This window comes from Actinoplanes sp. TFC3 (genome assembly GCF_001553785.1).
GTDB lineage: Bacteria > Actinomycetota > Actinomycetes > Mycobacteriales > Micromonosporaceae > Actinoplanes.
The window spans coordinates 2,582,046-2,624,342 of the sequence record NZ_LOJP01000001.1 but is presented as its reverse complement, the minus strand read 5'-3'; the positions used below and the strand labels follow the sequence as shown (position 1 = coordinate 2,624,342).

Below are 42,297 nucleotides of genomic sequence, written 5' to 3'. Positions count from 1 at the left end.
GTCGTCGCGGGCGGGGGGCTGTGGACGTACCGGGGCGGGCTGAGGTGCGGTAACCACGGGTGCGGCGGGCTGGGCGGGACCGAGCAGCGCGGCAAGTTCGGTGGCCTTGGTGGCGCGCAGGTGCTCGGCCAGCGCCGCGACCGTGCGGTATTCGAAGAACAGGGTGCTGGCGAACTCGCCGAGATCCTTGCGCAGCGCGTTGGTGAGCTGCATGACCAGGATCGAGTCCAGTCCGTAGGTGGCCAGCGGCTCACGGGCCACGATGGATGCGGCCGGGATCATCAGGGTGCGGGCGATGATGGTTCTCAGGTACGCCTCGACGTCGGCCTCGCTGCTGACCGGTGCGACCGTTTCCGTCGTCGCCGCCGGAGTCTCGCCGGATTGCCGGCCGACCACGACGAGCTGGCCGAGGTCGTGGGCGCCGGCGGCGGGAAATTCGACGCCGCTGTAGCCCTCCCATTCCAGCACCGACTGCCACATGCCGGCGCTGAGCCCGGGACCGCCGGGTTCGCGGATCTCGGCGTCGTCGTAGAGCCACCAGCCGTCCAGCAGCCCGAAGGTGAGCAGGCCGAAGACGGTGTGCCCGGCGATCTCGTTGATCAGCACGGCGCCGCCGGGGCGCAGCAGGCTGCGGGCGTTGCGCAGCGCCTCGCGGACGTCGCGGGTGGCGTGCAGCACGTTGGTGGCGATGACCAGGTCGTAGCCGCCCTCGTCGAAGCCCTGCGCGGCGACCGGCCGGGTGGCGTCCAGCAGTTCGCAGCGCAGGTACGGGTGGTCGGCGCCGAACTGCTGGCGGCCGTGCACGAGGAACGCCCGGGACAGGTCGGTGTAGCAGTATTCGCTGATGTGTCCGGCGCGCGGGCGCAGGGCGGGCAGCACCGTGGCGGTGGTGCCCCCGGTCCCTGCCCCGATCTCCAGGATGCGTACGCGGGCGCCCGGGTCGGTGGTGAGCCGGCGGCGGATCAGTTCGGTGGCGCTGTCGGCGGTCACCTGGTTGAAGTGGTCGACGATCGGGTTGCCCTGGTACACGTTCTCGACGTACTGCAGTGAGGAGCCGGGGAAGATGACGTCCACGGCGGACACCCGGCCGGTGAGGATGCCGGTGAGCACCGGCACGGTCCGGGTGACCAGCTCGACCGACGATTGCAGGGCGGGGTCGCTGGCCCATCCGCGCAGCTGCTCCCGCCATTGCCGCTGCACCTCGTCCGGGGCCGGGGCTGCGGGTGCGACGGCGTAGCCGCCGGTGTGCTGCTGGATCAGCCCGGCGGCGGTCAGCACTCGCAGGGCTTCGTCGAGCCAGCGGGTGTAGGTGCCGGTGATGCCATGGCGCTGGCGCAAGGTGTCGGCGCTGACCGGGTCGGTGCCGAGCCAGCCGAGGGTGCGCAGCTCGGCGTAGAGCAGCCGGGCGAGGGCGGTGTCGAGGGCGTCGCGCTGGGTTTTGAGGCCGGTGCGGGCGCGAGCCACGTCCTCGGTGCGTGCGGGCAACGCGGTGGCGAGGGGTTCGCTTGGCACGGCGGGTGGTGCGGTGACGCCGGCGGTCAGGGCTTCGAAGCCGCGCGGGTCCCGCACGTTGAGGTACGCGATCTGGTCCCCCGGCGCGCCCAGCAACCCGGTCACGGCATCCAGCCCCCGCGCGGGGGTGATGTCGCCGAACCCCTGCTGGTAGAAGCGTTCCCGAACGTGCGCCGGGACGTCGAGGCCGCTGCCGACGGCACCCCAGTAACCCCAGTTGATCACCTTCACCGGGTAGCTGCGGGTGGCGGCGAGCCGGCGGGCGAAGGCGTCCTCGAAGGCGTTGCTGGTGACGTAGCTGCAGTAGCCCATGGTGGTGCTGAACGCCGCGATCGAGGAAAAGAACAGCAGGAAGTCCAGCGGTTCGGCGCCGAACACCTCGGCCAGGTGCACGGTGGCGTCGATTTTGGCGGTCAGCCCGTGCCGGAACTGCTCGGTGGTGGTGTTGCTCAGGCTCTGGTCGACCACCCCGAACGCGGAGTGCACGACGCCGTCGATGCGCCCGAAGCGTTGCTTGATGGTGGTGTACGCGGCGTGCAGGGCATTGCGGTCGGCGGCGTCGGCGCGCAGGTACACCGGGGCCGGGCCGAGCGCAGCGAGCTGCTCGATCGCGGCGTGCACCGGGTCGCCGGCTTCCCGGCGCCCGATCCACACGAGCTGCGCGCGGTGCCGGCGGATGACATTCTCGCTCCATAGCCGGCCGAGGCCCCCGGCCCCGCCGAGCACCACGTACACCCCGCCGTCGCGGTACGGCGAGGACGCGGCGGCGGTCAGCTCGGTGCGGGCCAGGCGCCGCTGGAACCAGTGGCCGTCGCGCACCGCCACCAGCTCCGGTCCGCTCGTACGCCACAGCATCGCGGCCGTCACCGTGTCCCCGGATCCGGCGTCGAGCAGGCGCACCTGCCAGTCAGGGAACTCCTTGCCCAGCACCCCGGCCAGGCCCAGCACCGCAGCGCCGGCCGGGTCGATCGCCTCACCCGGGTGCACCGGATGCGCCTGACGGGTCACCACGCTCCAGCGCAGCGCCCGGTCGCCGTAGCCGAGGTCCAGCAGCGCCCGGATCAGCCGGAACAACGCCATCGGGGCGTCCTCGACGCGGTGCAGCACTGGCTCCCCGGCGTCGCCGGTTGCGGCCCATACGATGTGCTCGATGTCCCCGACGCGCCGCACCTCGTCGAGGTCGGTGAGAACAACCGCGGCGGGGCAGGATGCCCGCAGGCTCTCATCGCCGCCGACCAGCACAACAGGCCCCGTGGGGGCGCTGTCCTCGGCGGTGGTGGGCAGCCGGGTCCAGACCGGGGTCAGCGTGACATGGTCGTCGTCTGCCGGCGGTTCGGTGACCGCGTCGACGGCCGGCTCGACGGCCGGTGCGGGGGTGGTGGTGTGCCAGTAGCGCTGCCGGGCGAACGGGTAGGTGGGCAACGGGGTCCGCCGGTGCGTGCCGTCGAACAGCCGCGCCCAGTCGAGGTCGCCGCCTGCCCGGAAGTGGTCGGCGAGCACGCCCAGGTGCCGCAGGTATGCGGTGTCGTCGCCGGCGCCGTGGGCGCAGTGGTCCAGGCTTTGCTGCGCGTCGGTGCTGTTCACCGCGGCCGGGTCGGCGGTTTGGTCGCCGGTCAGCCACCGCTGCAACCGGTCGGTGATGGCGGTCAGGTCGGCGGCCACGAACGCGAGGCGGTGCTCGCAGGGCCGGCGGCCCAGCAGCAGGGTCAGGCTGACATCGCCGGGGTCGGTGCCGGGGTGCTCGCGCAGGTGGATGAGCAGCCGGTCAGCGCAGGTGCGCAGTTGCTCCGCCGACAGCGCGGACAACGCGATCAGGTAGCCGGGGCGGTGGGTGCGGGCCGGGGTGGTGGCGGGGGCGTCCTCGATGACCAGGTGCGCGTTGGTGCCGCTGAAACCGAAGGAGCTGAGCGCGGCCCGGCGGCGTCCGTCCGGTCCGGCGGGCCACGGCTGGTGCTCGGTGGCGATGCGGAACGGGCTGTTGTCCCCGGCGATGTGCTCGTTGAGCCGGTCGAAGTGCAGCGTGCGCGGGATCTCCCGGTGCCGCATCCCGAGCAAGATCTTGAACAGCCCGGCGACGCCCGCGGCCGGGGCGGCGTGCCCGATGTTGGTCTTGATCGAGCCGAGCGCGCAGAACGCGGTGCGTTCCGTGTAGTGGCGGAACGCGCGGGTGAGCGCCTGGAACTCGATCGGGTCACCGAGCTTGGTGCCGGTGCCGTGGGCCTCGACGAGCTGGATCTGCTCCGGGTTCACCCCGGCGGTGTCGTACACGTCGCGGATCAGCCGTTCCTGCGATCTGGCGCTGGGGGCGGTGATGCCGTTGGAGGTGCCGTCCTGGTTGAGCCCGGAGGCGCGGATGACGCCGTGCACGTGGTCGCCGTCGGCGATCGCGTCGCGCAGCAGCTTGAGCACGACGACGCCGACGCCCTCGCCGGGCACGAAGCCGTCGGCGCGGTTGTCGAAGGTGTGGCAGTGCCCGGTCGGCGAGAGCATGCCCGCCTTCTCGGCGGCCAGGTAGTAGTCGGGGGCGCACTGCACGGACACGCCGCCGGCCAGCGCCATGGTGATCTCGCCGGAGCGCAACGCCTGGGCGGCGAGGTGGATGGCGACCAGCGAGCCCGAGCAGGCGGTGTCAACGGCGACGGCCGGGCCGCGCAGGTTGAGGTAGTAGGAGACCCGGGCCGGGATCACCGCTTCGGCGTTGCCCCACATGGCCTGGGCGGGCAGGTCGGGGTGCGAGGCGGTGAGGTAGTCACTGACCTGCGTACCGATGTAGATGCCCACGGCTTGGTCCCGGATGCCGGCGCCCGCACGCCCGGCGTCCTCCAGGGCTTTCCAGGATTCTTCCAGCACCAGGCGCTGCTGGGGGTCCATGAAGGTGGCCTCGACGCCGGAGATGGCGAAGAACAGGGGGTCGAACAGGTCGACGTCGTCGAGCATGGCGGCAGCGTTGCAGAACGGCTCGCCGGCCGCGTGGTGCCGGGACAGATCCCAGCGGGTGATCGGGCCGACGATCTCCTCACCGGCGGCGAGGTGCTGCCACAGCTGCGCGGTGTCCTGGGCGCGCCCGTAGCGCCCGCTCATGCCGATGATGGCGATGGGTTCGTGCCCAGACACCGGCTCGGGTTCGGGTGTTGCCTCGATGGCGGCCGGCGCGGTGGTGGCGGTGGTGACGGCGGGGTAGGTGGCGGCCACGTAGTCGGCGAGCGCGTCAACCGAGGTGTGGTCGAACAGGTCGGTGGTGGCCAGGTCGATGCCCAGTTCCCGGTTGAGGTCCTGCACCAGCTCCACCGCCAGGATGGAGTCTACGCCGTAGTCGCGGAACGAGTCCCCGGCGGCGAACTCGGAGCGGTCGAGTCCCAGTGCCTGCCGGATCCGCCCGATGATCAGCTCAGCGATGTCATTACTGGACCCGGCAGCGAGAGCCGGAGCGAGGGCCGGAGCGGGGGCAGGAGCAGGAGCTGAGGCCGGCGCGGGCCAGGTCGCGGAAACGTACGCAGCCAGCTGCCGGATGGACCCGTGGTCGAACAGATCCGTGGTGCTCAGCGGCACTCCGAGCGCCGCCCCGATCGACTGCACGAGGTCCACCGCGGTGATCGAATCAACGCCGTAGTCGGCGAACGAGTCGTCGACGTGCAACTCCTCGGCCGCCACGCCCAGCGCCTCCTGCAACCGAGCGATGATGAGGTCCTCGACGTTGCGCCCCGCGGCCGGTGGCTGAGCGGACGCGGCCCGCGCGACGACGATCTGGTGGCCGTGGCGGTGCACCGCCTCGGCCGGGAAGCTCACCGCGTCGAAGCCGGCCCCGGTGAGCACGCTGCGCCACGTTTCGGGGGCCAGGCCGGGGCAGCCGTCGAGGCGCAGGTCGCTGTCCTGCCCGGCCCACCAGCCGTCGAGCAGCCCGAACGTGAGGTGCAGGAACAGCGAGCCGGCGGCGAGTTCGTTGAGCACCAGCACGCCGCCGTCGGCGAGCAGGGAGCGGGTGTGGCGCACGGCTGCGCGGGTGTCGCGGGTGGCGTGCAGGACGTTGGTGGCCAGCACGATGTCGTACGGGCCGGTGAGGCCTTGAGCGGCCGGGTCACGTTCCACATCGAACAGCGAGGTCCGCAGGTACGGATGGGCGTCGCTGAATTCCTCGCGGGCCCGGCGCAGGAACAGCTGCGACACGTCGGTGAAGCGGTATTCCGCGACCGCTGCGGAGCGCCCGTTCAGCCGGGAGAGCACCGTGGCGGTGGTGCCGCCCGTACCGGCGCCGATTTCCAGGATGCGCACCCCGTCGCGGCGCCCGATCACGGCTTCGACTTCGGCGGCCACGATCTCGTTGAGCGCGCTGGCGCTGGCGCAGCGGCGGTAGATGCCTTCCACGAGGTCGAAGGAGGAACCCGGGAACAGCACGTCGGTGGCGGGGATCCGGCCGGTGAGCAGATCGGGCAGCGCCCGCAGGGTCCGGTCCAGCAGGGCCACGTACGGGCTGTCCGAGCGTTCCCGGCTGATCGCCTCCCAGCGCCGCCATGCCTCGGCCTCCCCGGCCGTCTCCGCGTTGTACGCGTTCAGGTAGCGCATGCTCTGCTCCAGCCAGCGGCGCCCGGGTCCCGCCACCGGCCGGTCCGAGGTCATCAGCCCGGCGGCGCGTAGCTGGGCGGCCAGCAGCTCGCACAGCAGCTCATCGGTGTAGCCTCGAGCCTCGCCGGAGTCATCCGCGACCCGCTGCAGTTGCTGCTCGCGGGGATCGGGGGGCTGCCCGGTGGTGCTGTCCTTGGTGAGGGCGAGCTGGTGGTGTGAGCTGCGCAGCAGCACGTCGAGGGCGGCCATGCCCTCGGCCGGGGTGATCGAGCCGAACCCGTTGAGGGCCAGCCGCCGCTGATAGCTCGCGTCGGCGACCACGCCCACGCTGCCCCAGTAGCCCCAGTTCATGGTCCTGACCGGGTAGGCCAGCCGCTGCGTGAGCTGGTGGGCGACGGCGTCCTCGATCATGCTGCCGGCGACGTAGTTGCTCTGCCCGGCCGAACGCAGGAACGAGTTGAGCGAGGAGAAGAACAGCAGGAAGTCCAGCGGTTCGCCGGCGAACGCGTCGGCCAGGTGCACGCTGACGTCGGCCTTGGCGCGCACGGCGGCCCGGAATCGCTCTTCGCTCATCCGCGCGATGCTCTGGTCGTCGAGTGTGATCGCGGAGTGCACGACCCCGTTGATGCGCGGGAAGCGGGCCTTGATGGCGGTCACCGCGCTCTGCAGCTCACTGGGGTCCGCGGCGTCGGCCTGCACGTACCAGGGTGCCGGGCCGAGGGCGGCGAGCTCGCGGATGTGCCCGCGGATGGTGTCGTCCTCCGCACGGCGGCCGATCCAGATGACCTGGGCGCGGTGATGGCGCAGCAGGTGCTCGGTCCAGGCGCTGCCCAGCCCACCGGCGCCGCCGACGATCACATAGACACCGCCGTCGCGGTAGGGCAAGTCGGCGTAGGTCGCGCCGGAGGGCACGGGCGCCAGCGTCTGCCGCCACCAACTACCCTTCCGGTACGCCCACAGCCCCCCACCCGGCTGAGCGTCCACGGTGAACGCCTGTCGCAGCTCGGCATCGGAAACCTCGCTGAGGTCGGCCAGCCGCACTGACCAGCCGGGGATCTCCTTGGCCGCCGAGGCCATCATCCCGAGCACACCGGCCGGGGCGGGATCCACCGCCTCGGAGTCGCCGACCGCCTGGCTGCCGACGGCGATCACGGTCCAGTGCAGCGTCCGCTTGTGCGCACCGAGTTCGAGGAGTGCTTTGAGCATGCGGAAGCCCGGGTAGAGCCCGTTCTCCTGTCGGGTGAGCAGCGGTGCGGTGCCGGTGCCCCCGGCGATCCACACGATGTGCTCAACGGTGGCGGCGTCGCGGGTCAGCCGGGCGCGCAGGGTGTCGATGGTGTCCTCGGCGCGCAGCAGCAGTGTTCGTACCTTCGGGTCGCCGGTCAGCGCGCCGCCCAGCACCGCCGGATCGTCGCCCACCAGCAGGATGGGCCCGGCCGGGGCGCTTCCTTGCGGGGTGGCCGGCACCCACCGCGGGTGCATCAGCACCGCGGCGCCGGCAGGCTCAGACTCAGACTCAGCAGGTTCGGCGGGTTCGGCAAGCGGCATCGGGCGCACGCTGAACCCGCGGATCCGGACGCTTACCCGGCCCTCGGCGTCGCACACGTCGATGTCGAGCTTGCCGGTCATGGCCGCCGGGTTGCTGGCGGCGCTGGGCCGCACCCACGCCCACGCGGTCGCGGTGAGCGGGCGCAGCAGGTCGAGGCGTTCCACCGCGAACGGTAGCGCGGTGGCGTCGGTGCCCCCGGGCAGGCCGGTGGAGGCTTGCAGCGCGGCGTCGAGCAGGCTGGGGTGCAGGCCGTAGCTGTCCAGCGTGCCGGCCAGCTCGGCGGGCAGCCGGAGTTCGGCGAGCACCTGGGCGTCACCGACGAGGATCTGCGCCACCCCGCGGTAGGCCGGTCCGTAGTCGATGCCGCGGCGGCGGTAGATGGCGTAGCACTCGTCAGCGGTGATGCGGTAGGCGCCGCACGCCTCGTGCAGGGCGGGCAGGTCCAGGCTTGCCTCTTCGGTGGTGCCGACGGGTACGACCCGGCCCTGGCTGCTTACCACGGGGGTGCCGCCGGTGGTGGTCAGCACCCGGTAGCGGGTGCCGTCTGCGCCGGCCGGGTCCAGCTCTACGCGGGCGTCGAGCGGTTCGGTGCCGGTGATCGGGCGCAGCCACACGACGTCGCGCAGGCTGGCCTGGGTGGCCTGTCCGGCGGCGGCGGCACGGGCCAGTTCGAGGTGCGCGACACCGGGCAGCACCGGGGTGCCCGCAACGACATGGTCGGTGACGAAGAACCCGGCCGGGCGGGTGCGGGTCCACAACTGCTTGCGAGCGAACGGGTAGCCAGGCAGCGACACCGGCGGGACGCGGGTGCCGCCCAGCAGGCGCCGGGCGTCGATGGTGTGACCCTGGCAATAGAGGTGGGCCAGCTCGTGCAGGGCCTCGATGCGGCCGACGGGGTCACCGGTTGCGGCCCGCTCGGCCAGGTGGGCGCAGCGCTGGGCGGCTTCGGGGTCCGGGGTGCAGCCCTTGGGCACGACGCCGCCGGGGGCGCCGGTTGCCGAGCGCAGCAGCCGGGTCGCTTCGTCGAGGGTGGCGGCGACCAGGGCGTACCGGTGGGTGAGGTGGTGCCGGCCCTCCAGCAAGGTGGCGCTGACCCGGGCGAGGTCCGGGACGGTCGGGCCGGTGAGGTGGGTGAGCAGGTCGCTGATCCGCTGCCGCAGGGCCTGCTCGGTGCGCGCCGAGAGCACCAGCAGGTACGCGGGTGCGTTCACCGGGGCCGGGGCGGGCTGGGGGTGGTCCTCGATAACGAGGTGGGCGTTGGTGCCGCTCATGCCGAACGAGCTGAGCGCGGCGCGCCGGGGCCGCTCGGGATTTTGTGGCCAGCTGCGGTTGGCCTGGTTGACGAAGAACGGGCTGGCCGCCCAGTCGACGTAGTCGCTCTGCTGCTCGCAGTGCAGGCTGGCCGGGATGGTGTCGTGGTGCAGGGCTTGGATCGCGGCGATCAGGTTGACGATGCCGGAGGCGGCCAGGGTGTGCCCGAGGCTGGATTTGACGGCGGTCAGCGCGCAGAACTGGCGGCGGTCGGTGTGCCGGCGGAACGCCTCGGTGAGCGCGGCGATCTCGATGGGGTCTCCCAGCCGGGTGCCGGTGCCGTGGGCCAGCACCAGGTCGATGCCGGCGGGGTTGATGCCGTAGCGCTGGTAGGTGCCGGTGAGCAGGTCCGTCTGGGCGGGGGCGTCGGGGGCGGTGATGCCGTTGGAGCGGCCGTCGTAGTTGACGCCGCTGCCGCGGATGACGGCGTGGATGCGGTCGCCGTCGGCCACGGCGGCGGACAGGCGCTTGAGCACGACCACGGCTACGGCTTCGCTGAGCACCATGCCGTTGGCACGCTTGTCGAAGGCGTAGCAGGTGCCATCGGGTGACAGCATGCCCGCCTGCTGGGTGCGGTGGAACACGCCGGGGGCGGCGATCAGGCTGACGCCGGCGGCCAGCGCGGTGTCGCACTCGCCCTGCCGGATGCTCTGGCAGGCCTGGTGCACGGCGACCAGCCCCGACGAGCAGGCGGTGTTGAGGGCCATGACCGGGCCCTTGAAGTCCAGGAAGTACGCCAGCCGGGCGGCCAGAATGCCATCGTGGTTGGCCGTCAGCACGCCGTCGCCGCCGGACAGGTCGGCGTAGTCGCCTTGTTCGGCGCCGACGAACATGCCGGTGCGCTGGGAGCCGCGCGCCATCCCGGCGTCCTCCAGGGCGCGCCAGGATTCCTGCAGCAGCAGCCGCTGCCGCGGGTCCATGGTGACGGCTTCCTTGGGCGAGATCTCGAAGAACAGCGGGTCGAACTCGGCGGGTCCGGGGATCTGACCGAAGCGGTACGTCCGCAGCGCGCTATCGGCCGGCTCCCCCCATAAGGCAAGTCGCTCGGCGTCCACGGATCGCACCTGGTCGCGGCCTTCGGCCAGGGCGGCCCACAGCTCGGTGACGTCGCGGGCACCCGGGAACCGCCCGCTCATCCCGATAACGGCGACAGCCTCGTCGTCCCCGGCGCTTTCCGGGCGCTCCTCGGCGTGCTCGTGGTGCTCGTGGTGGGGGGCGGCGTTCCGGTACAGCGCCTCGAGCTGGGCGGGGTGCTCGCGGGCCAGGTAGTCGCGCAGTTTGCCCAGGGTGGACTGGCCGTAGAACACCACGGCGGTGAGTTGCAGGCCGAAGTGCTCGCTGAGCCGGGCGGCCAGGGTGGCCAGGCTGACTGAGTCGAAGCCGTAGTCGGCGAGGTTGTCGTCCTCGTAGATGCGCTCGGGTGCCACCGCAAGGACGTCGCTGATGATGCGCCGGAGGTCCGCGGTGAGATCGTCGTGCCTCCCCTCGGAGGAAACGGCGGTGTCGCTGATCCCGAGAACCTGGTGCAGGCGCTCGGGTTCACCGGCGAACACGAGGTGCTGGCCGGTCGGCTGGGCCAGCAGCGTGGTGAACAGGCCCAGCCCGGCGTCGGTGTCGAGCAGCCGCTGCCCGGTCGAGCGCAGCATCATCGTGGTGGCACCGTCGTCGAAGCCCATGCCGCCCTCGCGCCACAGCGGCCAGTTGATGACCACCGTGCGTCCGGTCAGCGTCCCGGCGTCGACCTGCTCGTCGCGGTGCGCGGCGTAGGCCATCTGGAAGCGGTTGCCGATCGCGTAGTCACACGAGCCGAAGTCGCCGAGCACGGCGGCGGTGGAGGAGAAGTAGCAGACGAAGTCGAGCTGCTCACCGCTCAGAACCTGGTCGAGCACCTGCGTACCGTCAATTTTTGGGGCGAGGATCTCACGGGCGGCCGGATCCTTGTCCAGGATGCTCTGCTGGCCCTGCACCCCGGCGGCGTGCACCACCCCGTGCAACGCGCCGAAGCGGCGCCGGGCCTGGGCGACAACCCCGGCCATGGCCTGCGGGTCGGCCACATCGGCGGGCAGATACTCGACCCGGCCGCCCAGGGAGCGCAGGGCATCGAGTTTGCGCTGGCGGTCCGCGTCCAGCGCCGACCGGCCGGTGAGCACAATGGAGGCTTGATAGTGGGTCACGAGGTGGGTGGCGACGAGCATGCCGAGGCCGCCGCAGCCGCCGGTGATCAGGTAGGTGCCGCCGCGCTTGAGGCCGTCCCCGGCTTGCAGCGGCGCGGCAGGGCGGACCCGCTTGACGAAGCGTTGCCCGGCGCGGAACAGCACGCTGACGGGTTTCGCGGTGCGGGCCTCGGCGAGCGGGCGCCGGATCCAGCCGCCGTACCCCGCGGGGCGGGCCGGATCGGTGTGCTCGCCGATCACCACGGCGGTGCTCAGCTGCGGCAGCACGAGGCCGAGTGAGCGTTCGAAGCCGATGCGCGCTTCCAGGTGGGCGCGGTCGAGGCCGTCGCGGTATTCCCCCGCGATCAGCAGCCGGCGCACCGGGGTCGTGGCCCGGGCGATGGCCTGGACGGTGTGCACCAGCGGGCCGAGGTCGCTGAGGGTGGCGCCGGGTTGCAGGGCGGACAGGTCGAACACCGTGTCCGCGGCTGGGGCGGCGGTGAGGTCGAAGCTGACGGTCGCGGCGGGGTGCTGCGCTCGTACGGCGTCAAGGATTTCCGTCTGATGTTCGCCCGCAACGCCGAGGCACACGATGCTCACGATCCGGTCGGCGCCGGCCGTATCGGCGGTTTGCGGCTGCCAGTCCTCAACAAAGGTGAGCAGCGGCACCTCAACGGGCGCAGGTGTGGGCGCAGGTGTTTCCAAGTGCTGCGGCTCGGGTGCGGTCAGCCAATGCCGTTCACGGGCGAACGGGTAGGTGGGCAACGAGACGCGCCGCGGGCGGGCGGTGCGCGGCAGCGCGGTCCAGTCGACCGGGACGCCCTGGGTCCACACCTCCGCCAGCCGGTCGAGCTGGCCGGTTTCCATCCACGTGTGCAGCGCCGCGCGCTGGTCCTGCTCGTCGCGGAATGCCGCCACGGTGTCCTTGTGATCGCGGATGCTGGCCGCCGTCAGCGTGTCGTCACCGGCGAGGTAGCCGGCGAGCCGGTCGCTCAGCTCCCCGGCGGTGGCAACCACGAGCGCCAGGCGTTCCTCCATCGCCTCGCGGCCGGCCTGCAACGTCCAGGCGATGTCGGCAAGCCCGGTATCGCGCGGCTGCTGGGCGAGCACGCGGTGCAGGTCGCGGACCTTCTCGGCGAGCCGGTCGCGGTCCTTGGCAGACAGCACGATCAGCTCGGGTTCGCCGGTGCCCACCGCCGGCCGGGGCTCAGGCACGTACTCCTCGATGATCAGGTGCGCGATGGCGCCGTGCGCGCCGAAGGAGGAAACCCCGGCGATGCGCGGCGAAGTCCAGGGGGCGAGGTCCTGCTGCACGCGAAACGGCGTGGTGGAGAAGTCGATGTACGGGTTCAGCTTGCCGGAATGCAACGACGGCGCGATCATGCCGTGCTTCATCTGCAGCAGCACCTTGGTGAGCGCAACGATTCCCGCCGCGCCTTCCAGGTGACCCACGTTGGATTTGACCGACCCGATGGCGCAGTACTGGCGCCGGTCGGTGTGCGGGCGGAACGCCCGGGTGAGCCCGTTGATCTCGATGGGGTCGCCGAGCGGGGTTCCGGTGCCGTGGCCCTCGATGTAGCTGACGTCCTCAGCGGAGATCCCGGCGTCGGCGAGCGCTGCCGCGACCATCTCGCCCTGCGCCAGCGGGTTGGGCACGGTCATGCCGTTGGTCTTGCCGCCGTGGTCGGTGGCCACGCCGCGGATCACGCCGTAGATGTGGTCCCCGTCGGCGACCGCGGCGTCCATCGGTTTGAGCAACACGCAGCCGACACCCTCGCCGGGCACGTAGCCGCTGCCACCCGCGCCGAACGAGCGGCACCGCCCATCGGTGGAGAAGAAGTTCATCTGGCTCAGCGACACATACTTGTTCGGGTGCAGCGACAGGTTCGCGCCGCCCGCGAAGGCCATGGTGGCGCTGCCGCTGCGGATCGCCTCGACGGCCATCGCGATGGCGTACAGCGATGAGGAGCAGGCGGTGTCAACGGTCAGGCTGGGGCCGTGCAGGTTGAGGAAGTACGACACGGCGTTGGAGGCCGCGGCCCGGTCGGAGAGCACCACGTCCTGCGTGCTGTGCAGCTGGTACTCGTTCCACATCATGCCGAGGTAGACGCCGACCTTGCGGGCCTTGTCACCGGTCAGCGAGTCCCGGGTGTAGCCGGCGTCCTCCATGGCCTCCCAAGCCGACTGCAGGAACAGCCGGCCCTGCGGATCGGTGAGGGCTGCCTGCTTGGGCGACATGGCGAAGAACAGGGCGTCGAACTCGTCGGCACCGTCGATGAAGCCGCCCCATTTGCTGTACGTCTTGCCGGGCTTCTTCTCCGGGTCATAATGCTTGTCCTTGTCCCAGCGGTGCGCCGGGATCTCCTCGATGCAGTCGGCGCCGCTGGCGAGCACGTCCCAGAACTCGTCGAGATCACGAGCCCCGGGGTAGCGCCCGCTGATGCCGATGATCGCAATGTCGCGGCTGCGCCCGCCCGCCCGCTGCTGCTGGGCCGCGGGCTCCGGGGCACTGACCCGCGTTACCGCCCGCGGCGCCGGGGTTGCCGCCGCCGGGACCGCTGCCGGGGCCGGGGTCTGTGTGGTGCCCAGCAACGACCGCAGCCGCTCGGCTTGCTCGGCGACGAAGTACCCGGCCAGCTCCTGAATTGTGCGGTACTCGAAGAACAGCGTGCCGGGAATGGCGTCGAAGTCCTTACCCAGCCGCCGCATCAGCTCCATGATCTGGATTGACTCGATGCCGTATTCGCCCAGTTCGGCGACCGGGTCGATGCGGTTCTGCGGGATCTTGAAGACCTCGGACAACTTGGCCTTGAGGTAGCCGGCCGCCTGCGCGTGCAGGTCCTCGCCCCCGCCCTCCGCCACTACCTCCATGACCGTCGCCTTCACGGCCACCACCGGGGCCGCAGGCGAGGTCGCGGCGGACTGGCCCACGCGCAGCACCTTTTCGATCTTGCTGCGGTCGCCCTTGGCCAGTACCACCTGGGTCTGCTCGCCGGCCAGGATCGCCGCGAACGCGTCCAGCCCCTCCGGCGTCGACAGGGCGCGCAGCCCGGAGACGTCGTGGTACAGGGTGCGTGCTTCGCCGTCCTGCTCCAGGTCGCCGAGCATGCCACCGTCGGCCCAGTACGGCCATCCAATCGCGATGCTGCGACCGTGGCGGAGTCCGGCCTGGCGTTGCTGGTCGCGGTATTCGGCGTACGCGTCGAGGTAGCGGTTCGCCGCCGCGTAGCTGCCCTGCCCGAAGTCGCCGACCTGGGCGGCGATGGAGGAGAACATGATGAAGAAGTCCAGCGGTACGTCCGCAGTCAGCTCGTCGAGGTGGCGCACCCCGTGGACCTTCGGGGCGAGCACAGCGCTGACCTGCTGCGGGCTGCTCGCCAACGCGGGGGTGTCCCCGGCCACGCCGGCGCCGTGCAGGATCCCGTCGATGGTGCCGAAACGGGCGCGGATGGCGTTCAGCGCGCGACGCACATCGTCGCGCTCGGCCACGTCGCACACCTGGTAGAACACCTCGGCGCCGGCGGCTTCCAGCTCGGCGAGCCGGGCGCGGCGGCTGTCGTCGAGCGGGGAGCGTCCGAGCAGGGCGAGCCGGGCGCGGCAGTGTTCGGCGAGGTAACGGCCGAAGTGGGTGCCGAGTGCGCCGGTGCCGCCGGTGATCAGGTAGACGCCGTTTTCCTTCAGCGGCGCGGTGTCCGGGACGGTGAGGCCGGTGCCGCGGTAGTGCAGGCCGCGTTCCCAGCGCATGCCGTCGGTGTAGCGGGCCTCGTACCCGCCGCGGGCGGTGGGTCCCTGGGTGGCTCGCACCTCGGTGAGGATGTCCGCGGCGATCGCCGCCGGGTCTCCGGCGGTGTTGACCTGCACGGTATTCAGCCGAATGGTGGGGTTGACAGTGGTCATGGCCCTGCCGAAGCCGTTGAGGGCCTCACCGGCCAGCCGGGCGGGGCCGGGCTCGACCGGCAGGCCCGACAGCAGGTGCACGGGGTCGTCGCCGTCGAGCCGGTGCACCGCCTTGAACAGCGGCAGCAGGGTGAGCAGTTGAGCGCCGGGATCCTCGCCGTCACCGGTCAGCGACCACAGGTTGACCAGCACCGGCGGCAGGCCGTCGCGCTGGTGCAGCGTCCGGATCAGCCGGTCGAGGTCGGCGGCGCTGTGCCGGTCGACGCGGTAGGTGTCCGCGGCCGGTTCGGCGTATCCGGGGCCATGCTGCACGTGCACGAGGCGGCCCCGGTGCGCCGATCGCAGCGCCGCGGCGGCGGTTTCGTCGCCGCCGAGCACCACCAGCGCCGAGGTCGGAGGCTGCGGTGACGATCCGGCGAGCGGCTGCTCGTGCCAGCGCGGCACATAGTGCAGGACCTTGCCGTCCTTGGCCGCGCTGAACTCCTTGAACACCAACCCGATCGCGCGCACGCACTCCACCCCGTCCTCGCCGGTGATGGACAGGTCGACGCTGATCGCGCCGTCGCGGGCGACGCGGTTGATGGTGGCGTGACAGTAGGCGACGGCCGGCATGGGCGCGAAGACCACGAGGGTTTGCAGGCTGAACGGGATACGCAGCACATCGTCCTGGGTACCGATGCCGCGCAACGTGTTGAGGGCGGCGTCGAAGACCGACGGGTGCATGGTGAACCGGGGCGCGCCGGCCACCAGCCCGGCGGTCAGCACGATCTTCGCCAGGGCCTCGGTGTCGCCTTGGTGCAGCGTTTCGATGGCCTGGAACGTGGGCCCGTAGCCGAAGCCGAGGTCGCGGAGGTACGGGTAGATGCCGGCGTTGGGCATCTGCGAGACGCAGCGGGCCTGGATGGCGGGGAGGTCGAGGGTGGCCGGGGCGAACCCGTCGTGCTGCTCGGCGTACTCGGCGCGGCCCTGCGAGAAGGTGGTGCGGGTGTCGCCGGTGCCGCGGTGGATCTGGTAGTCCACGGCGGCGCCGCGGCCGGGGGTCAGGCTGATCTGCACCGTCGTGGACGCCTCGTCCAGCACGATCGGGTGGCCCCAGATGATGTCGCGCAGCACGATGGCCGGGGCGCCGGTGGCCAGCCGGGTGGCCGCGTACGCCATCTCCAGGTGCGCGACGCCGGGCAGCAGGATCTTGCCGTCGACGACGTGGTCGCGCAGATAGAACGCTTCACGGCTCAGCGTCTTGCTGAACTCCACAGTGGTCACCGTGGAGGTGTTGCGGTCCAGGAGCGGGTGCAGCGCCTCGGTCACGTCCTGCGGCTCGGGTGTTGTCCGGGAGGCCCAGTAGGTCTCTCTGGCGAACGGGTAGCCGGGCAGCCGGATTGCGGGCCCGGTCCCCCCGGTCAGGTCGGTCCACTGCAGTTCGTAGCCCTGGCAGTACAGGTCGGCCAGCGCCCGCAGGATCTCGCGCTGCTCACCGGCAGCGCGGGCCGGGTCACCGGCGCGGGTGAGCAGTTCGTTGCCGTAGCCGGCCAGCAGCGGCTGGGCGCGGAAGTCGCGGGTCACCGTGCCGCGGATGATCGCCGGGTCGCGCTCGTCGCGCAGCACCCGCTCCAGCAGCCGTTCGGCCTGCTCGATGCCGGTGACGACCAGGGCGCAGCGGTGCGCGAAGTGGTGGCGGCCGGTGAGCAGCGTCGTACTGATTCCCGCGAGGTCGTCGTCTGCCCTGCCGTGCAGAGCGGCGAGCAGATCCGCGGCCTGAGCGCTCAACGCTTCGGCCGTTTTGCCCGACAGAACCAGAAGACACCCCGCCGCCGGTACGTCCACAGCGCGCCGATCATCGGCCGGTGCGCTGTCCACGACGATGTGGGCGTTGGTCCCGCTGATCCCGAAGGCGCTCACCGCACCGCGGCGGCGCCGGCTGGGGCTGTGCGGCCACGGCCGGGGCTGCTTGTTGACGACGAACGGGCTGCGCGACCAGTCGATGTACTCGCTGTTCTCGGCGCAGTGCAGGCTCGCCGGGATGGTTTCGTGGCGCAGCGCCTGCACCAGGGCGATCAGGCTGAGCACGCCGGAGGCGGCCAGGGTGTGCCCGAAGGCCGGCTTGGTGGAGATCAGCGCGCACTGCCCGGCGCGGTCGGTGGAGCGACCGTAGATTTCGCCGAGCGCGTTGAGCTCGATGGGATCGCCCAGCGGGGTGCCGGTGCCATGCGCGATGACCAGGTCGATCTGCGCGGGGTCGACCTCGAACTGCTGGTACACCGTGTCGAGCAGCCGGGTCTGGGCCTGCTGGCTGGGCGCGGTGATGCCGTTGGTGCGCCCGTCGTAGTTGAGGCCGCTGGCGCTGATGACCGCGTCGATGCGATCGCCGTCGGCCCGCGCCTTCGCCAGCGGTTTGAGGACCACCACGGCGACCGCCTCGGCCATCACCATGCCGTTGGCGTTGCGCCCGAACGCCGAGCAGGTTGCGTCCGGCGACAGCATGCCCGAGGCGGTGGCGTGCCGGTAGAACTGCGGGGTGGTCAGTATGTTGACCCCGGCGGCGAGGGCGGTGTCGCATTCCCCGGCGCGCAGGCTCAGGCAGGCCTGGTGCACGGCGGCGAGCCCGGCAGAGCAGGCGGTGTTGAGGCTGAGCACCGGCCCGGAGAAGTTCAGGAAGTAGGCCAGCCGGGCGGCCAGGATGCCGTCGTGGCCAGAGATCAGGGTTTCCTCGTCGCCGGTCAGGTGCTGGTAGTCGCCCTGTTCGGCACCGACGAACATGCCCATGCGCTGAGTGCTCAGCCGGTGCGGGCCGTACCCGGCGTCCTCCAGGGCGCGCCAGGATTCCTGCAGCAGCAGCCGCTGGCGCGGATCCATGCGCTGGGCGTCCGCCGGGGAGATTTCGAAGAACATCGGGTCGAACTCGGCGGCACCGGGCAGCCAGCCGCCGCGGATGTCCTCGGTGTCCACGCCGGGAAATTGCCGCCAGGTGGCCAGCCGGTCGGCGGGCAGGGGGCCGACGGCGGTGCGCCCTTCGGCGAGCAACTCCCACATCTCGTCGACCGTGCGCGCACCCGGGAACCGGCCACTCATGCCGATCACCGCGATCTTGCCCGCGTCCACGTCCTTCTCGTCGGCGGGGGCGCCGCGACCAACCGGCGGCGCTTCCTTCGACGGCGGGTCTACCGGCCCCGCGGCCGACGCTGCGGGCGCTGCCGCCGACGCTGCGGGCGCTGCCGCCGGTGCTGCGGGCGCTGCCGCCGGTGCTGCGGGCGCTGCCGCCGGGGGTTGCTCGTCATACGCGCGGGCCAGGGCATCGCCGTGCTCGCGGAGCAGGAATTGCGTGAGCTGACCGAGGGTGAAATGGCTGTAGAACACATCCGGGGTGATCTTCACGCCGTAGCGCTCGGCGATCTCCACGGCCAGCCGGGTATTGGCGATGGAATCGAATCCGTGGTCGGCCATTTTGTCACTGGAATGGATGCGCCCGTTGTTGAGCTGCAGAACGCTCATGGCGATCTGTTCGAGATCGCACTCGAGCAGTTCCTCGATCTGCGGCATTCCGGTATTCCTTTCCGGCTCCGATGCGGCGCCGGGGGCCGGCGGTTGCGATGATGGGTCCGGGGTGATCCAGAAACGGTGGCGCTGGAATGGATAGGCCGGCAGCCGCAACGGTCGCCCGGACGCGGCGATACCGTCGGCTATGGCCGCCGGATCCACCCCGGCGCAATAGTCACGCGCCTTATCCCGCAGAGGAGCAGGGGCCTGGTCGCCGCCATTGTTTCCGGCAAGCACCGCCCGCAGTTCCGCAAGGTCGCGTACCACATGGGCGGCCCGGACGGGGAAATGGTCGCGACCGGTGAGCAGGGTGGCGCTCAGGGCGCCCAGGTCGACCTCGCCCGCCTCGTCCAGCCAGGCGTTCAGGTCCCGCCCGCGCTGCTCCAGGGCCTCCGGCGTGCGGGCGGACAGGCAGACCAGGTGGGCCGGCGCCGGGTCGCTTGGCGCGGGCGCGGACGGCGGCGCCTCCTCCAGCACCACGTGCACGTTGGTGCCGCCGAAGCCGAAGGAGCTGACCCCGGCGCGGCGCGGTCCACCGTCGGCGGGCCACTCGCGGGTCGCGTCGACCACGAAGAACGGGGTTCCGGCGAACGAGATCCGGGGGTTGAGGTGCTGGTGGTTCAGCGTGGCGGGCAGGGTGTGGTGGCGCATCGCGAGCAGGACTTTGATCAGCCCGGCGATCCCGGCGGCCGCCTCGAGGTGCCCGATGTTGGTCTTGACCGAGCCCAGCCCGCAGGGTTGCCCGGTGCCAGCCCCGGCGCGGCGGAAGCCTTCGATCAGCCCTTCGACCTCCACCGGGTCGCCGACCGGGGTGCCGGTGCCGTGGGCTTCGACGTAGCTCACCGAGCCCGGCGGCACCTCGGCGCGGCGCAGGGCCTCGGCGATCACCGCGGCCTGGGCGTCGGCGCTGGGATAGGTGAGCGTGCGGGTGCGACCGGCGTGGTTGGCGGCACTGCCCTTGATGACGCCGAGGATGTCGTCGCCGTCGCGGACCGCGTCCGGCAACGCCTTGAGCAGCACAATCCCGGCGCCCTCGCCGCGCACATAGCCGTCGGCGGTGGCGTCGAAGGCCTTGCAGGTGCCGGTGGGTGAGAGCATGCCGGCCTTGGCGAACGACAGGTGCCGCGCCGGGGTGAGCATGAGGTTGACGCCGCCGGCGAGCGCGGCCCGGCACTCGCCGCGCTGCACGGATTGCACGGCTAGGTGCACGGCATGCAGGGAGGCCGAGGAGGCGGAGTCGACGGCCACGCTGGGTCCGCGCAGGTCGAGCACGTGGGAGATGCGGTTGGCTACGACTGCGGTGGCGGTGCCGGTGGAGTGGTGCGCGGGCAGGTCGCCGACCTGGCGTTCGTACAGGTCCTTGTAGTCCAGGTTGAAGGTGCCCAGGAAGACGCCAACGCCGGTGCCGGCCAGCGAGCTGGGGGCGATGGCGGCGTCCTCGATGCAGGACCAGGCGAGTTCGAGCATGATGCGCTGTTGCGGGTCCATGCTTTGCGCCTCGAGAGGGGACAGCCGGAAGAAGGCGGCGTCGAAGGCGTCGACGCCGGTGAGGAATCCGCCCCACCGGCTGATGAGCGAGCCGTCACCGCGGTCGGCCGTGTTCCACCGATCGGCCGGGACGGCGCCGATGGCGCTGCGGGCGTGGCTCAGGTTGTCCCAGAACTGCCGATAGTTGTCCGCACCGGGAAAGCGACATGCCATGCCAATGACAGCGACATCGTTCTCGCGCATAAAAGGCAACCATCCGGGTATATCTCAATCGGCGTAGTACGCGCACAGCGCACCACCGATAAGCGGCACCATTATCGCTCAGGGCATGATGTATTCAACCGTGCACTGCGCGGGCCGCATCGCCCGGACCGCAGCCGGTGGACGTACCAGTTCTGTCGTTTCCGTTCGAAAAGGATCCTGCTTGGGTTGAAACAACGGGTCACAGCGACGTCACAACGCGCCGGATTCGCAAGCATGATCGATAACGTGCACAACCATCGGTCATGGGTCCCCCTCCCAAGGCCATTCTCCGCACCATTGCCGGAACGCGCCAGGGATCAGCGACGCCCGACCGGCTTCGACAGCATGCATCGGTGCGAGCGGAGGCGTCAAGGCATCCCCGGGCCTGACCGAATTCGACGGCAGTCGTTCTGCCACCCTTGATCGACAACGGCGGCCCCGCCGTTGTCACGCCCATTACTATTGAGCTGCACAAATGTCAGATGATGATCATTAGTTCACGGCGATGACGATGATGACAAAGAAGACGATCATGACCCTCGATATGACCTTAGTCACCACCGGTGACGTGACCCTGACTGACCGTCGCACCCAGGCGAGCTGGTCGGTAAACGTCGGTTCATTCATGCTGGGGACCACCACTGTCACCCGAAAGGAGTACAAGGCGGTGACCGGCGGGCCACCACCCGTACCGGACGAAGAGGCTTTGCCCGCGAGCAACCTCTCGTGGTGGCAGGCCGCGGAATTCTGCAATGCCCTGTCGCGGCTGGAGCAGCTGAGCCCGGCCTACCGTCTCGACGCCGCCGCGGAGACCGCCGAATGGGACCGCGACGCCGACGGCTACCGGCTGCCCACCGAGGCGGAATGGGAATACGCCTGCCGTGCCGGCACCGACGGCCCGCGCTACGGCCCGCTCGAGGCGATCGCCTGGTATCGCGACAACTCCGGTGAGCAGCCGCATCCGGTCGCCGGCAAGGATCCCAACGCCTGGGGCCTCTACGACACGCTGGGCAACGTGTGGGAATGGTGCTGGGATTTCTACGATCCGGCGGTCTACGGCACCTACCGGGTCCTGCGCGGCGGCGGCTGGTTCGACGAGCACTGGAGCTGCCGGGCCTCGGTGCGCCGGCGCAGCCACCCCACCTTGCAGATCGATGACGTGGGCTTCCGCGTCGCCCGCGCCGCGCCCCGCGCCGGATGAAGAAGCACCGGGTGGAGAAGCGCCGGGCAAGGCAGCGCCGATGAGGGAGAGCCGGGTGAGGCAGACTGGTCGGTGATGCGCCACTATTCCGTACCCCTGCACGCGCCGAATGGTGCCACTGGAACGGTCGCCGTCTATGGGCACTGGGGCCGGCCGGTGCTGGTCTTTCCCACCGAGAAGGGCAACGCCTGGGAGTGGCCGGACAACGGCATGATCGCCGCGGCGCAACCGCTGATCGACGCCGGCCGGGTCAAGCTGTACTGCGTCGACTCCTTCGACGCCGGCACCTGGTCGGCGCACCACCTGCCGCTGGAGGAACGCGCCCGCCAGCACGGCGCCTACGAGCACTGGATCCTCGACGCCGTGGTGCCGCACATCCGCGCGGATACCGGCGACAACGTCGACATCGTGACGGCCGGTTGCTCGCTCGGCGCCTTCCACGCCCTGAACTTCGCGTTCCGGCGCGCCGACCTGTTCCCGCTGGCGCTGTGCTTCTCCGGCAACTATGACCCCGGCACCTGGAACGCGTGGGGTGAGCACGGCGACGCGGTCTACTACAACAGCCCGGTCACCTATGTGGCCAACCTGCAGGGTGATCACCTGGCGTGGCTGCGCTCGCGGCTGTCGGTCCTGCTGGTCTGCGGGCAGGGCCAGTGGGAGGACACCACCGGCGCACTGAGTTCCACCCCGCGGATGGCCGCCCTGCTAGCCGGTAAGGGCATCGCGCACGAGCTGGACATGTGGGGCCCGGACGTGCCGCACGACTGGCCGTCCTGGCGTGCCCAGCTCGCCCACCACCTCCCCCGTTTCTGCGGGGACTGAGCCTGCGCCTCGGCGGGGTGTTCCTGCAGTCGCTGGCGGCGACCGCGCAGGACGCCACGGCCGCCGGGCTGCTGCACCCGCCGCCGGCTGACCGGCCCGTTCAGCGCAGCGAGTCGGCGAAGGCGATCAGGGCGCGGTTGGTGGCCTCCGGTCGTTCCTGCTGGATCCAGTGCCCGGCCCCCTCGATCAGGTCGAACGAGGTCAGGTGGGGCACCGCGGGGGCCATCAGCTCGCGCAGCTTGCCCGGGTCGAACCAGTTGACCACCGGGTCGCGGTCGCCGCCGAGGAACATCGCCGGGCGCTCGATGCGGGCGCCGGCCCAGGGGGTGGTCAGTTCCCAGTTGCGGTCGATGTTGCGGTACCAGTTCAGGGCGCCGGTGAAGCCCTGGGCGGAGAAGGCGGTGGTGTACGCGGCGATGTCGTCCTCGCTGAGCCAGCCGGGCAGCTTCTGCGGCAGGGCCAGCGAGCCGGTCATGCCGTTCTCGTCGCAGATCAGGTTCTGCACCTCGGGGGCGTCGCCGGAGTACCAGTAGAACATCCGGCGGAACATGTCGGCCGTGTCGCCTTCGAACTCACGCTCGGCGACGCCGGGTTCCTGGAAGTACAACTGGTAGAAGTTGTCGCCGAAGGCGTGCCGCACCCCGTCCAGGGGCCGCACCGGGCTGCGAAGCTGGAACGGCACGCTCAGCGAGGCCACCCCGCGCACCAGGTCGGGCCGTGACTGCGCGGTACCCCAAGCCACCGGTGAACCCCAGTCGTGCCCGACCACCATGGCGTCACCGGCCTCGAAGACGTCGATGAGCGCGACGACGTCGCCGACCAGGTGGTGGATCGTGTAGTCGTCGGGCGCGGCCGGATGCTCGGAGCCGGGGTAGCCGCGCTGGTCGGGGGCAACGGCGCGGTAGCCGGCGTCGGCCAGGGCGCTCAGCTGGTGCCGCCAGGAGTACGAAGTCTCGGGGAAGCCGTGCAGCAGCAGCACGAGCGGGCCCGTACCGGCCTGGGTGTAGTGCAGGCGGATGCCGTTGACCTCGGCGTCGCCCTCGGTGATGGTGGCCATGGATCTCCCTAGCGGATGGTGGCGGTGAGGGCTCGCAGGAGCAGGCCGGGGCGGGCCAGCGAGCTGGGGTGGGCCAGCATGGAGGTGACCAGGCCGAGTTCGCGGTTGACCGTGCGGTCCTTGGCCGCGGCCTGCGCCATCAGCCGGCCGAACCACTGCAGGACCGGGTAGCCGGGCGGGTAGGGCCCGTCGACGTGCGGCAGCGCCAGGTCGGGCATGGTGGAGATCTGCCAGGCGGCGTCGACCACCACCCGTACGTCGGCGAAGTAGCCGGTGGCGGGGCGCTGCAGGTCCGGGTCGCCACGCAGATAGTCCGACAGGCACGAGGCGTGCAGCATCGCCGAGGTCATGCCCTGGCCGTAAACCGGGTTGAACGAGGCCACGGCGTCACCGGCGGCGACCAGTCGGGCCGGGAAGCGGTCGAGCTCGTCGAAGTTGCGCCGCCGGCTGTCGACCTGGTGGTAGGTGGCGATCTCGCTGGCGCGTTCGGCGGTACGGGCCACGTCGCCGAACTCGGCCGGGAAGTCCTGTTCGCAGCGCCGCTGGTAGTCCTCGGGGTCGCGGCTGGGCCGATCGTCGGCGTAGCCGGAGACCAGCATCGTCCACCGGTCGCCTTCGATCGGGGTGAAGCCGCCGATGCGCGCGGTGCGCCCGGGGGCGGCGGTGACCACCGAGATGGCAGTCCAGACCTGCGGGTCGGGCGGGCGCCGGTAGATGGCGGTGGCGTAGTTGAGTTTGATGCCCATGCGCTGCAGCGGCGGCGCGGTGAAGCCGTACTCGCCGATCCAGTCGCCGAGCCGGGTGGAGCGGCCGGTGGCGTCGACCACGAAGTCCGCATCTTGCTCGACGGCTTGCTCGCTGCCCTCAGGTATCCAGCGCACTCCGGTGACCGCGTCGCCGGCGATGGTGAGTCCCTGTGCCCGGCCGCGTTCGACGCGCACGCCGGGCAGGGCGAGCACGCGGTTGCGGATCAACGCCTCCAGGAACGGACGGCTGGAGATCAGGCCCTGCATGGCCGGTCCGGTGGGCGGGTCGGCGCGTAGCTGGCCGTCGAGGTAGAAGCGTCCGCTGCCCGGCGGCGGGTTGATCGCCCCGGTTTCCAGGGCCGCGTCGACGAACCCGGGGAACCAGCGCTCCAGCTGCATCTGCCCGGCCGGCAGCAACGCGTGCACCTGCGCGCCCTGCGGTACGCCGGGGCGGGGCGGGACCGCGTGCAGGGGGTCGGCCGCGATCTGCTCGTCGGTCACGGTCAGGGTTTCCAGGTCATCGCGTTCGATGATGACGACTTCGTCGGCGTGGTCGCTGAGGACGCGCGCGGCCATCAGACCGGCGACGCTGCCGCCGAGCACGACGGCTCGCCGGAAAAGGAGGCGCCTTCCGGCGGGTCGGGCGGCGGAGGAGATCCGGGCGAAACGACGAGCTACGGACATCAACAATCTCCGATCTGCTGATGCCACCGTAACGCGGGATCAGCGATCCGGCATGACATTCAGTGCCGGCATGTTGACATTCAGCTCCTGCGCGGTGCGGGGCCGGGAGTAGAGATAGCCCTGCCCGGAGGTGCAGCCGAGTTGGTACAACTCGGCTGCCTGCTCGGCGGTTTCGATGCCCTCGGCCACCGTGGCCAGGTGCAGGACCTCGCTGAGGCGCAGCACTGCCTCGACGATGGCCGAGCCCTCCGGGGTGCCGTCCAGCCGGGCCACGAAGCTTCGGTCGATCTTGAGGACGTCGACCGGCAACCGGGTCAGATATTGCAGCGAGGAGTAGCCGGTGCCGAAGTCGTCGACCGCGATCCGGATGCCGTGGCTGCGCAACGCGGTGAGCACGTCGATGGCGGACTGGTCGACGATCGCCGACTCGGTGACCTCGAGCACCAGCCGGGTCGCCTCGATGCCGGTGCGCTGCAGCACGGCCAGCACGTCGAGCACCAGGGTGGGCCGCTGCAGCTGGCGGGGCGAGAGGTTGACGCTCATGTACAGCGAGGGCCATTCGCGTAGCTGCTCGCAGGCGCGTTCCAGCACGAACAGGCCGATGTCGTGGATGGCGCCGCTGCGCTCGGCCAGTGGGATGAAGCGCACCGGCGACACCGTGCCGTGCACCGGGTGGTTCCAGCGGACCAGTGCCTCCGTCGCTTTGGGGAGTCCCTCGGGCAGCTCGACGATGGGCTGGAAGAGCACCTGCAGTTCGTTGCGGGCCAGGGCCTTGCTCAGGTCGTCGCTGAGCGCGGCGTCCTCGGCGCGGCGGTCGGCCATCGACGGGTCGTAGGCGATCCAGCCGTGCGTGCCGGCCCGTTTGATCTGGTACATGGCGAGGTCGGCGCGGCGCAGCAGGTCCTTGGCCGTTTCGCCGGGCGTGCTGATGGTCAGCCCGATGCTGGCGCGGATGGGCACGGTGTCGTCGCCGAGCTGCACCGGGCGGGCCAGCAGGGTGGTGAGGATGCGCTGGGCCACCCCGCCGGCCCGCTCGGCGTCGTCCACGCCGGGCAGCAGGGCCACGAACTCGTCGCCGCCGAGGCGGGCCACGACGTCCTCGGTGCGCACCGAGCTGCGCAGCAGGTGGGCGAACTCGACGAGCACGGTGTCCCCGGCGGCGTGGCCGTACGCGTCGTTGATGGGTTTGAAGCCGTCCAGGTCGATCAGCAGCAGCCCGGCGCTCTGCCGGGACTCGCGGGTGATGGCCTCGAACAGCCCGGTGCGGTTGGCCAGCGCGGTCAGCGGGTCGGTGACAATCTGGTCGCGGCTCTCGCGCAGCGAGATGACCTGGCGGGTGGTGATGGCCGCGTTCATGGTGATCAGGCCGAGGACCAGCCCGCCCCAGGGCAGCAGGTCGTGCTCGGCGACGGTGACCGCCGCGATGAGGGTTCCGCTGATCACCATCGCGGTCACCGGCAGGTGGGTCGACCAGCGCAGCTCGGAGCGGGCGTCGCGGCCCGGGCGCGGTTCGGGGCCGCGCACCCGCATCGGTGCCAGCGTCATGAGCAGCGAACCCACGGCGAGCAGCGCGCCGGCCACCGGCGAGGTCACCAGCATCTGCTGCTCGCGCATCTGCACGCCGGACCAGAACACGTCCCCGGCCAGGTAGATGCCCATGCCGGCGATCAGCAGCGCCATCGGGCCGGCGGCGCGGCTGGCGGCGCCGCGCAGCAGGCTCACCGCGACGGCCAGCAGCATCAGCAGGTCGCCCAGCGGATAGCCGACCTCGCGGATCCACACCAGCCCGGGTGAACTCTGCTGGATCACCGGGTCGATGGCGAAGTACCAGACCACCATGAACCCGCCGGCCACCACGGTGATTGTCTCGGAGAGGTAGGCCAGGCGCCCGCGGGCCGACAGCCTGCGTCCGGGGGTGAACAGCACCGCGGCGGCCACGAACACGAAGCTGACCAGGCGCAGGCTCAGTCCGACCCACCACATCACGTCGTTGCCGGTGATCCCGGCTGCGGCCAGCACCAGCGAGGTCAGCAGCGAGCACAGCCGGCCGATGGCGATCATCCGCCAGAGCGCGGTGTCGCCACGCCGGGCCGCGCGCAGTGCGGCGCCGAAGCCGATCACGTCGAGCACCAGGATGGTCAAGCCCATGATGTTGGGGCGCTGCCCCGGTTCGAGAAGGGCGATGCCCTGCCCGGCCAGCACCGCGGCGACCAGTGCAGGAATGACCCACGAGCGCGCTTCTCGACCCATGCCAGACCTATCGGCAGGTCCCTCACGTGATCAAGTGTCAAGCGATACGGGGGTGATTTCAGCGGTACGGCAACCCGGCGCCGGTCGCGGCGGCCAGCACTTCGGGGGCCGGGCGCGGCGCGGCGTACCGGAAACCTTGACCGGCATGACAGCCGAGCAGCCGCAGCTCGTCGGCCTGCGCGGCGGTCTCGACGCCCTCGGCGATGGTGCTCAGCCGCAGCACCTGGGCGAGGCGGATCACCGCCTCGGCGATGGCCGCGCCACTCGGGGTGCCGTCGAGCTGGGCCACGAAGCTCCGGTCGATCTTGAGGATGTCGACCGGCAGGCGGGTCAGGTAGTGCAGCGCGGAGTAGCCGGTGCCGAAGTCGTCGATGGCGACCTGGATGCCGTGCGAGCGCAGGTCGTGCAGCACGGCGATGCTGGCCTGGTCGTTGACGATCGCCGACTCGGTGATCTCCAGCAGCAGCCGCCGCGGGGCGATGCCGCTGCGCTGCACCACGCCGAGCACGTCGTGGGCCAGGGCGGGGTTGCGCAGTTGCTGCGGGGAGACGTTCACCGACACGTAGGCCTGGCCGGGCAGCGCGGTGGCCTGCCGGCAGGCTTGTTCCAGCACGAACAGGCCGATATCGGTGATCAGGCCGGTGCGCTCGGCGGCGGGGATGAACTCCAGCGGCGGGACCAGCCCGCGGGTGGGGTGCTGCCAGCGCAGCAGGGCCTCGTAGCCCAGCGGCTGGGCGGTGTCGAGGTTGACGATGGGCTGCAGGTAGAGCAGCAGCTCGCCGCGTCCGGCGGCGCCGGCGAGCTCCTTGGCCAGCGCCGCGTCCTGGGCCCGGCGGTCGATCATCGAGTCGTCGTGCCGGCGCCAGGAGTGGGTGCCGGCGCCCTTGGCCACGTACATGGCCAGGTCGGCGCGGCGCAGCAGGTCGCCGGCGGTGCCACCGGGGCGGTGCTCGGCCAGCCCGATGCTGGCGTGCATGGTGACCAGGTCCTCGCCCAGCGGCAGCGGGGCGGCCTCGATGGCGTCCAGGATGCGCTGGGCCACCAGGTCGGCGCGCTCGGAGTCGATGAGCAGCACGGCGAACTCGTCGCCGCCGAAGCGGGCGCAGGTGTCGCCGGAGCGCACCGACGCGCGCAGGTGGCGCCCGAACTCGGTGAGCACGGCGTCGCCGGCGGCGTGGCCGTACGCATCGTTGATGAGCTTGAAATCGTCGAGGTCGATCAGCAGCAGCGACATCCGCTCACCGCGGCGCAGGCCGGTGGCGATGGCGTTCTCCAGTCCGGTGCGGTTGGCCAGCCCGGTCAGGGCGTCGGCGACGACCAGCTCGCGGGTGGAGCGCAGGGCCAGCTGCAGGCGCGCCATGACGGCGCCGACCATCAGCATCAGGCAGACGACCAGGCCGCCCCAAGGGAACAGGTCGTGCTGGCGGATCGCCACGAAGATCAAGAAGGCGGCTCCGGCGAGCAGCGACAGCAGCACCAGCCGGTCGGTCCAGGCGGGCCGGTCGGTGACCCGGGTGAGCACCGGGCGCCGGCGCAGGATGAGCATCGGCGACAGCGTCATCAGCAGGCTGGCGCCGACCATGCCCTGCGTCAGGTACGGCACCGCGGCCTGATCGCCGCGCAGGTTGACCGCGTTGAGGGCGATGTCGCAGCACAACAGCAGCAGCAGGCCGGCGGCCATCGGGGCGGTCGGGTGCCGCAGCCGGGGCACGCCGCCGCCGAGCAGCAGCGCGGCCACCGCCGCCAGCACGAGCAGGTCACCGGCGGTGTAGCCGAGGATGCGCAGCAACTCGCCGATGCCGGGGTTGCCCTCGAGCAGCGGGTTCAGCACGACGTACCAGGCCAGCATGGCGCCGGCGGACACGACCATGACGACCTCGGTGAGAAACGCCCACCGGGCCTGGCCCTCGATGACCAGCAGCCGGGAGACGATGCTGGCCGCCGCGAGCAGCACGAACATGGCCATGCGCAGCCCGACACCGGTGTAGTAGGCCGGTGAGCTGCCGGTCAGCAGGTACAGCGCGAGGCTCAGGAAGGCGGCTACCGCGCTGGCGCGGGCCAGGGCCAGCAGCCGCCAGGGCCAGCGGTACGCGCTGACGGCGGCCACGCGCACGGAGTAGTAGGCGCCGAGGCTGTCCAGCACGAGCAGCGCGGCGTAGATGATCGGTAGCCGCAGCGGGCTGACGGTCAGCGCGACGATCTGGCTGAAACCGGCCGCGGTGACCACCACGGTGACGGCGCGCTGTCCCGGCTGACCCCAGCACCGCGCGAGAACGCCCATGTCATACCCGATCGGCCGGGTGGAGGATCGGCTGAGCCCGGGGCGGGCGTCAGAGGGTGAAGCGGGCGACGATGCGGCGCAGGTCCTGCGACATCTCGGTGAGCTGGGCGGCCGCCCGGCTGGCCTCGCCCACCCCGACGGTGGTGAGCTGCACCGAGGCGGCCACGTCGGTGATGGTGGCCGCGACCTGCCCGCCGGAGGTGGCGGCCTCGGCCACGTTGCGGCTCATCTCGTTGGTCGTGACGGTCTGCTCCTCGACCGCTGAGGCGATCGTCGTCTGGAAGTCGCTGATCTGGGCGATGATCTCGCTGATCTCCTGCATCGCGGTGACCGCCCCGGCGGTGTCGGCCTGGATCGCCGCGACCCGGGCCCCGATGTCCTCGGTGGCCTTGGCGGTTTCCTGGGCGAGGTCCTTGACCTCCGCGGCGACCACGGCGAAGCCCTTGCCCATCTCCCCGGCGCGAGCCGCCTCGATGGTGGCGTTGAGCGCCAGCAGGTTGGTCTGCTCGGCGATCGCGGTGATGACCTTGATGACGTTGCCGATCTCCACCGAGGAGTCCCCCAGCTTGGCCATGACGCCGGTGGTCACCGTGGTGACCTCGACCGCCCGGGAGGCGACCGCGGCGGCCTGGGTGGCGCTCTCGCTGATCTCGCGGATCGAGGCGCCCATCTGCTCGGCGCCGGCCGCGACGGTCTGGATGGTGGAGGACATGGTCGCCGCGGACTCGGCCACCGTGGCGGCCTGCCGGGCGCCGGCTTCGGCTCCGGCCGTACTGTCCTGGCTGGTCTGTTCCAGCGAGCCAGCGGCCGAACCGAGCGTGGCGGAATGATCGGTGAGGTCACTGACGGTCTGGCGCAGGGTGGCGGTGGCCCGGCGCAGGCTGTCGGCCATGCGGCCCAGCTCATCGCGCTGGCGCACCTCGGCGTCGCGCGACAGGTCACCGTCGGCCACGGCGTCGAGCACGCCGGACACCCGGTGCAGCGGGGTGAGGATCATCCGGGCCACGATCAGGGCCAGGGCAACTGCCAGGACAACGGCGACAACCAGAGCAACCAGCACGACGGTACGCGTTGTGCGTACCGTTGCATCGAATTGCCTGCCCGCGACCAACGCGTCACCGGCTCGCGTGATCTCGCCCGACAGCAGGGTCTCGTAGGCTTTGCGCAGGTCCCGGTTGGGGCCCATGGCCGCCGTGACGGCCGCCTGCCGATCGGTGCCGAACGTGGTGTACTCGGCGTTGAGCGCGGCGAACCAGGCGTCGGTCGCGGCCTTGATCTTGTCGAGGGCGGCTTGGTTGTCCGGGCTGCTCAGCGCGCGAGCCCCGGCCAGGTTCTCGTCGACGGTCTTCTTGCGGCCCAGCGACTCCTCCCGGAACGAGGTGTCCCCGGCGATCAGGTAACCGCGCTCGTCGTTGGCGGCAGCCTTGGCCGCCAGCGCCGCACTGTTCAGCTTGGTGATGTACGGAACGGCGCGCTGCAGCTCGGCGGAGCGCGTACCCTGCAGGTCGCCGATCCCGGACAGGCTCAACACCCCGGTGACCAGCGTCCCGATGACGGCGACCCCGGCCACCGTGAGGATCTTGGTCGACACCCGGCGGTCACGCATCCAGCGGCCTGCACCCACGTCCGGTTTGCTCCTCGATAGCGCGGTGACGGCCGCCCCAGCCGCCATCGGACCCTTCGACGCAAAACCGCAGCCAGTTACCGAGTTCACCTGAAGTTCATCTGCGCAGCGCCGATACCCCGCTCGTCCCTACCAATTGACGCCGGCCCGCGGGGGCCAAATACTGCCTGCATGGACAGAAGCTTCTGCCTCGATGGCTGACCCTCCCCGGCCGACCGCCACCCCGCCGGGAATCCCGCTGCCACGCGCCGTGGTCAACAGCAAGGACATCGACCAGACACGATCGCTGTTGAATGACTTCTACTACCCGATCACGGTCGGGACACCGCAGGGCCTCACCGGGTTCTCCCTGCGCTTCGACGTCATCCAGCTCGGCCCGCTGACCGTGGGACGCCTCGGCTTCGGCACCACCATCACGCTGGCCGCCGACGACCTGGACGCGTACCATGTCGTCATCCCCACCTACCGCAAGGTCTGGTCGCAGCACGCCGGGCACCGGGTGGTCGGCCAGCCCGGCGACGCGGTGGTGTTCGGCCCGCACAGCCCGGTGTTCATGGGCCACGACCCGCTGTCCACCGAACTCTCCGTCAAGATCGAACGCCCGGCACTGGAGGCGGAGCTCGCCGGGCTGCTCGGGCGCCCGGTCCCCGGCCCGATCGCTCTGCCCCCGAGGCTCGACCTGACCACCGGCCCGCTGCTGAGCTGGAGCAGGCTGGTGAGCCTGTTGCGCTCGGAGATCATGCAGCCGAGCACCCTGCTGCACCAGCCGATCATCGTCAATCATCTGCGGCACAGCGTGCTCGGCGGCCTGCTGCTCAGCGCGCCGCACCGCTACTCCGAGGAACTCACCGCGCCCGCACCGGCAGCCGCTCCCCGTGCCATCCGCACCGCGATGGACGCCATCAACGCCGAACCCGAACGGCCTTTCACCGTGGTCGATCTGGCGGGCATCGCCGGCATCAGCGTGCGATCCCTGCAAGAAGGCTTCCAGCGGTACGTCGGCCCGACCCCGATGACCTACCTCAAACAGGTCCGGCTCACCCGCGCCCACGAAGCCCTGCGGCAGGCCGACCCGGCGTACACCACCGTCGCTGCGGTGGCGCACCGGTGGGGCTTCGCGCACCTGGGCCGCTTCGCCTCGCAGTACCGGGCCCGGTTCGGCAGCAACCCCTCCACCACCCTGCACGACAGGTCGCTCTCATATACTGAGACAAACCGTCCGGAATGTGGGAGCTGAGGTCATGATGGCGGCATGTATGACGTCGCGGTTGTCGGAGGCAGTGTTGCCGGTTTGCAGAGTGCGCTGACGTTGGGACGGGCCCGGCGCCGGGTGCTGCTGGCCGATGACGGCAACCCCCGCAACGCCGCCGCCAGCCACCTGCACAACTTCCTCGGCCAGCCGGACACGAGCCCGGCGGCGTTGCTGGACACCGGCCGGGCGATGCTGGCCGAGTACGACGTCACCGTGGTGCGCCGGCGCGTGCCCGACATCCAGACCACCGGCGGCAGCCTCACCGTCGGCGAGCACGGCAGCGCGCGGGCGGTCGTGCTGGCCACCGGCCTGATCGACGAGCTGCCCGACGTACCGGGAATCGCGGCACTGTGGGGTGACCGGGTGGTCGCCTGCCCGCACTGCCACGGCTGGGAGGTCCGCGACCAGCCCCTGGTGCAGCTGGGCTGGCGCGGGCGCCCCGACCACGGCGTGCAGCGGGCCCTGCTGCTGCGCGGCTGGTCCAGCGACGTCACCCTGCTCACCGACGGCGACGAGCTGAGCACCGCCGCCCGCAAGCGCTTGGACGCCGCCGGTGTCACGATCCGCTGCGAAGCTGTGGAGCAGGTGAGCGAGGGCGTCGACATCCGGCTGGCCGGCGGCACGACGCTGCACCCGCGAAAGGTGTTCACGGTCGTGCGCCAGCGCCAGCAGAGCGACCTGGCCGCCCGCCTCGGCTGCCGGCTCGACCCGGACACCGGCGCCGTGCTCACCGACGACGTGGGCCGCACCAGCGTGCCCAGCGTGTGGGCGGCCGGCACCACCGCGTTCCCCGCGCTGCTGGCCATCGGCGCCGCCGGGCACGCCAGCTCGGTGGCGACCGCGCTGCACGCCGAGCTTGCCGGCCTCTAGATCACCGGGAACCCGCAATGGTGCACCAATGAGTACCTGAACCGGCGTCGCGTTACGGCTGGCGGTGCCGCACGATGGCCTCGTGCTTACGACCATGCCGCCGCAACTGTCCGCCCATCTCGCCAGCGACGTGCAGCAACGGGGTTTCTCCTGGCGCCGGAAAGCGTGGGAGACCGCGCTGCACGACGACCAGCCGAGCCTCGACTTGCTGCACCGCCTCGGCGACAAGATGGACCGGGAATCCACCCGGGTCGTTGTTCTCGAAGAGCTGTCGAGCGGGCGGGTTGTCCCTGCGTTCGCCGCCGCGATGGTCTGGGGCTATGGAACGGTCAGCTATGGTCCCGAACGGGTGCGATGGGTGCTGACCGGGGTACGGGGCAAAGCCTCGGCGAGCGCAGCGATCGAGCCGGAGGTCCGCGAGAAACTGGCCACCGGCGCGGCCGTCGCCCGCCAGCAGGGCCCGGTCGAAGGGTTCCGGCGGATGAACAACGACGGCAAGGTCGCGTACCTGGGCGGAGCGTTCTTCACCAAATGGCTGTACTTCACGACAGCGATCGCGGGCATCGCCGACCCGAACGCCGCGCCGATCCTCGACGCGCAGGTCGCCACCTGGCTCCGTGCCAACGGCGTGGCGACGCTGAACGTGAACAAGACGCCCGGCTATCAGCAGTACCTGGGAATTCTCCGGGACTGGGGCCAGCAGGTCGATCGCGCGCCGGCGCAGGTCGAAGCCGGCATCTTCCACCTCGCCACGGGACGGTGAGCAAACACCGGCGCAGGTCCGTTCGGTTTCGGCGCGCGTCCGCTTAGCTGCGGAGCGCAGGAAGGCCTCCAGCAGGTCGGCCAGCAAGCGCCGGCAGAGATCGCCACCGAAGGCGGCAGCGGCCGAGCGGACGGCGGTCATCGCGGCTCCGTTCAGCCGTCGTTGCCGTCATCCGGAGCCGGCCTGACTGCCGACGCATCATGGTGAGGTCACGAGCAACGGAGGACGGCTGTGAGCCCTGATGAGAACACCTATGTCCGGGATCAGAATGCCCGGGTCGACCCGATGCTGACCTACGGAACGATCACCGTCGCGGGCTTGCGGGACATCCTTGCCGATCTGCCCGACGATGCCGTGGTGGTCGTCGCGAGGGATGGATCCGGTGGAGATCGTTGTTCGCCGTTGGCTGATGTCGAGGAGGGCTGGTACTTCGCCGCGGCCGGGGAATCGGCCCCACTCGGGCGCGACGGCGACGGCAATGTTCACGAGCCCGGCCCCGGCGACCTTTACGCAGTACTGCTCCGTCCCACCCACTGACCCCTTGGCTATGGCACCTCGCGCTTTCCCCGGGCGGCTACGAAGCGAACGCTCCGCTCGTCAATCCTGGGGTAGATTGCTACCAAACCATGCATGTGGAGGGCCTGGGCACATGACCGATGGCGTTGATGATCCGCTTGCCGTGAAGCTGGGACATCTGTTCGAGGCGAGCGACACCGACCGCGACGGATTCGTCGACTGGAGCGACTATGAGCGCCTCATCGATCGCTACCTGGACGGATACGGCATCGCGGCGGAGGACCCCCGGGCGCATGCGCTGCGAGCCGCTTATCAGAGGTACTGGTCGGAGCTGCTGCAGCACGTGACCGGCGCCGATCGGCTGCCGAAAGAGCAGTTCGTGGCTGCGAACCAGGCTGCGGGCGCCGACAAGAGCCAGTTCACCATGGCCGACGTGGTCCCGCAGGCGATCTTCGACGTGATGGACACCGACGCGGACGACGCCATCAGCAAGCCGGAGTACAAGGTGTTCCTGCAGGCGTGGGGCGTGTCGGACCTCGAAGCGCTGAACGTCTTCCTGGAACTGGATACCGACGACGACGGGCGGATCAGCCGCAGCGAGTTCATCGGCGCCATCCGGGATTTCTTCACCTCACCCGAGCTCGACCCCCCCGCCAGCCTCTTCTTCGGCCACATCGAACGCTAACGGGTCTCGAACCGGTCTGTTCTGGCAGAAGGGATCGGGTCCACACCGCCAGCAGTCGAGCACTGTTGGACGCAGGCATGCGATGTCTGGATCCGGAGCGTGCCGCTGCTGGTCGGGTGGGGAGGTGAGACGACTGGTGGGATGCCGTGCCGGTTCGAGCACTGATCCACCAGCGCGTGCGTACCTCCTCAGGGTGCCGGACCCCGATTTCGGACCGGTCAGCCTGGCATCCGGCTCTGAGCGCTGCAACAACCCGGCTCTGCCACCGGTCCAAGCGCAGTATGCCGGGACGCTACCGGCTGAGCAGCTTGGTTTGCTGGCGGTGCCACGCGCGGGTTCGAGGGCGCGGCGTCGATGTTCACATCTGTCGGCTGTGGTGGTCCACAAGAACGGTCAGCAGCCGAGTTAGTTGTTCTCGTTGCGCCGGGCTCAGCGGCGCCAGCACCTCGTTCTCCACCTCGGCGAGTAAGGCATCCAGCTTGACGAGGTGCCGGCGGCCGGGCGCGGTTAGCGTGACCAGATTCCGTCTCCGGTCGGTGCTGTCCGGTGCGCGCTCGACCAGACTGCGGTCGACCAGTTCGTTGATGACCGTGACCAGGTCGCTGCGGTAGATACCGGTGCGCGAACTCAGTTCGGCCTGACTTTGCGGGCCGAACTCCTCCAGAGTCGCGAGGACGGCGTAGTGCCACCTTCGAGCGTCCACGGTCGCCAGCTTTTCGTTGACCCGGCGATCGGAATCTATCGCGGCCAGGGACAGCAAGCGGGTAGGGAGCCTGCGCAACCGCCCGGCTCCCATCGTCTTGTCGCTCAGTGCTGTCGCCACGGAAACGTCGTGGGGTGTGCCGCCAACCATCCTGCCATCATACCCGTTGCGTTAGTCGCCCTAATAATGTACGGTCGTCAAACGTTAGTCAGACGAACGAATTGGAGTCGTCGTGCCGCATATCCCCGTGCTGGACTCGACCATGTACCACGAGGAAGTGTCCGGCGAGGGCACGCCCATTGTCTTCCTGCACGGCAACCCGGCCTCATCTCATCTGTGGCGCAAGGTGCTGCCTGCTGTTGAACTGTCCACCCGTCTTCTCGCGCCGGACCTGATCGGCATGGGTCGTTCCGGAAAACCTGACGGGGACTACCGGTTCGCTCATCATGCCCGCTACCTGGAGGCATGGTTCGACCGTATGCGTCTTGGCGAGGTGGTGCTCGTCGGCCACGACTGGGGTGGAGCACTGGCTTTCGACTGGGCGGCTCGGCACCCTGGCCGTGTCCGCGGTGTGGCCTTTTTCGAAACCATCATGCGACCTATGACGTGGGCCGAACTCGGCGACGGGCCCCGATCACGAGCCATGGCCATGCGCGGATCACAAGGTGAAGAGTTGGCGCTCGACCGAACCTCATTCTTGGAGTCGGCCTTCAGCGGCGGCGTACTGCACCCCCTCGACGCGGAAGACCTGCAGGCCTACCTGGCCCCGTACCCCACCCGGGTCAGCCGCCGCCCCATCCTCGAATGGGCTCGCTCGCTCCCGCTGGACGGGCAACCATCTGAAGTCACCGAGCGAGTCGAGCAGTACGACACGTGGCTGGCCGACAGCCATGGCGTGCCGAAGTTGCTGCTCACCTTCGACTCCTCACCGACTCTGCTGATCGGCTCGGAGCTGGCCGAGTGGTGCAAAGCCCATGTCACCGGGCTCGAGACCGAGCATTGCGGCCCGGCCGGGCACCACGCGCCTGAGGACCAACCTGCAAGTATCGCCAAGGCCATCACCGCTTGGGCGAAGCGGCACAGCCTGATCCGCCTTCAACAGCCCTGACGTGGCGCCGCTATGGCCCGGTGGTCAACGAGATTCGCCCACCGCCGCTCTCAACGACCAATCACGGGCTCGGTCACCGTGTCCTGGCAGAGTATTCGAGCGTCCTCGTCCGGCGAGACCAGCTTGCGGCTGCCGGGGTTGGTAGTTGCCGATAGCAGGGCTGCTACCAGGGCGCCATTCGTAACCTCCTGAGCCTGCTGTCATCCAGCACACGGTATTGGCACTCAAGGCCGTCAAAGCCGAGGCCGACGGGATGCCGGCGAGTTCGCCGGCCGTCATCGAATGACTCGGCACGAGATCACCGGTGAGAGGTGCGGGCCGGGTATGCGGCAGACCGCGTTTTCCGGCATGCTTCATCCATGCCGAACGCCGGACGACGACCATCACGGCCCACCCTCCCGGGGAGGATCGCACGGGTCGCCGGCGCCCTCGTGCTTGCCTCTCTGGTCAGTTATTCCGTCGCCGATCGCCGTGGGTGGGTGCTGGGTGCGCTGGCCTTCCTGCTGTACGGCACGCTCGGGGTCGCCGGCGCCTTGTCCTTCTCCGACCTGCGGCGGTGGTCAGCCGATCACGTCCTGCTGGATTCCCTACTTCTCATCCCGCTGTTCTTCTTCGCCTTGCTGCTCATCCCTGCGCTGCCGTGGTGGGGCGCCGCACTGATCGCATTGTCCATCGGGGTATGTGTCGTGCCGTTCATCGTCCGCCGGCGAACCGCGCAGCAAGCCGAACGCGGCCTCCGGCAATAGATTGTGATTGACGATCGGGTGCGCCGGTGGGCGTGGGTGGGGTTCGGCGCCCAGGTGCTGTTCGTGGGGAGCTGGCGGCTCGCGGCTCCGTGGCAGGGCAGTGGTTACCCCGGCCGGCCTGAGCGGACTGTTCGAGCGGCTGTTCGCCGCCTTCGGCGCGGCCGCGATCGCTGCTTTGTCCCTTCAGGGTGGCCGCCAACCCCGCTGATCGGCTCTTTGGCTGGTCGTGACCGGCAGGAAGAGGGCAGCGGTGATGGAATGTCGGCGTGGCTGACCTTCGACCCCGCTTCACCGACGACACCGAAACGCATCCGGCCCTCAAGTTGACTGCAGCTCCACAGCCGTTCCACCTGACAGTGGACAGTGACACCCGGCTGTTGCTCAGCGACGGCCTGGGCCGCTACGACATGGAGATCCGGTGGCTGGCCCACCTCGACGACGCCGGCGTGCTCCGGATCTGGCGGTCCTGGACGGGATACCAGATCTACCAGGCCGTCCTAGAACGACAGCGAGCCGGGCAATGGTCGATTCGCGAGCTTGCTGTTGAGCTGGATCCCGATCGGTACCGGGGTTCCCTTTCCGCGGAACCAGCCCAGTTCGACGCCGTGCTCTCGGCTGTCGTCACCACCTTGCGCCGCTTCCGGGCGGGCCATACCCCCTACGGCGCAACGCCGGACGCCGACCCGCTGCCGCCGCCCTGGCCGTGAGAAGCGCCGAGCGGCCGCACAGACCGCAGGCCGTCGACGATGAGGGTGATCGCGCTGTCCGCTTCGGCACGGGCGCCCGGCTGGTCATAGGCCGCGCAGATGCCGTGCAGCACCATCATCACGGCGCCGGCGCCCACGTCGCCGCGCAGGGTGCCGTCCTCGACGCCGGCGGCCAGCAGGTCGGCGACGGCTCGGCCCAGTTCCCGGCCGCCGTCGGCGAGAGCATCCGAGCGGGTGGCCATCAGCGTGGCGAGGGTGCGAGCCAGACCCTGGTGGGTGTGCAGGTGGCTGACGAATTCGCGCAGGAACGCCGCCAATGCTTCCGCCGCGGGTAGCGACTCCTGCAGCTCACGGGCGCAGGAGCACATCGCGGTGAGTTCTTCGCGGTAGACCGCCTCGGCCAGGGCTTCGCGGGTGGGGAAATGCCGGTAGAGCGTGCCCGTGCCAACGCCGGCGAGACGGGCGAAATCGTCGAAGCGCAGGTCGAAGCAGCCGCTGGCGAACAGTTCGCGGGCCTTGGCCAGCAGGGTGTCGCGATTGCGGCGGGCATCGGCGCGCAGCGGCTTGCCGGTGGTCATGCGGCGGCCTCCTTTGACAAACGGAAACTGTCTCCATATCGTGAAAGTGGAGACGATCTCCAATCGTAGTCGGATGCTGATGGCCGAGCGGGGTACGATGTGAAGATCTTGATGGTTGGCCGGGGCGTCATCGCGGTGGCCTACGGGTGGGCACTGGAACGGGCCGGGCACGAGGTCGAGTTCTATGTGCGTCCCGGGCGCTCTGCGACGTACGGCAATCTGATCGGTCTTGATCTGCTCGACTCCCGGCGCCGGATCTGGGGGCGACGTGTCACCGAGCAGTGGCCGGTGGTCTACCGCGAGACGCTGGAGCCGGATCACGATTTCGATCTGATCGTGGTGAGCGTGCAGCATTACAGCTTCCCCGAGGTCGCGGCGTTCCTCGGACCGCGCGTGGGCAAGGCGACGGTGCTGGTGTTCAACAACCTGTGGACCGAGCCGCGAGCCGCGGTCAGCAACCTGCCCTGGGAACAGGTTTCCTGGGGTTTTCCGGGCGCCGGCGGGGGTTTCGGTGACGACGGTGTGCTGCGAGCGGCCTTGTTGCCCGTGGTCTTCTTCGGCACCCTGGGCGAGCCGCCGACCGAGCGCGAGCAAGCCGTGCGCAGGGTGTTTCGCCAAGCCGGATTCAAGCTGCGGGAGACCACCGATTTCCGCGGCTGGCTGTCGATCCACTTCATCCAGAATGCGGGCCTGCACACGCAGAGCCTGCGACTGGGCTCGCTCAGCAAACTGGGCGGCAACCCACGAAGCGTCCGCGAAGCGATCCTGGCCATCCGCGAACTACTCCCCCTGGCCACGGCGCGCGGTGTCGACCTACGGCGCCATCGCAGCGACGTGCGGCCCTTCACCGCGCCCGCCTGGCTGACGGCGCCGGTGCTGGCCTGGCTTTTCGGTCATTTCCCACCGATGCGCATGGTGATGGCGGCGCACGCGAACCCTGAGGAACTGCGCGCGGTCTGCCGCGACACCTTGGCCGAGGCGCGCCGGCTGGGCGTTTCCGTCCCGCGGCTGGAGGCGGCCGAGGCCTATTTCCGCGCCGGCGAAGCTGCCTGACGGCCGCAAGGACCGTGCGGTGCGCCCGCCGCCCCTGCCGCACGAGCCTCGCAGGCACCGCCGGTCTTGTCAGACGCGTAACATGATGGTTACCCTTGTGGGGTGGACGACGTGGCGGCGGCGATCGCCGACCCGGTGCGGCGAGACATCTTGGTGATGCTGCGCGAGCAGCGCCTGCCCGTGACGCAGATCGCCGACCGGTTCGCGATCAGCCGGCCCGCGGTCAGCCGGCACCTGCGGGTGCTGCGGGAAAGCGGCCTTGTCCGCGACACGCTCGTCGGCCGTCAACGCTTCTACGAGCTGAATGCATCCCGGTTCGCCGACCTCATCGAGTGGCTTGACCAGTTCACCCAGGCCACCGGCTGGCAGCAACGTCTCGATGCACTGGAAACCGAGGTCTACCGCAGCCGTCGTGAGCGCCACCACCGAGGCAAGACAGATCAACAACAGGAGAAGACGGCGTGACACATCCCCCGACCGGCCGGCTCGTCTCGACCGATGACGGCAAAGCCCTCATCGTCGGCCGCACCTTCCGGGCAGCCATCGAGGACGTATGGGCCAGTGTGACGGAGCCCGGCCGCACCGCCCGATGGTTTGGCACGTGGAAGGGCGACGCCGCTCCCGGCCGCATGATCAAGGTGCAGATGGGCATCGAGGATCACGCGCCGTGGCTCAACAAACGGATCGACATCTGCGAGCCACCACAGCGCCTGGTCTTGTCGAACGAGTCCGGCGACATGCGCATCGAGCTGCTCCTGTCGCACACCGGCGGACTGACCGAGCTGCAACTGGTACATCACCTCGACACCGGCAACGAGAGCGGCGCGTACGGCCCCGGCTGGGAGTACTACCTCGACATGCTGGTGGCCAGCCGCGAGGACCTGCCGATCCCCAGTTTCGATGACTACCTGGCGATGACATCGTTTTATGAAGCGCTGCCCACCCCAAGCGAACCGGCGTGAGTGGCGAGATGACCTTGCCGTTTCCCTCGCCGAGCACTCCAGCATCAGGGCGCGCCGAGGTCTTCCTGGGTTACCTCGAGTACTTCCGGGAGACGCTGCTGTCCAAGGTGTTCGCATTGTCTGACAACGAGTTGCTGCGCAGCCGCCTTCCTTCCGGGTGGACTCCGCTCGAACTGCTCAAGCATCTGCGCTACGTCGAACTCCGCTGGATCGAGTGGGGATTCGAGGGCAGCAAGATAGACGAACCATGGGCCGACTGGCGCGAAGACCGGTGGTACGTGGAGCCCGACGAGACATGCGACACCTTGACGGCGTCACTGCGCGCTCAAGGGCGACACACCGCCTCCGTCATTGCGAGCAACGACCTGGAGACGGTGGGCGTACCGGGTCCGAGATGGGGCGGATCGGCGCCGGCGACGTTGGAACGAGTGCTGTTCCACCTCGTGCAGGAGTACGCCCGTCATCTCGGGCACCTTGACATCGTTGCCGAGCTCGCTGGCGGACCGGTCGGCGAGTAGCGGTGTTCACCAACTCCGGACGAGACGCCGGCTTCAAAGCCCGCAGGACCATCGCGGGCCTGCGGCAAAGCACGCCGGAGCGGGCACCACACGGACGAACTGGGTCCGCCGCGCTGGCCTCGGCCTCTTCGGAGTTCAGTTGGCGGGTCGCAGAGCGAGCATCGCGGTCTCGGCCGTGGTCAGGAGCCGGGCGAGCGTCTGGGCGTTCTCCCGGACGTCGGTCAGGGCGTTCCTGGCGACCGCGACGGCTTCGGCGTCCTGGCCGGATGCGCCGGGTGCCGTCGTGAGGTGACCCGCGGCAACCTCATCGTCGAGGTAGAGCGTGAGCTGGGTCGCGGTCTGCTGCAGGTCCCCTGCCATCCGGTTCAGTGCGGCGAGCACGTCTTCGACGTCGCCGGCATCGCTCAGACCTGGGTAACCGACCTCCGGCCCGGTCGCGTCGTTCAGCAGTCCGACCGCTTTAGCCGCCACGGTCGCCAGTGCGGGCGCGTCCTCGTCCATCGGTGAGCTCATAGGAATCCGGTACCCCGGAAATTGGTCGCGCATGCATCGCCATGATGGTGGTGATCCCACTGCCGGGGGGACCCTCTGCTCAGCGGCCGGTCTCGATGTGGGGCATGACCAGGTGATCTGCACATCCTCGCCGAGGCCACTAACCGGCAGTGGCTCCGTTCACCGTCGCGCTCTTGATGGCGCCGGCGGACAGATCCCAGCGGTCCAGCAGCGTCGCGTACGCCCCCGACTCGATCAGCTTGTCCAACGCGCCCCGGACAGCCTCACGCAGCCGACTGTCGCCTTTGGCGAACGGGATCCCGAACAAGCCAGGTTCGTACTGCGTAGACGATGCGAGGGTGAAGTTGTTGCGGGTGCGGGTGTCGGTGACGATGTGGACGGCTGCCGGGTAGTCCTGCAGAACCGCTACTG

At 70.2% G+C, this 42,297-nt stretch carries 24 protein-coding genes (1 of these 24 cut by a window edge); 14 read left to right on the top strand and 10 right to left on the bottom strand.

Annotated elements, in window-relative coordinates; all coding sequences use genetic code 11:
• A partial coding sequence (locus tag TFC3_RS36950; RefSeq protein WP_067499144.1) for an SDR family NAD(P)-dependent oxidoreductase occupies positions 1-20,247 on the bottom strand: 20,247 nt, incomplete at its 3' end.
• 532 nt (positions 20,248-20,779) lie between these two features.
• Between TFC3_RS36950 and TFC3_RS11780 the strand changes: the two genes are divergently transcribed.
• Together TFC3_RS11780 and TFC3_RS11775 are read left to right on the top strand one after the other, a co-directional pair.
• The gene (locus tag TFC3_RS11780) at positions 20,780-21,448 is read left to right on the top strand and encodes a formylglycine-generating enzyme family protein (RefSeq protein ID WP_201787144.1); all 669 of its coding nucleotides are present in this window, start codon (positions 20,780-20,782) and stop codon (positions 21,446-21,448) included.
• Positions 21,449-21,523: 75 nt separating this feature from the next.
• Complete coding sequence (locus tag TFC3_RS11775; RefSeq protein ID WP_067499143.1) at positions 21,524-22,270, top strand: esterase family protein; 747 nt, start codon at positions 21,524-21,526, stop codon at positions 22,268-22,270.
• A 100-nt stretch (positions 22,271-22,370) separates the two neighbouring features.
• Here TFC3_RS11775 and TFC3_RS11770 read toward each other — a convergent pair whose 3' ends face one another.
• The 5 genes from TFC3_RS11770 to TFC3_RS11750 are packed head-to-tail and all read right to left on the bottom strand — an operon-like array spanning position 22,371 to position 30,912.
• Positions 22,371-23,327, bottom strand: coding sequence for an alpha/beta fold hydrolase (locus tag TFC3_RS11770; RefSeq protein ID WP_067499141.1), 957 nt, complete (start codon positions 23,325-23,327; stop codon positions 22,371-22,373).
• Positions 23,328-23,335: 8 nt separating this feature from the next.
• Entirely contained in the window at positions 23,336-24,757 is a 1,422-nt protein-coding gene (locus TFC3_RS11765; protein WP_236718082.1) for an NAD(P)/FAD-dependent oxidoreductase, read from the bottom strand.
• A gap of 39 nt (positions 24,758-24,796) precedes the next feature.
• A complete protein-coding gene (locus TFC3_RS11760; RefSeq protein ID WP_067499139.1) occupies positions 24,797-27,007 on the bottom strand; it encodes a bifunctional diguanylate cyclase/phosphodiesterase in 2,211 nt (736 codons plus the stop codon).
• Positions 27,008-27,065: 58 nt separating this feature from the next.
• Positions 27,066-29,288, bottom strand: a complete 2,223-nt coding sequence (locus TFC3_RS11755; RefSeq protein ID WP_067499138.1) for a bifunctional diguanylate cyclase/phosphodiesterase — start codon at positions 29,286-29,288, stop codon at positions 27,066-27,068.
• Between the two features lie 49 nt (positions 29,289-29,337).
• Positions 29,338-30,912, bottom strand: coding sequence for a methyl-accepting chemotaxis protein (locus tag TFC3_RS11750; RefSeq protein ID WP_161952581.1), 1,575 nt, complete (start codon positions 30,910-30,912; stop codon positions 29,338-29,340).
• A 193-nt stretch (positions 30,913-31,105) separates the two neighbouring features.
• On the opposite strand from TFC3_RS11750, the gene TFC3_RS11745 reads away from it, so the two are divergent.
• The 5 genes from TFC3_RS11745 to TFC3_RS37935 all read left to right on the top strand — a co-directional run bounded on the left by TFC3_RS11745 (position 31,106) and on the right by TFC3_RS37935 (position 34,998).
• Positions 31,106-32,149 carry an AraC family transcriptional regulator gene (locus TFC3_RS11745; protein ID WP_067499134.1) on the top strand — a complete coding sequence of 348 codons (1,044 nt, stop codon included), beginning with the start codon at positions 31,106-31,108 and terminating at the stop codon, positions 32,147-32,149.
• Positions 32,150-32,164: 15 nt separating this feature from the next.
• Positions 32,165-33,034 (top strand): NAD(P)/FAD-dependent oxidoreductase, encoded by an 870-nt coding sequence (locus tag TFC3_RS11740; protein ID WP_067499132.1) that lies wholly within the window; start codon positions 32,165-32,167, stop codon positions 33,032-33,034.
• 82 nt (positions 33,035-33,116) lie between these two features.
• Positions 33,117-33,797: a hypothetical protein gene (locus tag TFC3_RS11735; RefSeq protein WP_153040199.1), complete on the top strand. Its 681-nt coding sequence runs from the start codon at positions 33,117-33,119 to the stop codon at positions 33,795-33,797.
• Between the two features lie 231 nt (positions 33,798-34,028).
• Entirely contained in the window at positions 34,029-34,334 is a 306-nt protein-coding gene (locus tag TFC3_RS37940) for a hypothetical protein (RefSeq protein ID WP_067499128.1), read from the top strand.
• A gap of 112 nt (positions 34,335-34,446) precedes the next feature.
• Positions 34,447-34,998 carry an EF-hand domain-containing protein gene (locus tag TFC3_RS37935; RefSeq protein WP_067499126.1) on the top strand — a complete coding sequence of 184 codons (552 nt, stop codon included), beginning with the start codon at positions 34,447-34,449 and terminating at the stop codon, positions 34,996-34,998.
• A 358-nt stretch (positions 34,999-35,356) separates the two neighbouring features.
• Here the strand turns inward: TFC3_RS37935 and TFC3_RS11720 are convergent, their stop codons facing one another.
• Positions 35,357-35,851 (bottom strand): MarR family winged helix-turn-helix transcriptional regulator, encoded by a 495-nt coding sequence (locus tag TFC3_RS11720; RefSeq protein WP_236718081.1) that lies wholly within the window; start codon positions 35,849-35,851, stop codon positions 35,357-35,359.
• Between the two features lie 82 nt (positions 35,852-35,933).
• Here TFC3_RS11720 and TFC3_RS11715 point away from each other — a divergent pair, with 82 nt between their 5' ends.
• The 3 genes from TFC3_RS11715 to TFC3_RS11705 all read left to right on the top strand — a co-directional run bounded on the left by TFC3_RS11715 (position 35,934) and on the right by TFC3_RS11705 (position 38,262).
• On the top strand, positions 35,934-36,809 hold the full coding sequence (locus tag TFC3_RS11715) for a haloalkane dehalogenase (protein WP_082771988.1): 876 nt from the start codon (positions 35,934-35,936) through the stop codon (positions 36,807-36,809).
• A gap of 359 nt (positions 36,810-37,168) precedes the next feature.
• Positions 37,169-37,555, top strand: coding sequence for a hypothetical protein (locus TFC3_RS11710; protein WP_153040198.1), 387 nt, complete (start codon positions 37,169-37,171; stop codon positions 37,553-37,555).
• A 266-nt stretch (positions 37,556-37,821) separates the two neighbouring features.
• On the top strand, positions 37,822-38,262 hold the full coding sequence (locus TFC3_RS11705) for a hypothetical protein (RefSeq protein ID WP_067499123.1): 441 nt from the start codon (positions 37,822-37,824) through the stop codon (positions 38,260-38,262).
• On the opposite strand, the gene TFC3_RS11700 is transcribed toward TFC3_RS11705, so the two are convergent.
• Entirely contained in the window at positions 38,214-38,840 is a 627-nt protein-coding gene (locus TFC3_RS11700) for a TetR/AcrR family transcriptional regulator (protein ID WP_067499121.1), read from the bottom strand. The genes TFC3_RS11705 and TFC3_RS11700 overlap by 49 nt on opposite strands.
• Positions 38,841-38,951: 111 nt before the next feature.
• On the opposite strand from TFC3_RS11700, the gene TFC3_RS11695 reads away from it, so the two are divergent.
• From TFC3_RS11695 to TFC3_RS11680, 4 genes are all read left to right on the top strand, one after another.
• Positions 38,952-39,893 (top strand): ketopantoate reductase family protein, encoded by a 942-nt coding sequence (locus TFC3_RS11695; RefSeq protein WP_236718079.1) that lies wholly within the window; start codon positions 38,952-38,954, stop codon positions 39,891-39,893.
• Positions 39,894-39,995: 102 nt separating this feature from the next.
• Positions 39,996-40,358, top strand: a complete 363-nt coding sequence (locus tag TFC3_RS11690) for a metalloregulator ArsR/SmtB family transcription factor (protein ID WP_067499118.1) — start codon at positions 39,996-39,998, stop codon at positions 40,356-40,358.
• A complete protein-coding gene (locus TFC3_RS11685) occupies positions 40,355-40,855 on the top strand; it encodes an SRPBCC family protein (protein ID WP_067499117.1) in 501 nt (166 codons plus the stop codon). The genes TFC3_RS11690 and TFC3_RS11685 overlap by 4 nt, the downstream gene beginning before the upstream one ends.
• Positions 40,852-41,373 carry a DUF664 domain-containing protein gene (locus TFC3_RS11680; RefSeq protein WP_236718078.1) on the top strand — a complete coding sequence of 174 codons (522 nt, stop codon included), beginning with the start codon at positions 40,852-40,854 and terminating at the stop codon, positions 41,371-41,373. The genes TFC3_RS11685 and TFC3_RS11680 overlap by 4 nt, the downstream gene beginning before the upstream one ends.
• Positions 41,374-41,508: 135 nt before the next feature.
• On the opposite strand, the gene TFC3_RS11675 is transcribed toward TFC3_RS11680, so the two are convergent.
• Positions 41,509-41,886, bottom strand: a complete 378-nt coding sequence (locus tag TFC3_RS11675) for a hypothetical protein (RefSeq protein ID WP_153040197.1) — start codon at positions 41,884-41,886, stop codon at positions 41,509-41,511.
• 139 nt (positions 41,887-42,025) lie between these two features.
• Positions 42,026-42,297, bottom strand: partial view of an ABC transporter substrate-binding protein gene (locus TFC3_RS11670; RefSeq protein WP_067499112.1) — the 3' end only. Its footprint extends 625 nt past the window's final position; 272 of the gene's 897 nt are visible here — the last part of the coding sequence; its start codon lies beyond the right edge, outside the window — the gene reads right to left on this strand; it ends in the stop codon at positions 42,026-42,028.

What these genes read in the sequence shown, in the direction of transcription:
- TFC3_RS11780 (WP_201787144.1), top strand. Translation starts at nt 20,780, where the DNA reads ATGACCCTCGATATGACCTTAGTCACCACCGGTGACGTGACCCTGACT.
- TFC3_RS11775 (WP_067499143.1), top strand. Translation starts at nt 21,524, where the DNA reads ATGCGCCACTATTCCGTACCCCTGCACGCGCCGAATGGTGCCACTGGA.
- TFC3_RS11770 (WP_067499141.1), bottom strand. Translation starts at nt 23,327, where the DNA reads ATGGCCACCATCACCGAGGGCGACGCCGAGGTCAACGGCATCCGCCTG.
- TFC3_RS11765 (WP_236718082.1), bottom strand. Translation starts at nt 24,757, where the DNA reads ATGTCCGTAGCTCGTCGTTTCGCCCGGATCTCCTCCGCCGCCCGACCC.
- TFC3_RS11760 (WP_067499139.1), bottom strand. Translation starts at nt 27,007, where the DNA reads ATGGGTCGAGAAGCGCGCTCGTGGGTCATTCCTGCACTGGTCGCCGCG.
- TFC3_RS11755 (WP_067499138.1), bottom strand. Translation starts at nt 29,288, where the DNA reads ATGGGCGTTCTCGCGCGGTGCTGGGGTCAGCCGGGACAGCGCGCCGTC.
- TFC3_RS11745 (WP_067499134.1), top strand. Translation starts at nt 31,106, where the DNA reads ATGGCTGACCCTCCCCGGCCGACCGCCACCCCGCCGGGAATCCCGCTG.
- TFC3_RS11740 (WP_067499132.1), top strand. Translation starts at nt 32,165, where the DNA reads ATGTATGACGTCGCGGTTGTCGGAGGCAGTGTTGCCGGTTTGCAGAGT.
- TFC3_RS37935 (WP_067499126.1), top strand. Translation starts at nt 34,447, where the DNA reads ATGACCGATGGCGTTGATGATCCGCTTGCCGTGAAGCTGGGACATCTG.
- TFC3_RS11720 (WP_236718081.1), bottom strand. Translation starts at nt 35,851, where the DNA reads ATGGTTGGCGGCACACCCCACGACGTTTCCGTGGCGACAGCACTGAGC.
- TFC3_RS11710 (WP_153040198.1), top strand. Translation starts at nt 37,169, where the DNA reads ATGCCGAACGCCGGACGACGACCATCACGGCCCACCCTCCCGGGGAGG.
- TFC3_RS11700 (WP_067499121.1), bottom strand. Translation starts at nt 38,840, where the DNA reads ATGACCACCGGCAAGCCGCTGCGCGCCGATGCCCGCCGCAATCGCGAC.
- TFC3_RS11695 (WP_236718079.1), top strand. Translation starts at nt 38,952, where the DNA reads ATGGTTGGCCGGGGCGTCATCGCGGTGGCCTACGGGTGGGCACTGGAA.
- TFC3_RS11675 (WP_153040197.1), bottom strand. Translation starts at nt 41,886, where the DNA reads ATGAGCTCACCGATGGACGAGGACGCGCCCGCACTGGCGACCGTGGCG.